General features: G+C 70.2%; 54 protein-coding genes and 1 tRNA gene (1 of these 55 cut by a window edge). 34 read left to right on the top strand and 21 right to left on the bottom strand.

Going from position 1 to position 55,694, the window contains the following annotated elements; all coding sequences use genetic code 11:
• The 3 genes from ACFQV6_RS22610 to ACFQV6_RS22600 all read right to left on the bottom strand — a co-directional run.
• On the bottom strand, positions 1 to 1,936 hold the 5' portion of the coding sequence (locus tag ACFQV6_RS22610; protein WP_378029531.1) for a galactose oxidase-like domain-containing protein. 14 nt of this gene lie to the left of the window's left edge; only the first 1,936 of its 1,950 coding nucleotides appear in the window; it begins with the start codon at positions 1,934 to 1,936; the stop codon falls past the left edge of the window.
• Positions 1,933 to 3,651 carry a glycosyltransferase family 2 protein gene (locus tag ACFQV6_RS22605; RefSeq protein WP_378029530.1) on the bottom strand — a complete coding sequence of 573 codons (1,719 nt, stop codon included), beginning with the start codon at positions 3,649 to 3,651 and terminating at the stop codon, positions 1,933 to 1,935. The genes ACFQV6_RS22610 and ACFQV6_RS22605 overlap by 4 nt, the downstream gene beginning before the upstream one ends.
• Before the next feature lie 109 nt (positions 3,652 to 3,760).
• Positions 3,761 to 5,545: a hydrogenase maturation protein gene (locus tag ACFQV6_RS22600; RefSeq protein WP_378029529.1), complete on the bottom strand. Its 1,785-nt coding sequence runs from the start codon at positions 5,543 to 5,545 to the stop codon at positions 3,761 to 3,763.
• Between the two features lie 192 nt (positions 5,546 to 5,737).
• Between ACFQV6_RS22600 and mfd the strand changes: the two genes are divergently transcribed.
• The 4 genes from mfd to ACFQV6_RS22580 all read left to right on the top strand — a co-directional run bounded on the left by mfd (position 5,738) and on the right by ACFQV6_RS22580 (position 12,848).
• Positions 5,738 to 9,346 (top strand): transcription-repair coupling factor, encoded by a 3,609-nt coding sequence (mfd, locus tag ACFQV6_RS22595; protein ID WP_378029528.1) that lies wholly within the window; start codon positions 5,738 to 5,740, stop codon positions 9,344 to 9,346.
• Between the two features lie 100 nt (positions 9,347 to 9,446).
• Positions 9,447 to 10,265, top strand: coding sequence for a hypothetical protein (locus ACFQV6_RS22590; RefSeq protein WP_378029527.1), 819 nt, complete (start codon positions 9,447 to 9,449; stop codon positions 10,263 to 10,265).
• Positions 10,262 to 11,221 (top strand): nucleoside triphosphate pyrophosphohydrolase, encoded by a 960-nt coding sequence (locus tag ACFQV6_RS22585; RefSeq protein WP_378029526.1) that lies wholly within the window; start codon positions 10,262 to 10,264, stop codon positions 11,219 to 11,221. The genes ACFQV6_RS22590 and ACFQV6_RS22585 overlap by 4 nt, the downstream gene beginning before the upstream one ends.
• A 10-nt stretch (positions 11,222 to 11,231) precedes the next feature.
• On the top strand, positions 11,232 to 12,848 hold the full coding sequence (locus ACFQV6_RS22580; protein WP_378029525.1) for a DUF885 domain-containing protein: 1,617 nt from the start codon (positions 11,232 to 11,234) through the stop codon (positions 12,846 to 12,848).
• A 272-nt stretch (positions 12,849 to 13,120) separates the two neighbouring features.
• Here the strand turns inward: ACFQV6_RS22580 and ACFQV6_RS22575 are convergent, their stop codons facing one another.
• Positions 13,121 to 13,768: a hypothetical protein gene (locus tag ACFQV6_RS22575; RefSeq protein ID WP_378029524.1), complete on the bottom strand. Its 648-nt coding sequence runs from the start codon at positions 13,766 to 13,768 to the stop codon at positions 13,121 to 13,123.
• Between the two features lie 377 nt (positions 13,769 to 14,145).
• Between ACFQV6_RS22575 and eno the strand changes: the two genes are divergently transcribed.
• The 18 genes from eno to ACFQV6_RS22485 all read left to right on the top strand — a co-directional run bounded on the left by eno (position 14,146) and on the right by ACFQV6_RS22485 (position 28,523).
• The gene (eno, locus tag ACFQV6_RS22570; RefSeq protein ID WP_378029523.1) at positions 14,146 to 15,429 is read left to right on the top strand and encodes a phosphopyruvate hydratase; all 1,284 of its coding nucleotides are present in this window, start codon (positions 14,146 to 14,148) and stop codon (positions 15,427 to 15,429) included.
• A gap of 169 nt (positions 15,430 to 15,598) precedes the next feature.
• Positions 15,599 to 16,186 (top strand): septum formation initiator family protein, encoded by a 588-nt coding sequence (locus ACFQV6_RS22565; protein ID WP_378029522.1) that lies wholly within the window; start codon positions 15,599 to 15,601, stop codon positions 16,184 to 16,186.
• Entirely contained in the window at positions 16,186 to 16,704 is a 519-nt protein-coding gene (locus tag ACFQV6_RS22560; RefSeq protein ID WP_378029521.1) for a DUF501 domain-containing protein, read from the top strand. Before ACFQV6_RS22565 ends, ACFQV6_RS22560 begins: the two co-directional genes overlap by 1 nt.
• Positions 16,691 to 17,182: an amino-acid N-acetyltransferase gene (locus tag ACFQV6_RS22555; RefSeq protein WP_378029520.1), complete on the top strand. Its 492-nt coding sequence runs from the start codon at positions 16,691 to 16,693 to the stop codon at positions 17,180 to 17,182. Before ACFQV6_RS22560 ends, ACFQV6_RS22555 begins: the two co-directional genes overlap by 14 nt.
• The gene (locus tag ACFQV6_RS22550; protein WP_378029519.1) at positions 17,179 to 18,084 is read left to right on the top strand and encodes an exopolyphosphatase; all 906 of its coding nucleotides are present in this window, start codon (positions 17,179 to 17,181) and stop codon (positions 18,082 to 18,084) included. The genes ACFQV6_RS22555 and ACFQV6_RS22550 overlap by 4 nt, the downstream gene beginning before the upstream one ends.
• A gap of 87 nt (positions 18,085 to 18,171) precedes the next feature.
• Positions 18,172 to 18,501: a PadR family transcriptional regulator gene (locus ACFQV6_RS22545; protein ID WP_378029518.1), complete on the top strand. Its 330-nt coding sequence runs from the start codon at positions 18,172 to 18,174 to the stop codon at positions 18,499 to 18,501.
• A complete protein-coding gene (locus ACFQV6_RS22540) occupies positions 18,498 to 19,484 on the top strand; it encodes a DUF1700 domain-containing protein (protein WP_378029517.1) in 987 nt (328 codons plus the stop codon). The genes ACFQV6_RS22545 and ACFQV6_RS22540 overlap by 4 nt, the downstream gene beginning before the upstream one ends.
• A gap of 99 nt (positions 19,485 to 19,583) precedes the next feature.
• Entirely contained in the window at positions 19,584 to 20,360 is a 777-nt protein-coding gene (locus tag ACFQV6_RS22535; protein ID WP_378029516.1) for a hypothetical protein, read from the top strand.
• Between the two features lie 102 nt (positions 20,361 to 20,462).
• Entirely contained in the window at positions 20,463 to 21,215 is a 753-nt protein-coding gene (locus ACFQV6_RS22530; protein WP_378029515.1) for a uracil-DNA glycosylase, read from the top strand.
• A gap of 43 nt (positions 21,216 to 21,258) precedes the next feature.
• A complete protein-coding gene (locus tag ACFQV6_RS22525) occupies positions 21,259 to 21,969 on the top strand; it encodes a DUF4129 domain-containing protein (protein WP_378029514.1) in 711 nt (236 codons plus the stop codon).
• Entirely contained in the window at positions 21,966 to 22,544 is a 579-nt protein-coding gene (locus ACFQV6_RS22520) for a hypothetical protein (RefSeq protein WP_378029513.1), read from the top strand. Before ACFQV6_RS22525 ends, ACFQV6_RS22520 begins: the two co-directional genes overlap by 4 nt.
• A 7-nt stretch (positions 22,545 to 22,551) precedes the next feature.
• Positions 22,552 to 23,547 carry an AAA family ATPase gene (locus ACFQV6_RS22515; protein WP_378029512.1) on the top strand — a complete coding sequence of 332 codons (996 nt, stop codon included), beginning with the start codon at positions 22,552 to 22,554 and terminating at the stop codon, positions 23,545 to 23,547.
• Entirely contained in the window at positions 23,540 to 24,874 is a 1,335-nt protein-coding gene (locus ACFQV6_RS22510; protein WP_378029511.1) for a DUF58 domain-containing protein, read from the top strand. The genes ACFQV6_RS22515 and ACFQV6_RS22510 overlap by 8 nt, the downstream gene beginning before the upstream one ends.
• Position 24,875: 1 nt before the next feature.
• Positions 24,876 to 25,439 carry a hypothetical protein gene (locus ACFQV6_RS22505; protein WP_378029510.1) on the top strand — a complete coding sequence of 188 codons (564 nt, stop codon included), beginning with the start codon at positions 24,876 to 24,878 and terminating at the stop codon, positions 25,437 to 25,439.
• 98 nt (positions 25,440 to 25,537) lie between these two features.
• Entirely contained in the window at positions 25,538 to 26,893 is a 1,356-nt protein-coding gene (locus ACFQV6_RS22500) for an NAD(P)/FAD-dependent oxidoreductase (protein WP_378029509.1), read from the top strand.
• Positions 26,894 to 26,952: 59 nt separating this feature from the next.
• Positions 26,953 to 27,035: transfer RNA gene (locus ACFQV6_RS22495), tRNA-Leu, on the top strand.
• Between the two features lie 184 nt (positions 27,036 to 27,219).
• Positions 27,220 to 28,047, top strand: a complete 828-nt coding sequence (locus tag ACFQV6_RS22490; RefSeq protein ID WP_378029508.1) for a Bax inhibitor-1/YccA family protein — start codon at positions 27,220 to 27,222, stop codon at positions 28,045 to 28,047.
• A 167-nt stretch (positions 28,048 to 28,214) separates the two neighbouring features.
• The gene (locus ACFQV6_RS22485) at positions 28,215 to 28,523 is read left to right on the top strand and encodes a hypothetical protein (RefSeq protein WP_378029507.1); all 309 of its coding nucleotides are present in this window, start codon (positions 28,215 to 28,217) and stop codon (positions 28,521 to 28,523) included.
• Between the two features lie 20 nt (positions 28,524 to 28,543).
• Here the strand turns inward: ACFQV6_RS22485 and ACFQV6_RS22480 are convergent, their stop codons facing one another.
• Positions 28,544 to 28,999, bottom strand: coding sequence for a GNAT family N-acetyltransferase (locus ACFQV6_RS22480; RefSeq protein WP_378029506.1), 456 nt, complete (start codon positions 28,997 to 28,999; stop codon positions 28,544 to 28,546).
• Between the two features lie 46 nt (positions 29,000 to 29,045).
• Here ACFQV6_RS22480 and ACFQV6_RS22475 point away from each other — a divergent pair, with 46 nt between their 5' ends.
• Both ACFQV6_RS22475 and ACFQV6_RS22470 read left to right on the top strand, forming a co-directional pair.
• Positions 29,046 to 29,366, top strand: a complete 321-nt coding sequence (locus tag ACFQV6_RS22475; protein ID WP_378029505.1) for a PadR family transcriptional regulator — start codon at positions 29,046 to 29,048, stop codon at positions 29,364 to 29,366.
• Positions 29,363 to 30,370, top strand: a complete 1,008-nt coding sequence (locus ACFQV6_RS22470) for a hypothetical protein (protein ID WP_378029504.1) — start codon at positions 29,363 to 29,365, stop codon at positions 30,368 to 30,370. The genes ACFQV6_RS22475 and ACFQV6_RS22470 overlap by 4 nt, the downstream gene beginning before the upstream one ends.
• Positions 30,371 to 30,449: 79 nt before the next feature.
• On the opposite strand, the gene ACFQV6_RS22465 is transcribed toward ACFQV6_RS22470, so the two are convergent.
• From ACFQV6_RS22465 to ACFQV6_RS22450, 4 genes are all read right to left on the bottom strand, one after another.
• On the bottom strand, positions 30,450 to 31,739 hold the full coding sequence (locus ACFQV6_RS22465; protein WP_378029503.1) for an Ig-like domain-containing protein: 1,290 nt from the start codon (positions 31,737 to 31,739) through the stop codon (positions 30,450 to 30,452).
• 301 nt (positions 31,740 to 32,040) lie between these two features.
• On the bottom strand, positions 32,041 to 33,282 hold the full coding sequence (locus ACFQV6_RS22460; protein ID WP_378029502.1) for an acetyl-CoA C-acetyltransferase: 1,242 nt from the start codon (positions 33,280 to 33,282) through the stop codon (positions 32,041 to 32,043).
• Positions 33,283 to 33,375: 93 nt separating this feature from the next.
• The gene (locus tag ACFQV6_RS22455; RefSeq protein WP_378029501.1) at positions 33,376 to 34,164 is read right to left on the bottom strand and encodes an SGNH/GDSL hydrolase family protein; all 789 of its coding nucleotides are present in this window, start codon (positions 34,162 to 34,164) and stop codon (positions 33,376 to 33,378) included.
• A gap of 17 nt (positions 34,165 to 34,181) precedes the next feature.
• The gene (locus ACFQV6_RS22450) at positions 34,182 to 35,282 is read right to left on the bottom strand and encodes an SGNH/GDSL hydrolase family protein (protein WP_378029542.1); all 1,101 of its coding nucleotides are present in this window, start codon (positions 35,280 to 35,282) and stop codon (positions 34,182 to 34,184) included.
• A 162-nt stretch (positions 35,283 to 35,444) separates the two neighbouring features.
• Here ACFQV6_RS22450 and ACFQV6_RS22445 point away from each other — a divergent pair, with 162 nt between their 5' ends.
• Together ACFQV6_RS22445 and ACFQV6_RS22440 are read left to right on the top strand one after the other, a co-directional pair.
• Positions 35,445 to 35,789 (top strand): YkvA family protein, encoded by a 345-nt coding sequence (locus ACFQV6_RS22445; protein ID WP_378029500.1) that lies wholly within the window; start codon positions 35,445 to 35,447, stop codon positions 35,787 to 35,789.
• 3 nt (positions 35,790 to 35,792) lie between these two features.
• Complete coding sequence (locus tag ACFQV6_RS22440; protein ID WP_378029499.1) at positions 35,793 to 37,151, top strand: cystathionine beta-synthase; 1,359 nt, start codon at positions 35,793 to 35,795, stop codon at positions 37,149 to 37,151.
• A gap of 87 nt (positions 37,152 to 37,238) precedes the next feature.
• Here ACFQV6_RS22440 and ACFQV6_RS22435 read toward each other — a convergent pair whose 3' ends face one another.
• The gene (locus ACFQV6_RS22435; RefSeq protein ID WP_378029498.1) at positions 37,239 to 38,168 is read right to left on the bottom strand and encodes a S1C family serine protease; all 930 of its coding nucleotides are present in this window, start codon (positions 38,166 to 38,168) and stop codon (positions 37,239 to 37,241) included.
• A gap of 179 nt (positions 38,169 to 38,347) precedes the next feature.
• Here ACFQV6_RS22435 and ACFQV6_RS22430 point away from each other — a divergent pair, with 179 nt between their 5' ends.
• Complete coding sequence (locus ACFQV6_RS22430) at positions 38,348 to 38,677, top strand: hypothetical protein (protein WP_378029497.1); 330 nt, start codon at positions 38,348 to 38,350, stop codon at positions 38,675 to 38,677.
• A gap of 351 nt (positions 38,678 to 39,028) precedes the next feature.
• Here ACFQV6_RS22430 and ACFQV6_RS22425 read toward each other — a convergent pair whose 3' ends face one another.
• From ACFQV6_RS22425 to ACFQV6_RS22410, 4 genes are all read right to left on the bottom strand, one after another.
• A complete protein-coding gene (locus ACFQV6_RS22425) occupies positions 39,029 to 39,535 on the bottom strand; it encodes a GNAT family N-acetyltransferase (RefSeq protein WP_378029496.1) in 507 nt (168 codons plus the stop codon).
• Positions 39,536 to 39,573: 38 nt separating this feature from the next.
• The gene (locus tag ACFQV6_RS22420) at positions 39,574 to 40,476 is read right to left on the bottom strand and encodes a ribonuclease Z (RefSeq protein ID WP_378029495.1); all 903 of its coding nucleotides are present in this window, start codon (positions 40,474 to 40,476) and stop codon (positions 39,574 to 39,576) included.
• Between the two features lie 287 nt (positions 40,477 to 40,763).
• On the bottom strand, positions 40,764 to 41,717 hold the full coding sequence (ppk2, locus tag ACFQV6_RS22415; RefSeq protein ID WP_378029494.1) for a polyphosphate kinase 2: 954 nt from the start codon (positions 41,715 to 41,717) through the stop codon (positions 40,764 to 40,766).
• Positions 41,714 to 43,141 carry a CHAD domain-containing protein gene (locus ACFQV6_RS22410; RefSeq protein WP_378029493.1) on the bottom strand — a complete coding sequence of 476 codons (1,428 nt, stop codon included), beginning with the start codon at positions 43,139 to 43,141 and terminating at the stop codon, positions 41,714 to 41,716. The genes ppk2 and ACFQV6_RS22410 overlap by 4 nt, the downstream gene beginning before the upstream one ends.
• 107 nt (positions 43,142 to 43,248) lie before the next feature.
• On the opposite strand from ACFQV6_RS22410, the gene ACFQV6_RS22405 reads away from it, so the two are divergent.
• The gene (locus ACFQV6_RS22405; RefSeq protein WP_378029492.1) at positions 43,249 to 43,416 is read left to right on the top strand and encodes a hypothetical protein; all 168 of its coding nucleotides are present in this window, start codon (positions 43,249 to 43,251) and stop codon (positions 43,414 to 43,416) included.
• A gap of 73 nt (positions 43,417 to 43,489) precedes the next feature.
• Here ACFQV6_RS22405 and ACFQV6_RS22400 read toward each other — a convergent pair whose 3' ends face one another.
• The 4 genes from ACFQV6_RS22400 to mca form a co-directional block, all read right to left on the bottom strand.
• A complete protein-coding gene (locus tag ACFQV6_RS22400; RefSeq protein ID WP_378029491.1) occupies positions 43,490 to 43,816 on the bottom strand; it encodes a hypothetical protein in 327 nt (108 codons plus the stop codon).
• A 629-nt stretch (positions 43,817 to 44,445) separates the two neighbouring features.
• Positions 44,446 to 46,935 (bottom strand): putative bifunctional diguanylate cyclase/phosphodiesterase, encoded by a 2,490-nt coding sequence (locus ACFQV6_RS22395; protein ID WP_378029490.1) that lies wholly within the window; start codon positions 46,933 to 46,935, stop codon positions 44,446 to 44,448.
• 235 nt (positions 46,936 to 47,170) lie between these two features.
• A complete protein-coding gene (locus ACFQV6_RS22390; RefSeq protein WP_378029541.1) occupies positions 47,171 to 47,461 on the bottom strand; it encodes a hypothetical protein in 291 nt (96 codons plus the stop codon).
• Between the two features lie 108 nt (positions 47,462 to 47,569).
• Positions 47,570 to 48,451, bottom strand: a complete 882-nt coding sequence (gene mca, locus ACFQV6_RS22385) for a mycothiol conjugate amidase Mca (protein WP_378029489.1) — start codon at positions 48,449 to 48,451, stop codon at positions 47,570 to 47,572.
• Positions 48,452 to 48,561: 110 nt separating this feature from the next.
• On the opposite strand from mca, the gene ACFQV6_RS22380 reads away from it, so the two are divergent.
• The gene (locus ACFQV6_RS22380) at positions 48,562 to 48,981 is read left to right on the top strand and encodes a DUF4307 domain-containing protein (protein ID WP_378029488.1); all 420 of its coding nucleotides are present in this window, start codon (positions 48,562 to 48,564) and stop codon (positions 48,979 to 48,981) included.
• Between the two features lie 177 nt (positions 48,982 to 49,158).
• Positions 49,159 to 49,653 carry a transcription elongation factor GreA gene (gene greA / locus ACFQV6_RS22375; RefSeq protein ID WP_378029487.1) on the top strand — a complete coding sequence of 165 codons (495 nt, stop codon included), beginning with the start codon at positions 49,159 to 49,161 and terminating at the stop codon, positions 49,651 to 49,653.
• A gap of 113 nt (positions 49,654 to 49,766) precedes the next feature.
• Here greA and ilvA read toward each other — a convergent pair whose 3' ends face one another.
• The 3 genes from ilvA to ACFQV6_RS22360 all read right to left on the bottom strand — a co-directional run bounded on the left by ilvA (position 49,767) and on the right by ACFQV6_RS22360 (position 53,647).
• Complete coding sequence (gene ilvA, locus ACFQV6_RS22370; RefSeq protein WP_378029486.1) at positions 49,767 to 51,011, bottom strand: threonine ammonia-lyase; 1,245 nt, start codon at positions 51,009 to 51,011, stop codon at positions 49,767 to 49,769.
• A gap of 47 nt (positions 51,012 to 51,058) precedes the next feature.
• Positions 51,059 to 52,417, bottom strand: a complete 1,359-nt coding sequence (locus tag ACFQV6_RS22365) for an amidase (RefSeq protein WP_378029540.1) — start codon at positions 52,415 to 52,417, stop codon at positions 51,059 to 51,061.
• A 78-nt stretch (positions 52,418 to 52,495) separates the two neighbouring features.
• Positions 52,496 to 53,647: a cystathionine gamma-synthase gene (locus ACFQV6_RS22360; RefSeq protein ID WP_378029485.1), complete on the bottom strand. Its 1,152-nt coding sequence runs from the start codon at positions 53,645 to 53,647 to the stop codon at positions 52,496 to 52,498.
• 24 nt (positions 53,648 to 53,671) lie between these two features.
• Here ACFQV6_RS22360 and ACFQV6_RS22355 point away from each other — a divergent pair, with 24 nt between their 5' ends.
• The 4 genes from ACFQV6_RS22355 (at position 53,672) to ACFQV6_RS22340 (ending at position 55,429) form a co-directional block, all read left to right on the top strand.
• Positions 53,672 to 54,118, top strand: coding sequence for an HIT family protein (locus ACFQV6_RS22355; protein WP_378029484.1), 447 nt, complete (start codon positions 53,672 to 53,674; stop codon positions 54,116 to 54,118).
• A 2-nt stretch (positions 54,119 to 54,120) separates the two neighbouring features.
• Positions 54,121 to 54,780, top strand: a complete 660-nt coding sequence (msrA, locus tag ACFQV6_RS22350) for a peptide-methionine (S)-S-oxide reductase MsrA (protein WP_378029483.1) — start codon at positions 54,121 to 54,123, stop codon at positions 54,778 to 54,780.
• Positions 54,781 to 54,852: 72 nt separating this feature from the next.
• Entirely contained in the window at positions 54,853 to 55,176 is a 324-nt protein-coding gene (locus tag ACFQV6_RS22345) for a hypothetical protein (RefSeq protein WP_378029482.1), read from the top strand.
• 10 nt (positions 55,177 to 55,186) lie between these two features.
• Positions 55,187 to 55,429, top strand: a complete 243-nt coding sequence (locus tag ACFQV6_RS22340; RefSeq protein WP_378029481.1) for a hypothetical protein — start codon at positions 55,187 to 55,189, stop codon at positions 55,427 to 55,429.
• Positions 55,430 to 55,694: the final 265 nt, after the last annotated feature.

The following is a 55,694-nucleotide window of genomic DNA, read 5'->3' as shown; positions in this document are numbered from 1 at the left end:
CCCAGCGCGCGGTCGACGGCACACCACGGTTGTCGATCAGGAACAGCATGTACCAGCCGGACGGCACCAGGCCGGCCCGCTTCGGCACGGTGACCTCCACGCCGCCGGCGCCGGCCGTCAGGTCCAGGGCGACCGAGCGCTGGTCGGTGTCGGTGACGTGGGTGACCGAACTGGGCCGGATCAGCCGTGCCGAGGTGATCCGGGCGGCGTCCGGGGTGCTGTAGCGCGCCTTCGCGCCGCGGCTGATCTCGGCGGGCCCACCGGCGACGACCGGCCGCGTTCCCTGGAACAGGTACGGCGGGCTGAACACCTCGATCCGCTGCTCGAACGTGCCGGCGTTCTTGCCCGTCGCGTCGTAGAGCGGGTCGCCGCCCAGCGTGATCACCCGGCCGTCGGGCAGCAGGATCGCCTCGGAGTGATAGTTGCGGCCGACTGTCGACTCGGCGGCGGTGGCGAAGGCGTTCTCGGCCGGCCGGTAGATCTGCGAGTTGAACAGGTCGCTGCGCGGCTTGCCCCGATAGGGGCCGCCCCGGTATCCGGACGAGCCGCCGGTGGTGAACACCGTGTCGTCGGGCAGCAGGACCGTGGAGAGGTAGCGGGCCGGCCGGGGCAGATCGGGTCCGGGCCGGTACCGCGCCTTCTTCTCGTCGAGGTCGATGATGTCGGTCCGTGCCGTGGAGACCGGCGACTCACCGATCTCGCCGCCGCCGAGGATCATCACCTTCTGGTCCTGTGCCGGCGCCAGCAGCACCGACGAGCTGGTCTCGGTCATCCGCGGGTCGCGCAGGCCGGGAACGGTGCGGAACCTGTTGCGGGTGACGTCCCAGACGCCCGGGGTGCGTCCCTCGGTGTCGGAGCCGTAACCGGCGTTCGAGCCGGAGTAGAAGACCTGCCCGTCGGCCATCATGTGCAGGCTGGGATAGGTGGGGAAGTACCGCTTGAGCTCGGGTGCGCTCACCCAGCGGCGCTTGTCCGGCTGGTACCGCTCGTTGCGGCCGGGCAGGATCCGGCCGAACTGGTCAAGACCGGAGACGGCGAGGACCTCGCCGTTGGTCAGGCCGATCAGGGTGGGATACCAGCGGTGGTCGCGCAGGTTTCCGGTACGCACATAGCGTTCCGCCACCGGATCGAACTCGTACGACGTCCGGTCGCCCCCGTACTCCTGCTTCTCCCGCGTGATCTTGTCGGCGACCCCGTAGAGGTTGCGGGCGTCGTACCCGGTCAGACCGTCGATCGTGTACTGGGCGGGCTCGCGCACGACGGAGCCGTCGCCCTTCTGCTCGGCGTCCACCCAGATCTCGGCCTCGCCGGCGTGCACCATCGTGTGCGCGCCGTGTGTCATCTTCCGCGCCGCCGGGACGGTCACCTTCGTCCTGGTCAGGTAGGCCCGCCCGGTCGGCGAGAGCAGCCGGGTCCCCTTATCGAAGACCTTCGGCCCGTGGTCCGGCGACTCGTTCTTGATCTTCATGACGCCGGCCGCGTGCTCCACCTCCGCCTCGAGCACCTCGTACGACTTGGTGCCACCGGCGACCAGCAGGTTCCCGTTCGGCAGGAAGGTGTGCCCGGCGCAGAACACGTCGGTCGGCGTCTCGACGTCGGTGAACTTCTCGGTGCGCGGGTCGTAGAGGACCGTACGGAAGGACTTCTCCTCGAAGGCGTCCCGGTTGTTGCCGCTGCCCGCGATGATCAGCACCTTCCCGGTGTGAAGCAGGGCGGCGTGGATCGCGTTGACCCGGAAGTCGCGGGGCACCGGCAGGCGAGCCCAGTGGCCGTACCTCTTCTTGTAGGTCTCGCGGTTGATCTTGTAGGTGTGCAGTGCCTCGGCGGCGACCGCGACCATCGGGCGGTTGGCGACCGCCACTCCGGCGAGCACCACCAGCGTGGCCAGACCGCTCACCAGACGGCGAGCGAGGGTGGGACGCGAGCGGGGCTTCATACGGGCGACTCCTTCGTGGTGGATGACTTGCGGCGCGCCAGCCAGAGGGCCGGCGGGGTGAGGCAGATGACGAGGTTGAGGGCGGGCCAGGCGTACATGGCCGGGTCGACGTGGCCGAAGAACGGCGCGACGGCGAGCATCGCGGCGTAGAGGGCGGCCCAGCGCAGACCCGGTGCGAAGGTGGCGAGCCGGTCCGGGCTGGCCGTGTCGCCCTTCGGGGTCACGACGAAGCCGGAGCGGCGGCGGAACACCGCGGCCAGGAACGACGACACGTAGACCGGAGTGCACAGAGTGGACGCCAGCATCCCGGCCAGGCCGGACGAACCGGATCCCTCGTGCGGGCTGACGTTGTGGTGCCGGTTGAACAGGTAGAGCCCGATCTGGAAGAGCGCGGCGTCCACATAGAGCATCAGCCACACCTGCTCCGGCACCTGGACGCCCTTCGCGCCGAGCAGCAGGAAGCCCGCCGCGTTCGCCGCGCCGAGCAGCCAGGCGGCAGCGGTCAGCGGGTAGTACGACATCAGCAGCGAGTAGTGCAGCGCCCGGCCCGGGCCCAGCCGCCAGGACAGCCCGGCGAAGCGGCGGACCACCACCTCGTCGGTGCCCCGGGACCAGCGGTCCTGCTGGGTGAAGTAGTCGGTCCAGGTGGACGGTCCCTCGCCGACGGCCAGGACGTCAGGGGTGTAGACCGAGCGCCAGCGGTTGCCGGTGTCCGGATTCCGTCCGGCGTGCAGCTTCAGGCTCGTCGCCATGTCCTCGGTGATCGAGTCCTGGAGCCCGCCGGCGGCCTTGAGCGCGGCGATGCGTACCGCGTTGTTGGTGCCGACGAGCATCGCGATCCCGCGCCGGTTGCCGGCCCGCTGCAACAGCGAGTGGAACAGGTACTGCTGCGACTCGGCCCAGCGGGTGACCAGGTTGTCGTAGTTGCCGTAGATCTGCGGGCCGACCACGAACGCCACGTCCGGGTCGCGGAAGTAGCCGAGCAGCCGCTCGCAGAAGTTCGGCGCCGGCACGTGGTCCGGGTCGACCGAGACGAAGATGTCGTAGTCGTCGCCGTGCGCGTCGAGCCACGAGTTGTAGTTGCCGTGCTTGGTCTTCGCCTTGAACGTCCCGGTGCGCGTGTTGTACTCGTCGCGCCCGCGCCGGCTGAAGTGCCGTACGCCCAGCCGCTTGCACATCAGCTTGACCACCGGGTCGTCGCCCTCGTCCAGCAGCCAGACGTCGTACCGACCGGCGCAGCGGATCTCACGGGCGGCCCGCAGCGTCTTCTCCACCATCGCGATCGGCTCCTTGCCGGGCACGATCGTGGTGAGGAACGCGACGCGCGTGCCGGTGTCCGGCACGACCGGCACCGGGTCCCGTGCCCATAGCGTGGCCAGGCACAGGGTCACGACGTTGACCAGCCGGAACAGCTCGATCGTCGCGGTCGCGCCGATCATGAAGATGGTGGCCAGATAGAGCATCGTGTGCAGCCGCTGATCGGGCAGCTCGATCGAGGTGACCAGCCAGCCGAAGAACGTGCTCTCGAAGGCGAACGCGAAGAGCGTGATCAGCACCGTCCGAATCGGACGTCGGCGGGCCAGCGGGCGCATCCGCACCCGGTACGGCGTACCGTCCGCGGGCGGCTGCTCGGCCGGTCCGGCCAGCACGCTGTACGCGCTGTACTCGAACTTCATCGGCATCAGCAGCGTGCTGCCGAGCTGATCGCTCGGCATCGGCGCCCGTCCGGTGGGTGGTCGCTGAGCCGGTACGGAACGGTCTTGGGCGGAATTCCGGGCAGGGGGAGTCGCCCCGGAGTCCGGGGTGTGCAGGACGCTCATGTGGTCAGGCCGACACCGGAACGGCCGGGCGGATCGTCGGGCGCCGTTCGGCACCCGGTCCCGCGTTGGTGTGCCGGGGCCGCGCGGCCGCCGCCGGACCCGCGTTCGGGGTGAACATCAGCTGCCGCGGGGTGCCCTGCGGACGGATCTTGCGGACGAACCCGCGGCGGGCGGCGGCGAAACCGGAACGATCGGTGTAGATGTCCCGGCTCATCTCGGCGAGCTCGCGTGTCTCGTACACCTCCAGCGGGATCCGTTCGGCCGCGAGACGCCTCGCCTTGGCCGCGCGTCGCTTGCGCGCGGTGCGCACGTCACTGTGGTGGTCGGCGAGACCAACAAGCCATTGGGCGTACGCCTCCGGGTGTCTCGGACCGACCTCGTCCACCAGGCCGAGCCGGGCCGCCTGGCTCGCGCTCACCGGCAGCTTGTCGTCGATCAGCCGTTGCGCGAGGTCCGCGCCCACCCGCCGGGGCAGCGTGAAGGTGTGCAGCTCGGAGCCGAAGAGACCCATGTCGTAGTACGGGTTGAGCACGATCCCGTCCCGGGCGGCGACGATGTCCGCGCCCAGCCCGAGCATCACGCCACCGGCTCCGGCGCTGCCCGCGTAGGCGGCGACCACCAGCTGCCGGGTGCAGGTGACGATCTCCCGGCAGACCTCGTTGATGGCCCGGATGCCGGCCCAGGCCGCACCGGACGGATCGGTCGCCGCCTCGATCGTGTTGAGGTGGATGCCGTTGCTGAACGCCTCGGTGCCGCCCCGCAGCACCAGCACCCGGGTGTCCTGGGCGACGGCGTGCCGCAGCCCGGCGAGCAGCCGGCGCGAGTGTCCGGGCGCCATCGCGCCGTTGTAGAAGTCGAAGTGCAGCCAGCCCACCGCTCCGGCGCGCCGATAGCGGACCTGCCGGTACGCGGTCGCGGTCTCCGGGTCGCCCTCCGGCCCGGCCGGCGAGTCCGGCAGGCCACGCAGCCGCGAGCCGAGCACGGTCGTGGCGGGCAGCTTGATCCCGTCCTCGGTGTCCGGGCGCAGATGCCCGATCCAGAGGCTGCCGTCACCGGTCGCGACCAGCACCGCACCCTGGCGGCGGCTCAGGATGGTGCCGGGGCGGCCACCGCGGGCCAGGCCGGGGTGTGCGTCGTAGGCGTACGCCGCAAGCCCGCCCACCTCGGTGAGCACGCCGGGCGACCCGTCCGCGGCGCGGATCCTGCGCAGGATGGTCTCGGCCGGTTCGGCCCAGTCGAAGGCGCGGTCGGCCTGCCGCATCAGCGGCCGGGGCCGCGCGCCGGGCGCAATGGTCGGCGTGTTCGCCACCGGAACTCCCGCGAACGCCGGGTCCTCGGCCTTCGCGACCACCTCGAAGACGCACTCCAGGGCCGCGTCCGAGACCGGGCCGGTGTAGAGCGCCGACTTGCGGGGCGGTGTGGCGGGCATCGGGAACGTCCGGCTCGCCCAGATCGGCCCGGCGTCCAGCTCCTCGACGGCCTGGAGAGCGGTGACACCCCAGTTCGGTACGCCGTCGCTGATCGCCCAGTCGAGAGAGGACGGACCGCGGTCACCGACCGGGCCCGGGTGAATGATGATCGTGCGCCAGCGCTGCCAGACCTGGGCCGGGACACGGTCCTTCAGAAAGGGGCAGATGATCAGATCGGGCGCGGCCGCGTGCACCCCGTCGACGATCTCCCGCCCGTTCGTCGCCAGCAGTACTCCGACCTCGTGCCCGGCCTCGCGCAAGGCGCACCACACGCGCTGGCTCAGACCGTTGAACGCCGTGACGAGCAGCAGGATCCGCACGTGTTGCCTCCCCGGATGACGTGCTCATACCGAACCGGCATGCTTCAGGACTGCTCAGCTGCCATGTCGGACATGCTGTGCGATAAGGCGCGGGCTGCGGGAACTGTCGGCGTGTCGGACTAAGCTGTTCGTTGCACCCCCGTCCTTGTGGCGACCGGGGTCGTTCGTCGTGCCCTCAGGGGGTCTCTCGTCATGCAACTCTCCGGTCTGATCCCGGCCGCCCTGCGCGATCGTGGTCTCGCGCGTGCCCGCGACCTGGCCCGCAAGGGCTTCGTCGACTCGGACTCGCTCGACCTGACCGCTCCGGCCTCGCTGCGGCCCTTCGTGGTGGCGACCGTGGCCGGCTCCGGCGAGGCCGGCGGTGCCCAGCGCCCGGTGCTGGCCGTCACCGCGACCTCGCGGGAGGCCGACGACCTGGCCGACGCGCTCGGCTGCCTGGTCGAGCCGGGCCGGGTCGCCGTCTACCCGTCGTGGGAGACGCTGCCGCACGAGCGGCTCTCCCCCCGCTCGGACACGGTCGGCCGCCGCCTCGCCGTGCTGCGCCGCCTCGCCCACCCCGGTGAGCAGCCGTTGCAGGTCGTTGTCGCGCCGGTCCGGTCACTGCTCCAGCCGCAGCTCAGGGGCCTCGGTGACCTCGAGCCGGTGGAGCTGGTCGCCGGTCGCGAGGCGGAGCTGGAAGACGTCGCCCGGCGGCTCTCCGACATGGCCTACGCGCGGGTCGACCTGGTCACCAAGCGTGGCGAGTTCGCTGTCCGCGGCGGCATCCTCGACGTCTTCCCGCCCACCGACGAGCACCCGTCCCGGGTCGAGTTCTGGGGCGACGAGGTGGAGGAGATCCGCACCTTCTCCGTCGCCGACCAGCGCACCATCGACAAGGTCGAGCGGCTCTGGGCGCCGCCCTGCCGCGAGCTGCTGCTGACCCCGTCGGTCCGGGCCAAGGCCGCCGCGCTGGCCGCGCAGCACCCCGAGCTGGCCGAGATCCTGGACAAGCTGGCCGAGGGCATCCCGGTCGAGGGCATGGAGTCGCTGGCACCCGCTCTGCTGGACGGAACCGACAGCATGGAGCTGCTGATCGACTGCATGCCGGCGGGCACCCACGTGCTGCTCTGTGACCCGGAGCGGATCCGGACAAGGGCACACGACCTCACCCGTACCTCGGACGAGTTTCTCGAAGCGTCCTGGGCCGCGGCCGCCGTCGGAGGCCAGGCACCGATCGACGTCGGCGCCGTCGCTTTCAAGAGCCTTGCAGATGTACGGGCACACGCCGCCGTCCTCAACCAGCCGTGGTGGACCCTCTCGCCGTTCGGCCTGGCCACCGCCGAGTCACCGGAAGCCCTCCCGTGGGAGGACCCGTCGCCCGTCGAGGTCTCACCCGACGCCGGCGACGCGATCGCGCTGGCCGCACAGCCGGTCCCGCTCTACCACGGCGACACCGCGCGGCTCGCCGCCGACCTGTCCGGCTGGGCCTCGGCCGGCTGGGCGATCGCGCTGGTCTTCGAGGGCAAGGGCACCGCACAGCGGGCCACCGAGCTGCTGCGTGACGCCGGCGTGGGTGTGACGCCCGTCGACTCGATCGAGAAGCCGATCCAGGACAACCAGATCCTGATCACCTGCGGCGGGCTCAACCACGGGTTCGTCGACGAGGCGTCCCGGCTCGCGGTGATCACCGGCAACGACATCTCCGGCGGCCGTGGCGCGTCCACCAAGGACATGCGCAAGATGCCGGCCCGGCGGCGCAACACCATCGACCCGCTGGAGCTCAAGACCGGCGACTTCGTGGTGCACGAGCAGCACGGCATCGGCCGCTACGTCGAGCTCGTCCAGCGCACGGTCAACGGCGCCGACCGCGAATACCTGGTGATCGAATACGCGGCGTCCAAGCGCGGCCAGCCCGGCGACCGGCTCTACGTGCCCACCGACCAGCTCGACCAGCTCTCCCGCTACGTCGGCGGCGAGTCGCCCAGCCTGCACAAGATGGGCGGCGCCGACTGGCAGAAGAGCAAGGCCCGGGCGCGCAAAGCGGTCAAGGAGATCGCCGCCCAGCTCATCCAGCTCTACGCGGCACGCCAGGCCTCACAGGGTTACGCCTTCGGCCCGGACACCCCGTGGCAGCGTGAGCTGGAGGACGCGTTCCCCTACACCGAGACGCCCGACCAGATGGCCGCGATCATCGACGTCAAGCAGGACATGGAACTGGCTGTCCCGATGGACAGGCTGATCTGCGGCGACGTCGGTTACGGCAAGACCGAGATCGCGGTCCGGGCCGCGTTCAAGGCCGTGCAGGACGGCAAGCAGGTGGCGGTGCTGGTGCCCACCACCCTGCTGGCGCAGCAGCACTTCAACACGTTCACCGAGCGGATGAGCCAGTTCCCGGTGGAGATCAAGCAGCTGTCCCGGTTCCAGACGCCGAAGGAGGCCGCGCTCGCCCTGGAGCAGGCCGCCGCCGGCACCGTGGACATCCTTATCGGCACGCACCGGCTGATCGCCAAGTCGACCAAGTTCAAGAACCTCGGCCTGATCATCGTGGACGAGGAGCAGCGCTTCGGCGTCGAGCACAAGGAGCAGCTCAAGGCGCTGCGGGCCTCTGTCGACGTGCTGACCATGTCGGCCACGCCGATCCCGCGGACCCTGGAGATGGCGATCACCGGCATCCGGGAGATGTCGACGATCGCCACACCGCCCGAGGAACGGCACCCGGTGCTCACCTACGTCGGGGCGTATGACGAGAAGCAGGTCGCCGCGGCGATCCACCGCGAGCTGCTCCGCGACGGCCAGGTCTTCTACCTGCACAACCGGGTCGAGTCGATCGACCGGGCGGCCCGCAAGCTGCGCGAGCTCGTCCCCGAGGCACGGGTCGCGGTGGCGCACGGCCAGATGAGCGAGGAACAGCTCGAGAAGGTGATGGTCGGCTTCTGGGAGAAGGAGTTCGACGTCCTGGTCTGCACCACGATCGTCGAATCGGGCATCGACATCCCGAACGCCAACACGCTGATCCTGGAACGCGCCGACCTGCTCGGCCTGGCCCAGCTGCACCAGATCCGCGGCCGGGTCGGCCGCGGCCGGGAGCGGGCGTACGCGTACTTCCTCTACCCGCGGGACAAGCCGCTCACCGAGCACGCGCACGAGCGGCTCGCCACCATCGCCCAGCACACCGAACTCGGCGCCGGCATGTATGTGGCGATGAAGGACCTGGAGATCCGCGGCGCCGGCAACCTGCTCGGCGGTGAGCAGTCCGGCCACATCGAGGGCGTCGGTTTCGACCTGTACGTGCGGATGGTCGGCGAGGCCGTACAGGCTTTCAAGGGCGAACGCCCCGAGGAGGAGCCCGAGGTCAAGATCGACCTGCCGATCGACGCGCACCTTCCCACGGAATACATCGCCGTCGAACGCCTCCGCCTGGAGATGTACCGCAAACTCGCCGAGGCCCGCAGCGACACCCGCCTCGAAGAGGTCATCGCCGAGATGACCGACCGCTACGGCGAACCGCCCGCCCCGGTCGTCAACCTCATCGCCGTCGCCCGGTTCCGCCAGCTGGCCCGCGCGTACGGCCTGACCGACGTGTCCATGCAGGGCAAGCACATCCGCTTCTCCCCGCTGCCGCTGCCCGACTCCAAGCAGATGCGGCTGAAGCGCTACCACCCCGACTCCGTCTACAAGACCGCTAACGATCAGGTGAGCGTCCCGCGCCCCAGCACCAGGCGGGTGGGTGGCGAGCCGTTGCGCGATCAGGCGTTGCTGCAGTGGTGCGGCCAACTGCTCAAGGACGTCCTCGGCGAGGTGCCCGCCCCGGCCAAGGTTTGAGCCGGGGGCGGGGTCACTGGATCGGGGGATTTCGGCTGGTGCGGGTGGGCGTGGCGGGGGCGGGCGACGTAGGTCACATTGCGCGTGAGACAGTTTGACCATGTTGCGTGCTCGCCGACTCGCCTCCGCTGTTGTCGCCGCTTCTCTCGCCGTGGGCGGGCTTTCGGCCTGCCGCTCCGAGCCGAACGTCGCCGCGTACATCGGGGACGGTGGTCAGGTGTCGGAGCAGCGCGTCCAGGAGGTCTGGGACGAGGTGCGCGACGGCCTGACCGACTCCGCCGAGCAGGCGGCCGCCGCTGCCGAGGCCAAGCAGCGCGACGACGAGAAGAAGCGCCGGGACAGCGGACTGCCCGTGGAACCGGCGCCGACGATCACCGCGCCGCCGGTGCAGATGCCCGTCTCGCGTACCGATGTGGTCCGTGCCCTGGTCAGCCAGCGGCTCTACGCCGAGGTGGCGGAGCGGCACCAGGTGTCGCTGCCGGCCGGACTGGCGTACGACCAGGTCGCCGAGCAGATGAAGCTGCCCGCCGGCAGTGAGTTCGTCCGGCTGACCGCGCAGGTCGACGCCTACCGCGGTGCGCTGGAGCAGGCGATCAAGGTGCCCGCCGAGCCCGCCGAGCAGGACCTGCGCATGATCTACGACCGGCTCGCCGCCAACGGTGGCATCGAGCCGGGCCAGGACTTCGCCGCCTGGCAGGCCACCGTCAACCCGTCGAACAAGCAGGCCGTGGCGCTGGCCGGTGCCGTCCGCAGCGAGGTCGAGACGGTCGTGAAGGAGTGGAACGTGGTGGTCAACCCGCGGTACCACCCCTTCGAACTGAACCTGCTCAGCGCTTCGACGGCCAGCGGTGGCGCGATCCCGCTGCTGTCCGCCGAGGTCGGCGACGACGAGCGGGCCCCGGTGGTCGACGCCTCTTGAGCACCCGGATCGTCCTGCTCGTCACCTCGCCGCGACTGCCCGCCGGGCTGCTCACGGCGCAGGCCTGGGATGTCGTCCGGGCGTACCCCGTCTTCGCCGCCGCCGACAGCGAGCAGGCCGAGGCGCTGCGGGTGACAGGTGTGCCGGTCACCCTGCTCGACACCGACGCGCAAGGGTTCCTCGACGCCATCGCCGGACAGGCGGCCGCCGTCTGGCTGGCCGGACCGGGCGGTGACCAGGACTTCGCCCGGCAACTCGGCCTGCGGCTGGCCCGGGAGCCGGCACTGGCCGAACTGGAGCTGATGTACGGCTCGTGGGACCCGCCCGGCGCTCGGCTGCTCGACGCGGTCGCGGTGATGGACCGGCTGGCCTCGCCCGGCGGCGACCCGTGGAAACGGGAGCAGACACACCAGACGCTCGCGCCCTACCTGCTCGAGGAGAGCTACGAGGCGTACGACGCGATCGAGGCGGGTGACCTGGGCGCGCTGCGCGAGGAGCTCGGTGACGTACTGCTCCAGGTGGTGCTGCACGCCCGGCTCGCCGAGGATCAGCCCGACGGGCACGGCTGGAACATCGACGACGTGGCCGGTGGGCTCGTGGACAAGATGGTGCGGCGCAATCCGCACGTCTTCGCCGGCGAGCAGGTCGAGGGCATCGAGGAGATCACCGCCAACTGGGAGCGGATCAAGCGGGCGGAGAAGGAGCGGGACTCCGTACTGGACGGGGTGGCGCTCAGCCAGCCCGCGCTCGCCCTGGCGGCGAAGATCCTGCATCGGGTGGAGCGGAGCGCTTTGGGCGTACCCCTGCCTGTTGGTGAAGATCTTGGTTCTGCCCTGCTGACGGTGGTCGCCCAGGCCCGTGCCGCCGGCCTCGATCCCGAGGCTGAGCTGCGCCGGGCGGCACTCGCCTATGCCGACGCGGTGCGTGCGGCGGAAAATGTCGGTCCCTCCGAGTAGGTTTCTCGGCATGCCGGAGTTCGTGAAGCTCGCCGAGCGCATCGTCGACGCCCTGCTGGAAAGCAATCCCGCGACCGCGTCCTATGCGGGGGATCACCGCTTCGACAGCCGTCTGCCCGACCTCTCCGCGTCCGGTGCCACCACTCGGGCCGCCATGCTGCGTGACGCCGCCGACGTGCTCAGCGGTGTCGACGCCGACGGCCTGCCCGCCGAGGACCAGGTGGACCACGCCATCCTCTCGGCCCGGGTGGAGCAGGCGCTCTTCGAGCTGACCGAGGTCCGCGAGCACGAGTGGAACCCGTTGGAGCACAATCCGGGCCCGCTGCTGCACGGCCTGATGGCCCGCCCGTTCGCGCCGGTCGAGGAGCGCCTGGAAAGCCTGGCCGGCCGTCTCGCCGCCATCCCCGACGCGCTCGCCACCGCCCGTGCCGTGCTGAACGACGTGCCCCGCATCCACGCCGAGACCGCCGCCGGCCAGTTCAACGGCACGGCCGCGCTGATCCGCGACGAGGTGCCCGCCCTGCTCGCACAGGCCCCCGGGATGTCCGGTGTGGTCGAGCCGGCGTCGGCCGCCGCGCTGGCCGCGCTCGGCGAGTTCGACGGCTGGCTGCGCGGGCTGCTCGACAGCGTCGAGCCCGGCCGCGACCCCCGGCTGGGCCGCCGCCTCTGGGAGGCGCGGCTCTGGCACACCCTCGACACCGAGCTCTCCGCCGCCGAGGTGCTCTCCCGGGCCCGGAAAAACGTGGACCGGGTCAGCGAGGAGCTGCGGGCGGCTTCGGCCGAGCTGGTCGGCGGGCCGGCCACCGACGAATCGGTGCGGCGTGCGCTCGCCACCATCGCCGAGCAGCACCCGGACAACAACTCCATCCTCGGCCTCGCCAAGGTCACGATGGACGAGGCGACCGAGTTCGTCCGCCGGCACGACATCGTGTCGCTGGTGGACGACCCGTGCGTCATCGAGGAGATGCCGGAGTTCGCCCGGGGCGTCGCCGTGGCCTACTGCGACCCGCCCGGCCCTCTGGAGACGGCTGACGTGCCGACCTTCTACTGCATCGCCCCGGCCCCGGCGGACTGGCCCGCGGAGCGCATCGCCAGCTTCTACCGCGAGTACAACAACGAGATGCTGCGCAACCTGACCGTCCACGAGGCGATGCCCGGCCACTTCCTGCAGATCGCCCACTCCCGCCGCTTCCGCGCCGCCACCCGCGTCCGCTCGCTCGGCCTGTCCGGGCCGTTCGTCGAGGGCTGGGCGGTCTACGCCGAGGAGCTGATGACCGGCCTCGGCTTCGGCGGCGTCCCGGTCAAGTTGCAGCAGCTCAAGATGCAGCTGCGGATGAGCCTGAACGCCATCATCGACCAGCTCACCCACTGCGAGGACCTGCCCGAGTCCGAGGCGATGGCCCTGATGACCGGCCGCGGCTTCCAGGAGGAGGGCGAGGCGGCCGGCAAGTGGCGGCGGGCTCTGCTGACTTCCACCCAGCTCTCCACCTACTTCGTCGGCTACACGGAGATGGCAGCGATCGCGGCGGCCCGCCCCTTCGGCGCCACCCCGAGAGCCTGGCACGACGCGATGCTGGCACACGGGTCGCCGCCGCCTCGCCACCTGCGCACTTTGCTCGGCGTCTGACCCGCGCGGGCGCCCGGTCCGTGCGGGGTCCGGCTTGCGCGGGGGCGCTGGCTCGTGCGGCGGCCCGGCACGTGCGGCGGCGGCTCAGCCCGCGGCGCCCGGCTCCCGTGCGGCGGCGCCCGGCTCTGTGCCGGCGGCGTCTGGCTGTGCGGCGTTCAGCCCGTGTGGCGGGGCATCTGTGACTTTTGATGCGGTTTGGGGCGTTCGGCTTCGCCTGTTCGGTTTGTGAGGCGGTGTTGTTCCGGGGGAGGGTGCGTCCATCCGGTGGGATTTCAGACGGCGTAGAAGGCGGCGGCTGCTGCGGCGGCGTCGCGGGCGCGGGCTACCTGCTGGCGTAGCACGTACCGTCTGATGATTTTCGCCTGGCGTTCGTCCTGTTCGAAGATGGCGACCATCTCGACCGAGAGCGGTCCGCGGAACGGCACCTGCTGGCGGATGGCGCTGACCCGCATCGCGGTGGCGGGGAACTCGACGACCTCGGAGCCGAGTTGGACCCGCAGGCGCATCTCCTGGCCGGGGCGCAGGTCGACGTCGGTGAAATGGGCGCGGACCGAGCCCTCGCTGATGTCGTGGACCCGGCCGATCGACTCGCGTTTGCCGGGGCGTACGAGGAGGACGTCTTCGCCGCCGCCGCCTCGTACGTAGTTGCGGCGCTGCTCGATGACCGGCTCGTCGCAGAGCCGGAACTCGACCCGGTTCTCGCTGGCGGAGGTCACCGTGGCTTTGACCGCGTACCGGCCACGGGGTGCGGCCGGCCAGCGGAAGGTCACCGTGGAGCCGATCGGCGGTACGTCGTCCAGGGCGAGGGACAGTGTCACGACAGCGTCGGTGACCCGGACCACCCGGACGTCGGCGAACCGCTTGTCCTCGGTGTCCATCTCGACGTGCATGCCGTCGGCGGGAAACAGGCTACTGGTCATAGTGCCCACAGCTTCGGCAGGCGCGGCGAGGGTTTGAGGGATACCGGCGCAGGAGTTCACCGGCCGGAACGGAAGCCGCGGGAAGGAAGACGCGGGAAGGAAGCCGGGAGCAAGGGCGGGGCGGTGGGAGCAAGGGCGGGGCCGTGGGACGGACGCCGGGAGCAAGGGCGGGGCCGTGGGACGGACGCCGGGAACAAGGGCGGGCGCCGCGGGGAGGAAGCGGGAGCAGGGCGGAGAGGGGAACGGAAGGGCGGCAGGAGTTCACCGGCCCCGCGAACGTGTGAATGCCGGACTCGATACGCTCAGGGTCGTGGTCGGCCCGCAGGGTCGCGGACCGGAACTGAATTCGTCCCAACTGTTAGGGAGCGACACGACTAATGGCCACCATTGAAGCTATCGTCGCCCGCGAGATCCTCGATTCCCGGGGCAACCCCACCGTCGAGGTCGAGGTCGGCCTGGACGACGGCACGGTCGGCCGCGCCGCAGTGCCCTCCGGAGCGTCCACGGGTGCTTTCGAGGCGCTGGAGCTCCGCGACGGTGACAAGGGCCGCTACCTCGGCAAGGGTGTCGAGAAGGCGGTCGCCAACATCGAGGACAAGATCGCCGACGAGCTGATCGGTTACGAGGCGAGCGAGCAGCGCCTCATCGACCAGAAGATGCTCGACCTGGACGGCACCGACACCAAGTCGGAGCTGGGCGCCAACGCGATCCTGGGCGTCTCGCTCGCCGTCGCCAAGGCCGCCGCGCTCTCCGCCGAGCTGCCGCTGTTCCGCTACGTCGGTGGCCCGAACGCCGCTGTCCTGCCGGTCCCGATGATGAACATCGTCAACGGTGGCGCCCACGCCGACTCCAACGTCGACGTGCAGGAATTCATGATCGCCCCGATCGGCGCTCCGACCTTCCGTGAGGCGCTGCGCACCGGCGCGGAGGTCTACCACGCGCTGAAGTCGGTGCTGAAGAAGAAGGGCCTCTCCACCGGCCTGGGCGACGAGGGCGGCTTCGCGCCGAACCTGCCGGCCAACGCCGCCGCGCTCGACCTGATCGCCGAGGCCGTGCAGGCCGCCGGCTTCAGCCTGGGCAGCGACATCGTCCTGGCCATGGACGTCGCCGCGACCGAGTTCTACAAGGACGGGGCGTACCTGTTCGAGGGCGCGCCGAAGTCGACCGACGAGATGATCGCCTACTACGCGAAGCTCGCCGCCGACTACCCGATCGTCTCCATCGAGGACCCGCTGGCCGAGGACGACTGGGCCGGCTGGAGCGCGATGACCGCGCAGCTCGGCGACAAGATCCAGATCGTCGGCGACGACCTGTTCGTCACGAACCCGCAGCGCATCGCCCGCGGCATCGCCGAGAGCGCCGGCAACGCGGTCCTGGTGAAGGTGAACCAGATCGGTTCGCTGACCGAGACCCTGGACGCCGTGGACCTGGCCCACCGTGCCGGCTTCAAGACCATGATGTCGCACCGGTCCGGCGAGACCGAGGACGTCACCATCGCCGACCTCGCGGTGGCGGTCGGCTCCGGCCAGATCAAGACCGGTGCACCGGCCCGTTCGGACCGCGTCGCCAAGTACAACCAGCTCCTCCGCATCGAGGAGCAGCTGGAGACCGCCGCCCGGTACGCCGGTGCGGGCGCGTTCCCGCGTTACCGCGTCAGCTGACACCTCAGCGACAGATCATGAAGTTGTGATTCCCGTCCCGGGCGACATAGGTTTCCCGGGCGGGAGCCACGACACGTGACGGCGAGCGGGTCGCGCACGTGACGGCGAGCGAGCCAGGGCACGGAGCGGCGAGCGAGCCATGCACGTGACGGCGAGCGGGAGGGCAGAGATGACGCAACGCCGCATGCCGAGCGGGCAGGGTCCGGCCCGCCGTCAGACCGCCGCCGGGAGCAAGAGCACACCCGCCACCACGCGGAGCCGCGAGCGCAGCAGGGACACCCGGAATCGGAACACAGGTCCGGTCCGCGTGCCGTCGTCACGTCGTACCCCTGCCTCTGCCGGCGGCGCAGCCGCGAAGCGCACGGAGGCACCTCGCCAGCGCGCCCTGACCGGCCGCGCCACCATCCTGATCGCGGTGTTCGTCGCCCTGGCCCTGGCATACACCTACCCCCTGCGGGTGTATCTGGAGCAGGAGACGCAGATCGCCGAGATGGAGCGGGCCAAGGCCGCGAAGCGGGCGGACATCGACGCCACGGCCAAGGACCTGGAGAAATGGAAGGACCCGGAGTATCTCCGGATCCAGGCGCGCGACACGTACTTCTACGTCCGTCCCGGAGAGACCCCCGTGGTGGTCTATTACGATGACGACGGTGCCGCTAGCGACGCCGCGAAGAATGCGCCGGCGGCCGCCCCGGACCGTTGGTACGACACGCTGTGGAGCAGCGTCCAAGCCGCGAATGCGGAGCCCGCCAACTGATGGCTGAAGCAGCAAACCCTGGCCCTTCCCCGGCCGATCTCGACGTCGTCGCGGCCCAGCTGGGCCGCCGCCCGCGCGGCACCCGTGCGATCGCGCACCGATGCCCGTGCGGCAACCCGGATGTGGTGGAGACGTCGCCGCGCCTGGACGACGGGACGCCGTTCCCCACGCTCTTCTACCTGACCTGCCCGCGCGCCACCGCGGCGTGCAGCCGGCTGGAGTCCGCCGGCGTGATGCGGGACATGCAGGAGCGGCTCAGTACCGATCCGGTGCTGGCGAAACGATATGCCGAGGCGCATCAGGACTATCTGGACCGGCGTACGGCCATCGAGGACGTTCCGGAGATCGCGAACGTCTCGGCGGGTGGCATGCCCGACCGCGTGAAGTGCCTGCACGTCCACCTCGGGCACGCGCTCGCCGCCGGCCCGGGTGTGAACCCGTTCGGCGACGAGGTGCGGGACGCGATCGGACCCTACTGGGCCGGCGGATCATGCGTGCACGGCGATGCTGATTCGTAGAGCGCGTACCGGGGACGTCAAGGCGATCCGTGCGCTGGTCGACGCGTACACCACCGACCGCCGGCTGCTCAGCAAGGCCACCGTCACCCTGTACGAGGCCGTTCAGGAGTTCTGGGTCGCCGACGACGGCGAGAAGGTGGTCGGCTGCGGTGCCCTGCACGTGATGTGGGAGGACCTCGCCGAGATCCGTACGGTCGCCGTCGACCCGAGCCGCCGCGGTGAGAAAATCGGCCACGGCATCGTCGCCGCCCTTCTCGAACAGGCCCGTGAGCTGGGTGTGAACCGGGTCTTCTGCCTCACCTTCGAGACCCGGTTCTTCGGTTCGTTCGGGTTCGCCGAGATCGACGGGGCGCCGGTGCCGCACTCGGTCTACGAGCAGCTGCTGCGCTCGTACGACGAGGGTGTCGCCGAGTTCCTCGACCTGGAACGGGTCAAGCCGAACACCCTGGGGAACACGAGAATGCTGCTGAAGCTATGAGGGTGGCCGCGATCGACTGCGGCACGAACGCGATCCGCCTGCTGATCGCCGACGTGACCGGGGACGAGCTGACCGATGTTGCCCGCCGGATGGAGATCGTGCGGCTGGGGGAGGGGGTCGACCGTACCGGCCTGCTCGCTCCGGCCGCGATCGAGCGCACCCGCCAGGCGCTGCTCGGCTATGCCGCCGAGATCGCCGAGCTGGGCGTCAGCCGGGTGCGGATGTGTGCGACTTCGGCCAGCCGGGACGCCTCCAACGCACAGGATTTCCGCGACATGGTGCGCGGTGTGCTGGGCGTCGATCCTGAGGTGATCACCGGCGAGGAGGAGGCCCAGCTCTCCTTCCTCGGCGCGGTGCAGGGTCTGGACGCCGACGGGCCCTACCTCGTCTACGACCTGGGCGGTGGCTCGACCGAGTTCGTCACCGGCACCGCGACCGTCGAACGCGCGATCTCGATGGACATCGGCTGTGTCCGGATGACCGAGCGCCACCTGCACAGTGATCCACCGACATGGGCCGAGATCGCCGCGGCCCGGGCGGACATCACGGCGGCGGTGGACACCGCGCTGGCGGCCGTTTCCGGACATTCAGCCAAGACGCTTGTCGGTCTGGCGGGCACGGTCACGACCGTTGCCGCTCTGGCTCACGACCTTGAGGTGTACGACTCACAGCGTATTCACCACAGCCGGGTCGAGTCAGCCGACGTTTCCCGGCTCGCCCAGGAGCTTCTGAAGATGACCGTTGCTGATCGGCGCGCCCTGCCGGTGATGCATCCCGGTCGCGCTGACGTGATCGGTGCCGGTGCCCTGATCATGCAGATCATCCAGGAGCGCTCCGGCCACGCCTTCGTGATCGCCTCCGAGCACGACATCCTCGACGGTATCGCCTTCGGCCTCGCCTGATCCCATCCGCGCTGAGCGGCCCTCCCGCGCTGAGCGGTGCTACCGCGCTGTTGACGGTACTTCGTATTGCACAGTAGTGTGCGTCGCGTGGATCCGACACAGCTACTGAAGGGCGTGCTCGATCTGGCAGTGCTCGCTGTGCTGCGCGAAGAGGACGGCTACGGCTACGACATCCTGCGCCGGTTACGTTCCGCCGGCCTCGAGGACGTCGGCGACGCCTCCGTCTACGGCACGCTGCGCCGCCTGTTCACCAGCGGCCTCCTGAACAGCTACGTGGTGCCCAGCGACGAGGGGCCACACCGTAAGTACTACGCCCTCAACGAGGCCGGCCGCGCCGAATTGCAGCGCTCCGGCAAGATCTGGCAGGGCTTCGCATCGATCATGAATGATCTGCTTCGCGAGCGGGGGAAGGCGTGAACCGGACGGCACAGGACGAGATCTCCGACTACGTCGAGGAGGTGCGTCAGGCGCTCGCCGGCCTGCCGCCGGCCACCCGCGAGGAGTTGCTCGAGGACCTGCCCGAACATCTGGCCGAGGTGCTGGCCGAGGGCGGCGGCACGCTGGCTGACCGACTTGGAACACCGCAGGCCTACGCCGCCGAACTGCTCGCGACCGCCGGGATCACCGGCTCCGTGCCGCGGCCGGCGGCGGCACGGGTGCGTTTCGCCGGGCTGCGAGCGCGCTACGCCAGGCTGCGGGGGCGCTTCGGCGAGGTGATGCGGCAGGCCGACGATCGGGTCGGGCCACTTCTTGGGTACGGGAAAGCCTCCGACTTCCTCGTTCTGCTCCGCCCAGCCTGGTGGGTGCTCCGGGGATATCTGGCCGCGATGGCCTTCGCCTACTTCTTCGGTGACCGCAGCGGCCCGCTCGGGCTACTGCCTCGCCTGGCCGACAACGAGCTCGTCGCGCTGCTGGTGCTTGCCTCGTTCGTGGTCGGCTCGATCTGGCTGGGCAGCCGCGGTCCGCTCACCCGGCGGGTGCACCGCCGCGTGCTCGGTGCGGTCTCCGCGTTCCTGGTGGTCTTCGCTGTCGTCGGGTTCTCCGAGATGGACGGCGGCAGCCGCGACTCCGGCTACATGGACGCCAACTACGTGAGCGAGTTCGATCACGTCGAGGACATCTTCGTCTACGACGAGCAGGGCCGCCTCGTGCGGGGCGCGCAGCTCTACGACCAGAACGGCCAGTCGATCGAGCTCGGCAACTCCTACTGCACCGACGACCTGACCGGGGACTGGACGGAGAGCAAGCAGCGCGGTTACCCGCGCTGCCCCGACGACGCCCCGTTCGTGGTGCCGGCTCCCGACGGATCCGCGAGCCTGGTTCCGTCGCCGTCACTTTCAGCCAGTTCCCAGGTGAGTCCGGCCACAAGTCCCTCAACCACGTCGTCCAGCGGTAAATAAAGCCTGGTTATGGGGTCGCGCGGGAGCGATGGCGGTCGCTACGCTCCCGTGCTGGCGGTCGGCTCACGGCTGCAACCCTTCGATATCTGAGGAAACCCCATGACTGACCCGGTTGTGCCCGGCCAGCCCGGCGGCGCATACCCGCCGAACACCGGTGCGCAGGCCTACCCGCCGCCGCACGGCGGCGCGCCCGGTTACCCGCAGCAGGGCTACCCCCAGGGCCAGCCCCAGCAGGGTTACCCGCAGCAGGGCCAGCCCCAGCAGGGGTATCCCCAGGGCCAGCCCCAGCAGGGCCAGCCGCAGGGCTACCCGCAGCAGGGGCAGCAGCAGGGTTACCCGCAGCCGGGTTATCCGCAGCAGGGCGACGCTCAGCAGGGCTACCAGCAGGCCGGTGGCTTCCCGCCGCCCAACGCAGGCGGACCCGGCTTCCCGCCGCCCAATGCCGGTGCACCCGGTTTCCCGCCGCCGAACACGGGCGGCGACTTCCAGGCTCCGGTGCAGCCCGAAGCGCCGAAGAAGAAGTCGTGGGTCAAGAAGGCCCTCAGCATCGTGATCACGATCGTCGTCGTGGTGCTGGTCAAGACCTTCCTGGGCAGCCTGCTCTCCAGCGACCCCACCAAGGACGCCAAGGCCGGCGACTGCATCGCGGTCAAGTCCGAGATGAAGGACACCGCCAGCGAGGTCGACGCCGAGGTCACCGAGTGCTCCTCGGCCGACGCGAAGTACACGGTGCTCGGCCGGGTCGACGGCGAGAAGAACGTCAACAGCACCGCCTGTGACGCGGTCTTCAACGCCAAGCTCAAGGAGGGCGAGGAGGGCTTCGTCATCGCCAGCGTCGACGGCAAGGGCTACCTGCTCTGCCTGAAGGCCGTCTGACGAGACCGGAACTGATCGCGGGGCGCCCGGGTGGGCGCCCCGCGTCGTCTCCAAGGCTGACCCGGGTGCGCCGTGGACGCGGCGGGATGTTGTGCTGTTCGGGTGCTTCCGTCCGACGCGTCCGCCCGTACCCCCGACGGGGTTGCCGCACAGGCGGCCGACGCCGCCTCACTCAGCGTGCTCGACGCCAGGATCGCTGACTGTTTCGCCTGCCCTCGCCTGGTCACATGGCGTACTGACATTGCCGTCACGCGCCGTGCGGCCTTCCGGGATCAGGAGTACTGGGGCCGCCCGCTGCCCGGCATCGGCGTCGCGGACGCCGCGATCGCCATCCTCGGCCTCGCGCCGGCCGCGCACGGTGGCAACCGCACCGGGCGCCTTTTCACCGGTGACCGCTCCGGCGACGTGCTGATCGCCGCGCTGCATCGTGCCGGGCTGGCCAACCAGCCGACGAGCGTGGCCGCCGACGACGGGCTGGAGCTGCGGCACACCCGGATCTTCGCGGCGGTGCGCTGTGCCCCTCCGGACAACAAGCCCCTGCCCTCCGAGCGTGACACCTGCGCACCCTGGATGCGGCGCGAGCTCGAACTGATCAAACCCAGTCTGCGCGTGGTGGTCGCTCTCGGTGGGTTCGCCTGGCAGGCGTGGTGGCCGGCGATGATCTCGGCGTACGGCGTGCGCCCACCCGTGCCCCGCCCGAAATTCGGGCACGGCGCCCTGGTCAGCGTCCCCGGCGCACCGGATCTGCTGGGATGTTTCCACGTCAGCCAGCAGAACACGTTCACCGGCAGGCTCACCCCGGCGATGCTGGACGGGGTGTTCGCCCGTGCGAAGGCTCTGGCGGGCCTGGCATGATGCGAGCGCCGACAATCCTCGAGTCACGGATCTGAGCCCCCGCATGGACCTCGCCGCACTGCGCCGATGGTGGCCACTGGCCGCCGTCGTCGGGCTGCTCTTCGTGCTCTCGCTGGCCGCCACCCGGTCGTCGCCCCAGCTGGACAACATCACCCCGCAGGCGACCGCGACCACCACCGCGCCGCCCCTGCTGCCGCCCCGCACCAGGGAACCCACCCTGGCACCCACCGAGGAGCCGGTGCCGGAGGCGGCCCGCAGCCTGCCCAGCTGGATGGGCAACGCGGCGCTCGGTGTGCTCGGCGTCACCGGCGTCGCGATGGTGGTGGGCCTGTCGTGGGCGCTGATCCGCGATCACCTGCGCCGGCGTGGCCGGCGCAGCGGGCGGCGCGACCAGCGCCGGCCGCCACGGACCGCCGAGGACCTGGTGGCCGCCCTCGACGCCGGCCTGGAGGAGCTCTCGGACACCGACCGCGACCCGCGCCGTGCCGTGATCGCCTGCTGGGTGCGCCTGGAGGACGCGGCCGCCGCTGCCGGTACCCCGCGTAGCCCGGGGGACAGCCCCACCGACCTGGTCGGACGGTTGCTCGCCGAGCAGCAGGTGGACGCGGGAGTGCTCGCGGCGCTGCTGGAGGTCTATCGCGAGGCGCGGTATGCGACGCACACCGTGGATGACCAGATGCGCACCCAGGCACGGCTGGCCCTGCAACGGCTCCGCACCGACCTCGGCACCGACCGCAGTGGAGTGCCGGCATGAGCGACGCGGGACTGGATGATCTTTTCGGGGCGGCGGCACCGCAGGCGCCGGTCGAAGAGGTCGTCGTCGTGGAGAAGCGCCGCTCGCGGGTTCCCCGGCTGCTGGGTGAGGCGCTGCTGATCGGCGTGACGACAGTGGTGATCGTGGCCGGCCTCAGATCCGCCTCGGTCAGCATCCCGCTGGTGCTGATCATCGCCGCCCTGATCGGCCTCCGCGTGATCATGTATGCCGCCTCGCAGGTCGCGCCGCCGCCCGTGCCGCGCCTGCGCTCCCAGACCAAGTCACCGGAAACACGTGCCGTCGACGCCCTTCGCTCCGCCGTCCGCCGCTGGGAGCGGAACCTGGACCAGGCACATTCGGACCCTGATCTTTATGCGCGTAACGTTCTGCCGGTGCTCGCCGAGCTGACCGACGAACGGCTGCGGTTGCGGCACGGCGTCACCCGGGCCAGTGACCCCCGCCGCGCCCGGGAGTTGCTCGGGGAGGAACTCTGGTCGGCGCTGTCCGACCCGGGTCGGCGTGGCCTCCGGTCGCGCGACATCGAGGCCCTTGTGAACGCACTGGAAAGACTGTGAGAGAGGCGTGCCGGTGACCCAGGCTCTTCCCCCGTACGAGGTCGGGCGGCTGGCCGGATCGATTCTCGACTCCGTCGGCACCGTGGTGGTCGGCAAGCGGGAGTCGCTGGAGCTGGTGCTGGCCGGCATCCTGGCCGGCGGTCACGTGCTGCTGGAGGACCTGCCCGGTCTCGGCAAGACGCTCACCGCCCGCTGCTTCGCGCAGGCACTCGGACTCGACTTCCGCCGGCTGCAGTTCACCCCCGACCTGCTGCCCGCCGACGTCACCGGCTCCTTCCTCTACGACCAGCGCAAGGGCGACTTCTCGTTCCGGGCCGGGCCGATCTTCACCAACATGCTGCTGGCCGACGAGATCAACCGGACGCCGCCGAAGACCCAGGCCGCCCTGCTGGAGGCGATGCAGGAGAAGCAGGTCTCGGTCGAGGGTGTGACCTACCGGCTGGACCCGCCGTTCCACGTGGTGGCGACCGCCAACCCGATCGAGTACGAGGGCACGTACCCGCTGCCCGAAGCCCAGCTGGACCGCTTCATGCTGCGGGTGTCGTTCGGCTACCCGACTGCCGAGGAGGAGTGGGACGTCCTGCGCCGCCGGATGTCGCGGCGCCAGGAGGAGGCCCAGCTCGCCCCGGTGGTGAACGCGCAGACCCTCCAGCTGATGCAGGCCGCGCTGGAGTCGGTGGCGGTGGAGGACTCCATCGGCCGCTACATCGTCTCGCTGACCTCGGCCACCCGGGAGCACGGCGCGGTGCTGGTCGGCTCGTCACCCCGTGGCTCCCTCGCGTTGCTGCTGCTGGCCCGTGCCCGTGCCGCGATGGCCGGCCGGGACTACGTGGTGCCGGAGGACGTGAAGGACGTCGCCGTGCCGGCGCTGGCGCACCGCATAACGCTGCGGCCGGAGATGTGGCTGCGTCAGGTCAACCCGGCGTTCGTGGTGCAGGAGGTGCTCTCCGCGGTGCCCGCACCGGCCAGTGGTGCGCTTCCGACGTACGCGCGGCATGACTGATCCGTCGCCGCCCGCGGTTGTGGAGCCGGCCGACCGCCAGGCCTGGGTGCCCACCCGGGCGCTCGGCCGTACGGTCGTGCTCACCGGCGTGCTGCTGCTGCTCGGGGTGGCGCTGGGCCGGGTCGACCTGGTGCTGCTCGCCGCGCCGTTCGCGATCGGCGCCGCCCTCAACCTGCGCCGCACCCCACGCGCGGCTCCCGAGATCACCATCACCACCGGCGAGGACCACATCGTCGAGGGCGGCGAGGTCGAGGCCGGGCTGACCGTCGCGAACCCCGAGGCGGTCGGTTACGACCTGGTCGTCGTCCGTACGCGTACCTCGCCGTGGCTGCGGCTGGAGCAGGCCGACCGGCCGTTCGCGATCACCGTGCCGTCCGACGGCTGGGCCGCCATCGACCTGCCGGGCGAGGCGCTGCGCTGGGGCCGGCAGGACGTCGGACCGGCCGCCGCCCGTGCCGCGGCCTGCGGTGGCCTGCTCGCCTCCCGCCCGGTGGTCACCCCCGCGCGCGGCGTCCGCGTCTACCCGGTGACCGAGCCGTTCAACGCGACCGAGGCGATGCCCGCCGCGGCGGGTCTGGTCGGCGCGCACCGCTCCCGGCGGCCGGGCGAGGGCGGTGAGCTGGCCGGCGTCCGGCAGTTCGCACCCGGCGACCGGCTGCGCCGCATCGACTGGCGGGTCTCGCTGCGGACCCGGGACCTGCACGTGGCGTACACGCTGTCGGACCGGGACGCTGAGGTGCTGCTCCTGCTCGACGTGCTCGGCGACGTCGGCCTGCCCGGCGGTGTACGCGGCAAGTCCTCGGTCCTGGACACCACGGTCCGGGCCGCCGCCGCTGTCGCCGAGCACTACCTGCACCGTGGCGACCGGGTCTCCCTGCTCGAGTACGGCGCCGGTGCCCGCCGGCTGCGCGCCGCCTCCGGCCGCCGCCAGTATCTGACCGTCCTGGAGTGGCTGCTCGACGTCCGCGCCGACCCCGTGGAGTCCGAGCAGTACGAGCACGTCTACGGCCTGCACAACGTCTCGTCGTCAGCGCTCGTCGTCGTGCTCTCCCCGCTCGTCGACCCGCGCGCCGCCGACATGCTGGCCCAGCTCACCCAGTCCGGCCGCTACACCGTCGCCGTCGACACGCTGCCGCCCGACGCCGCCCCGCCGGTCCGTAACCAGTGGACGCCGATGGCCACCCGGCTGTGGCGGGTCGAACGGGAGAACGTGCTGGGCAGGCTGCGCGAGCATGGCGTACCGGTGGTGTCCTGGGCCGGTGCCGGCAGCCTGGACCTGGTGCTGCGGGACGTGGCCCGGATGGCCTCCGCACCGAGGGGGCGCTGACGTGCTGACCGCGATCGCCCGCCGGGTGGACCGGGTTCGCGTCGCTGCGGGGCGCGCGACTGCCGTACCCGTGCTGGTCCGCTTCGGAATTTTGCTCTGTGGGCTGCTCGCCATGGTCGTCGCCTGGCCGATCGAGCTGCTCTCCGGCCGCTATCTGATCGTGCTCGCCCTGGTCGCGCTCTGGCCCGCTGTGTCACCCCGGGGCCGCGGCGGTACGGCCTCCGCCCTCTTCGCCGTCGGCGGCTGGATCGTCGACACGGCCGGTTTCGACTCGCGGGTGGCGTTGTGGCGGGTCCTCGTCCTCGCCGCGCTGCTCTACCTGGCGCACACCCTGACCGCGCTCGCCGCCCTCCTGCCGTACGACGCGATGGTCAACCTCGACGTGCCGGGGCTCTGGCTGGGCCGCGCGGGAGTGGTGATCCTGATCTCCGCGGTGCTGATCGTGCTCGCTCTGGGGCTCACCGCCGATCTGGGTGGCGACGCGTTCCAACTGGCGACCCTGGTGGGCCTGGCAGCAGCTGTGGGCGTGACGCTCGTGCTGGCACACGCCGTCAGAAGGCGCTGAAAGTCCCGCTCAAACTGTGCCCTAAGGCACTTGACTTTCAAGGTTGCGATGGTCACAGAACGACGCATGGAGCGGCCCGCGCGCGCGACAATGGTGGCGTGAATCCGCCGCGCATCGTTGTCGTAGGAGCAGGTCACGTCGGGCTTTACACCGCCCTCCGCCTGTCCAAGAAGCTCAACCGGAACCGGGCCGAGGTTGTAGTCATCGACCCCGTTCCGCACATGACTTACCAGCCGTTCCTGCCTGAGGCAGCGGCCGGGAGCATTTCGCCGCGACACGCTGTGGTGCCGCTGCGCCAGGAGCTGAAGAAGTGCCGGATCGTCTCCGGTGAGGTGACCCGCGTCGAGCACGCCCGCAAGACGCTCGAGGTTCAGCCGATCGACGGCCCGGCCTACGAGATGGAGTACGACCACATCATCGTGGCGCCCGGCTCGGTCTCGCGCACCCTGCCGATCCCCGGCCTGAGCGACATGGGCATCGGGCTCAAGACCATCGGCGAGGCCATCTACCTGCGTAACCACATCCTCGACCGGCTGGACGTCGCCGCTGTGACGCCCGACGAGGAGGTCCGCAAGGCGTCGCTCAACTTCGTCTTCGTCGGCGGTGGCTTCGCCGGCATCGAGGCGCTCGCCGAGATGCAGGACGTCGTCTCCGACGCGCTGAAGTACTACCCGGAGCTGGACCCCACGGAGGTCCACTTCATCCTGGTCGAGGCGACCAACCGGATCCTGCCCGAGGTCGGGCCCGACATGGGCGCGTACGCCGCCCGGCAGCTCGCCGCCCGCGGTGTCGACCTGCGCCTGGAGACCCGCCTGGACTCCTGCGTCGACGGCCGGATCGAGCTCTCCGACGGGGACAAGTTCCGCGCCGAGACGCTCGTCTGGACTGCCGGTGTCAAGCCGTCGCCGATGCTGAAGCGCACCGACCTGCCGCTCGGCCCGCGCGGGCACGTCAACTGCCTGCCCACCCTCCAGGTCGCCACGCTCGACGGCGAGCCGCTGGACGGCGCCTGGGCCGCGGGCGACTGCGCCCAGGTTCCGGACCTGACCAACCCGGGCGCCTGGTGCTCACCGAGCGCCCAGCACGCGGTGCGGCAGGCCACGGTGCTCGCCGACAACATCCGCCAGGTGGTCCTGGGCGGTGCTCCCAAGGAGTACCGGCACAAGTACGCGGGCAGTGTCGCCGGCCTCGGCATCAACAAGGGCGTCGCGCACGTCTACGGCATCAAGCTCAAGGGCTACCCGGCGTGGCTGATGCACCGCCTCTACCACGTGAGCCGGATCCCCTCGACGAACCGCAAGGTCCGCGTGCTGGCCGACTGGTTCCTGGCGTTCCTGTTCAAGCGGGAGACCGTGGCACTGGGCCAGCTGCACCACCCGCGTGAGGAGTTCACCGAGGTCACGCCGCCGGTGACCAGGCCGTCGGCGAAGAAGGTCGGCGCCGGCTCGCGCTGACGGCGAGCCATGGCCGATTCCGCCGCCCGGGCGGCACCAGCTACGGTGTTCGCAGGCCCGCCCGGGTGGTGGAATGGCAGACACGGCCGCCTTAAAAGCGGCTGCCTCACAAGGCGTGCGGGTTCGAGACCCGCCCCGGGCACCGGTCTCGCGGCCGCGGCGTGCAGCCGCGGCCGCGATTTTGTTCACAACCCGCGCTGACCTGCGATGACAGACGGCATTTTCAGCCTGCTCACAGCTTCGGGGTACGGCGCGATGTGGATATAGCGCTTACTCTTGAGCGACAGGTAGGCACAGCGCCGCATCCTCAAGGGAGGCTGGAAACAGTGAAGACATCGAACCCGGTGCTCTCGCGCCTCGGCCAGGCGGCCGAGCGGGAGCGAGCGGCCGGATACGGGCCGGCCGGCCAGCCGGGTTACGGTCAGCCGGGCTACGGCGAACCTTACCCGACGGCTTCGGGCTATCCCGCTTCTCCGCCGGCCGTCCGGCCGATGACCATCGACGACGTCGTGGTCAAGACGGTGACCCTGCTGGGCATCACCGGCATCTCCGCGATCGCCGCGTGGAACCTCATCCCGGACTCGCTCACCGGCGCGGCCTGGATGGGTGCCGCGCTGACCGGCCTCGTGCTCGGTCTTGTCATCTCGTTCATGCGGATGGCCAACCCGGTGCTCGTCGTGGCGTATGCGGTGATCGAGGGCGTCTTCGTCGGCATGGTGAGTAAGTACTTCACCAACATCCTCGGCTTCGAGGGCATCGTGCTACAGGCGGTGGTCGCCACCTTCGGCGTCTTCTTCTTGATGGCAATGCTCTACAAGGCCAGGGTCATCAGGGCCACGCCGAAATTCACCAAGGCGCTCATCGCGATCATGGGTGGCCTCTTCGCGGTCATGCTGATCAACTTCGTGCTGGCGATCTTCGGGGTCAACACCGGCCTGCGCGACGCCGGCCCCATCGGCTACATCTTCAGCCTCGTCTGCATCGTGGTGGCCTCGCTGAGCTTCATCCTGAACTTCAACGAGATCGAGGAGGGCGTGCGGATGGGTCTTCCGCAGCGCTACTCCTGGACCGCGGCCTTCGGCATCCTCGTCGGCCTCATCTGGCTCTACCTGGAGATCCTCCGCCTCCTGGCGTACCTCCAGGGCGACGACTGACACCGGCACACCTCCAGAACGGCGACTGACGTCAGTCACGTCGTCACCACGCAACGCTCGGTCCGTCTCCCCGCGGACCGGGCGTTGTCCCGTTCCTGAGCCCCTGCAACGCCCGCTCCGCCCGCCGCGGACGGGGGCGTTGCCCCCTCCCCGGGTACCTTTACGCCGTGTCCGACTTCGCGACCTCGATCGACCGCCTGCTCACCCTGGTCCACCACTGGGCGGAGACCCGATGGTCGGCCCCCTCCGGCACCGGCACCCGGGCCGAGATGGTCCACACGCTGGTCCAGCAGCTGGCCGACCTGGGCGCCGAGGCCGAGCACCGCCCGTCCCGCCCGGTTCCGCGGATGCACCACCTGGTACTGCCCGACCAGCTCCGCGTCCTCGCCGACGACCTCCTGGCCGCCGACCCCTCCGACGACGTCCTGACCAGGGCAACCGCTGAGGTCGACCGGGTGCGCGCAGCCCTGAGCTGAACATCGGCCGTCAGCCGCCCTCAGCGCTTGCCGAGGGTCAGGCTCAGGTGCGCCAGGCCTTCCACCGGGCGGAAGCCCGCCGCGCGATAGAGGCCCAGCGCCGGGCCGTTCTCCGGCTCCGTCACCAGCGACACACGAAGTGCGCCCGCGGCGCGAGCCTCAGCTACGACATGATCCAGCAGCGTGCGAGCGATTCCGGCACGGCGATGGTCAGGAGCAACAAACAGATCGCGTACGGACCACGCAGCACCCAGCCGCAGTGACGCCGGCAGCACAGCACTGGTGATCAGCCCGCCGAGCCGAGCCCCATCCGCGGCGACGGCCATCCGTAGCCGGCCCACCGTCAGCTGCTCCGCCAGCCACTCCCGGGTGCGCAGCGGGTCGGAAACCTCCCCGTAGTGCACGCGGTACTCGTCGAACAACGTTGCCGCCTGCTCGAACGCCTCGTCCCCGGGTGTCATCGCACGGATCTTCATGCGACTACCCTATGCAGAACTAAGGATAGCGGTCTAGGGTCGCGTCATGAGTCCGCTGCGCATGACGACCCCGCGCCTGCTGGCGCTGCGGGCGTTCCTCGACGATCCCGCCCAGGAGCGGTACGGACTCGACCTCGCTCAGCAGGCCGGCCTCGAACCCGGCACCGTCTACCCGATCCTCGTCGCCTTCGAGGCCGCCGGCTGGCTCTCCAGCCGTGCGGAAGAGGTGAACGTGTACGTCGAGGGACGCCCGCGCCGTCGCTACTACCGGCTCACCGCGGCCGGCGTGACCGCTGGCCAGGAGGCCGTCGCGGCCGCCGAGAAGCGCCGCAGCGCCCGCACCGGCTCGCGGCGGCTGGCGTGGTGACCGCTGACGGGGCCGTCGTGGCGCTGCTGGCGAGGCTGCTACCCGCCGCATTCCGGGAGCGGCAGCGGGCCGAGTGGGCCGCGGACCTGTCCGACCTGGCGGCCCACGGCCCGGCGGTGCGCCTGCGCTATCTGCTGGCGGCCGCCTGGACCCTGCCGGAGTTGCGCTCCGCCGTGCGTGCGGACCGCGCGAAACGGCTGTCGTGGCGCGGCCTGCGGGCGGGTCTGGGCCGCCCCGGCAACCCGGGGATCGTCGTGCTCGCGGTGCTGGTGTCGGTGCTGGCCGGCCTCTTCGGCGCGGCCGGCGCCACCCGGATCGGCTGGGAGTTCGCCGCGCCGCTGCCGGCCGGTGAGCAGGCCGACGCGATCAAGCGGACGGTTTTTCCGGGGGTCACGGTCATCGAGGCGCCCCTGGAGGGGCCGGAGGGTGAGCGGGTCGAGTTCGGCGGGACCGGCTACGCGGTTGATCCCGCCGGCCCGGGCGACATCGGTGCGCTGGTGCCGGGTTTGGCCGACCGGCTGGTGGCCGCGGGTTGGCGGATCGTCGAGCACCCGGACGCCTCGGCGCCCGGCTTCGCGCTCTACCCGGCCGCGGCCGAGGTGCGTGCGGTCCGCGGCGGGCTGAAGCTCTACTACGACGGCGGCACCGCGTTCACCGTCGGCCGGGCGGTGCCGTCCTGGATGGTCTGGGTCGCCGTCGCTGGCGCCGTGTTCGGTGCCCTGGTCGGCTGGCTGGTCACCGGCTGGGCCGGGCGCCGTGCAGCGGAGGGGTCGGCCGCCGCCCAGCTGGCCGGCATGCTCACGTGGCCGACCGTGATCGTCATGCTGGTCCTGCTGCTCGGCCGGCTGCTGGGCCGTCCGGGCGGCCAGACCTGGCAGGACATGTTCTACGACCACCTGCTCTATATCGTCGGTGGCTCGCCGCGATGGGTGGGTGTGGTGGCCCTGGCAGCTATGGGTGTGATCGCCGCCCTGGGCCGCCGCCGCACCCCCGAGCCGACCTGAGCGCGCCGGTCTGAGCGCGACCGGCCCGGAGCCCGGAGCGGCCCGGCCCGGAGCGGCCCGGCCCGGCCCGGAGCGGGCTCTAGCGCCGATAGGTGCGCGTGGTCGTGTACTTGACGTTCCCGGCGCGGTCGTAGGCACGGAGGCGGACCGTGAACTTCTTGCCGTACTTCTTCGGGTTGAGGGTGAATTTGTAAGTGGACCTGGTGTCGGTCGCGACGGCCTTGCCGTTGACCAGCAGCTGCACCCTGGCGACGCCGAAGCGGTCGGCGGCCTTCGCGGTGACGGTGACACGCTTCGTCACCCGGGCCCTGTTCTTCGGTGCCTTTCCGAAGGACACGGTGGGCCTTCGGTTGTCGATCGTGATAGGGCGCCGGACGTCGGTGACGTTGCCGGCCCGGTCGGCGACCCACCACCGCAGCGTGTGCCGGCCGTCCGCCAGAAAACTGGTGTCGACCCGGCCTCGCCACGGCGCCTTGGTCACGGAGTCGACGTTGGTGCTGTCGACGAAGATGTCGAACAGGCCGATTCCCGAGGCGTCACGCACGCTGGTGACCGTTATCGGGACGATGCCCCGCAGATAGGCTCCGGCGGCCGGGGCGACAGTGACGACCGGGCGGGTGTTGTCCACCAGGATCGTCCGCCGGTACTCGGTCATGTTGCGGGCAGTGTCGAAGGCACGGACGGTGAGCGAGGCCGGTCCCTCGGCCGCCGCGGGGTCCCAGTGCAGGAAGGTCACCGAGGCGCCGGTGGACTCGATCACACGGTCGCCGGACAGCAGCTGCACCTGCCTGATGCGGAACTCGTCCGCGGCCTCCACGGCGATCTCACCGCCGGCCCTGATGAACCCGTTCTGGTAGACGCGCAACGTGGGCGCGGTGTGGTCGACCCAGCCGTCGATCACCTCGTCCCACGTTCGCCCCTGCTCGTCGTAGGACCGCGTGGTCAACCGCACCGTTCCCTCCGGGTGGGAACGGGTGTCCCACGTGGCTGTCCACGTGTCACCGGACGCGGTGCCGACCACCTCGCCGTCCGCAAGCAACTCGACCTTCGCCAGCCCGGCAGCGGCGGCTGTCTCCTGGTCCAGGAGGCCGCCACCCTGCGTCTCCTGGATGAGCCAGAAGCGCGTGGTGACCACGCCACCGTAGGGGCCGCCGGCGTCCATCTGCACCCGCAACAGCGCGCTTTCCGGCACCGCGGCGGCGTGTGCGGGGACCGCTCCACCCGCGAGCACCAGAGCCGTGGACGCCGCCACCAGAGCCGTGGACGCCGCCACCAGAGCCGTGGACGCCGCCACCAGAGCCGTGGACGCCGCCACCAGAGCGGTGGAGGCAGCTACCTGAAGCCGTCCGCAGGCTCCACGCCAGGTCATTCGCACTCCGCCGCCTCAAGAAGACGTTTGTCGATGTGGGGAGCAGTGTAGATCGAGCGCGACCACTTACGCAGGCCGCCCGGTGGGCCGAGCGGTCCGGACGCGCCAGCGGCCGGCTCGGGTCGCCGGGTCCTCGGCGGGAGCGGCGGTCCGCACCCACCACCCCGCTACGAGATCAAGCTCTTGATCTTGATCCCGTGGCGAGGCGAGCGGATCCCGTGGCGAGGCGAGCGGATCTCGTAGCGACGCGAGCGGATCTCGTGGCGAGGCGAGCGGATCTCGTGGCGGGCAAGCGGAAGGATCAGATGCGCTCCAGGACCATTGCCATGCCCTGGCCGCCGCCGACGCACATGGTTTCGAGGCCGATGGTCTTGTCGTGCCAGTCGAGGGAGTTGAGCAGGGTGCCGGTGATGCGCGCGCCGGTCATGCCGAAGGGGTGACCGATGGCGATCGCGCCGCCGTTGACGTTGAGCTTGTCCAGGGGGATGCCGAGGTCCTTGTAGGACGGGATGACCTGTGCGGCGAAGGCTTCGTTGATCTCGACGAGGTCGACGTCGCCGATGGTCAGGCCGGCGCGCTGGAGGGCCTGCTTGGAGGCCTCGACGGGGCCGTAACCCATGATCTCCGGCGAGAGGGCCGTGACGCCGGTGGAGAGGATGCGGGCGAGGGGCGTGATGCCGAGCTCGCGGGCCTTCGTGTCGCTCATGATGACGACCGCGGCGGCGCCGTCGTTGAGCGGGCAGCAGTTGCCGGCGGTGACCCGGCCGTCGGGGCGGAAGACCGGCTTGAGCTGCGAGACCGCCTCGAGGCTGACGCCGGGGCGGGGGCCGTCGTCCTTCGACACGACGGTGCCGTCGGGGAGGGTGACCGGGGTGATCTCGCGGTCCCAGAAGCCGTTCGCGATGGCCTTCTCGGCGAGGTTCTGGCTGCGGACGCCGAACTCGTCCATCTCCTCGCGGGAGACGTTCTTGAGCTGGGCGAGGTTTTCCGCGGTCTGGCCCATGGTGACGTAGATGTCGGGGACGGCGCCGTCCTCGCGCGGGTCGTGCCAGGTCTTGCCGCCCTGGGCGAACGACGCGGTACGGGCTTGGGCCTCGTCGAAGTACGGATTCTGCCAGCCGCCGCCGACCAGCTCCTGCGCTGCCGAGGGCAGGCCGTCGGAGCTGCCGCGGGCGAAGCGGGAGACGGTCTCGACCCCGGCGGAGACGAAGATGTCGCCCTCGCCGGCCTTGATCGCGTGGAACGCCATGCGGGTGGTCTGCAGCGAGGACGAGCAGTACCGGGTGATCGTGGCACCGGGCAGGCCGTCCAGGCCCAGCTTGGTGGCGATCACGCGGGCCTGGTTGAAGCCCTGCTCGCCGCCGGGCAGACCGCAGCCGAGGTAGAGATCCTCGATGAGGGTGCGGTCGAGCTGCGGCACCTTGTTCAGGGCGGCGTCGACGATCATGGTGGCGAGATCGTCGGGACGCAGATCCTTCAGCGATCCCTTGTGGGCGCGTCCGATGGGGGAGCGGGCAGTGGCGACGATGACAGCTTCCGGCATGGCCCCAGTTTACTTACCGGTAACATGGTCGGAAGTGCAGATTTGTCACACGCTTTTCGGTACGCCATGTCACTGGTGCTCCGGCGCCTCTACTCAGACGCCCTGCATCGCTGCCTTCGCGACCGCGGGGAACAGGGCGTGTGCCCACACCCGATAGCCGTCGGCGGAGGGGTGGAAACCGTCGTAGCAGAGCGTTCCGGCGTCGGCCCGGAACACGGCTCCGGTCTCCGCCGCCAGGTCCACGACCACACCGCCGGCCTCGGTGACCGCCTTGGCCTGGGCCTTCGCCATGCGGCGGCCGATCAGGCCGGCGATCTGCCGCAGCGGCGGCGCCAGCGACCGGGACGCCGCGAGGTCCGGGCAGGTACCGACGACGACCTGGACGCCCGCCGAGCGCAGCCGCCGCACGGCCTGTCCGAGATGGGCCGCCGAGTCTTCCGGACTGCGGCCGGACGCCGCGTCATACGACCCGATCAGCACCACCGCGACGTCGGGACTGTCGCCGAGCAGCGCCCGGGCCACCTGGGTGGCCAGGTCGCTGGAGCGGGAACCGGCCACGCCGACGCTGGAGAGCAGGACGTGCCGCTGGCCGGAGTCGGCGGAGCCGTCGGCGAGCAGGCGCGCCAGCTGGCCGCCCACGGTGTCGGAGAGCCACTCCACGCCGACGCCGACCGCGGCCGAGTCGCCGAGCAGCACCAGGCGCAGCGGCGGCGCGGACGCCGGGCCCATCGAGGTGCGCAGTGCCAGGCCCATGGTGGGCTTCGCGTAGCGGCGGGCCTTGGCGGCGAGCAGCTCGCCGGCGAGCAGGGCGGCACCGCCCACCGCACCGGCCAGCAGGCTCGTGGCCGCGGCCTTGCTCAGTCGTTCCGGCAGTCCGGCCATGATCCCGCCTCCCCGCATCAGCCGACTTGATGATCCTCTGGGGTATACCCTACGGCGCCGTCCGGCGGGAGACCGCCGGGAATTGTCGTGGCCGGCTTGGTGTGGAACCAGTGCCGGGGCTCGCCGAACCATGGATGCCGGCGCAGTTGAGCCCACCGCCCGGCCGGGCCGCGATCGCGACCGTCGACCCGGGTCGGGCTGACCTCGGTGCCCGGTGCTCGGACCGCCTCGTCGGCCGCCTCGGGCAGGGTACGGAGCCCCTCGGTGACCGGCGCCGCGGTCCGATCGTCCTCGCCGAGGGCGGCAAGCACGGTCGGCATCATCACGGCCGCAACCCGTGCGTACCCCTCCGCGGAGGGGTGGAAACGATCCGAGCTGAACATCCGCACCGGGTCCGCCTCGAACATCGGGCCGAGCAGGTTGCCGAGGGAGACGGTCCGCCCGCCGGCCTCGACCACGGCGACGGTCTGCGCGGCGGCGAGCTGCCGGCTCCACCGCCGGGCCAGCCAGCGCAGCGGCGGCTTGATCGGCTTGATCGCGCCGATGTCCGGGCAGGTGCCGACCACCACGCGGCAGCCGGCGGCACGCAACCTGCGCACGGTGTCCGCCAGGTGGCCGACGGCGGAGTTCCGCGCCGACGCGTGCGTGACGTCGTTGCCGCCGATCAGGATCACCGCGATGTCCGGTGAGTACTCCAGGGCGGCGTCCACCTGATAGGGCAGGCCGGCGGAGACGACCCCGACCACGGCCAGCCGGTGCAGGCGCACCGGGCGGCGCAGGCGGCGGGAGATGCCGGTGGCGAAGAGCGCCCCGGGTGTCTCGCGGGGGCGGTGCACGCCGTACCCGGCGGCCGACGAGTCGCCGAGGATCACCAGGGTGAGCGTCCTGCCGGCGAACTTGGCCCCGTAGAGCCCGTCACCGCGGGGCGGGGGTGCCTCGGCCATCGGGATGACCCGGCGCGCCTCGGCCGCCTGGCGCATCAGCAGACCGGCCGAGAGCGCGGCCAGCCCGGCGACCGTCCCGGTCACCTGCCCGGCGACCCGGCCGGCAGCCTTGATCCGGTGCCGGTCCTCGTCGGAGAGATCCCGGATCCGTGCCGTCGCGCTTGTCCAGTCGATGGTGCTCACAGTCTCCCTCGCTGTCTTCCTCGCCGTCACTCGAAGGGAACCATCCGGTGGGTATTCGAGGCTAACTCGCGTTGGCGAGGGGGTATCTCGCGTCGGCGAGAGGCAATTCTGGCGTACCCAAGTCATGCTGGAGTGGCGGAGAGGGGAACAAAGATGGCCAAGACGTTGAAACGTGCGGCGGCGTTCACAGCACTCAGCCGGGCATTGACGGCCGGCTCCAGGGGAGGACCGTCGCTCGGCAAGCGGCTGGCGGCGCTGCCCCGGATGATCGGCGCCACCACTCGCGGTGAGTATGACGGCGGGATGCGGCTGGCGCTGATGACGGCCGCGACCGTCTATGTGGTGTCACCGATCGACGCGGTTCCGGAGGCGCTCCTCTGGGTCGTCGGGCTGATCGACGATGCCGTCATGGTGACCTGGCTCGCCGGCGCGATGCTCGCCGAAACCGACCGGTTCCTGGAGTGGGAACGGACCAACGGCCACCTGGTCGTAAAGTAAAGCGTGCGCTATTACGACAATGTAGTCGAGATGATCGGCAACACCCCGCTGGTCCGGCTGAACAGTGTGACCGATGGCATCAGCGCGACCGTGCTGGCCAAGGTCGAGTACATGAACCCGGGTGGCTCGGTCAAGGACCGGATCGCGCTGCGGATGGTGGAGGACGCCGAGAAGGCGGGCCTGCTCAAGCCGGGCGGGACGATCGTTGAGCCGACCAGCGGCAACACCGGTGTCGGACTGGCCCTCGTGGCACAGCGGCGCGGATACAAATGCGTTTTCGTCTGCCCCGACAAGGTCAGCGAGGACAAGCAGAACGTCATGCGGGCGTACGGCGCGGAGGTGGTGGTCTGCCCGACCGCCGTCGCGCCGGAGGACCCGCGTTCCTACTACAACGTCTCGGCCCAGCTGACCCGGGACATCCCGGGCGCCTGGAAACCCGATCAGTACAGCAACCCGGCCAACCCGCGTTCCCACTACGAGCAGACCGGGCCCGAGCTCTGGGACCAGACCGGCGGGAAGATCACCCACTTCGTGGCGGGCGTCGGTACCGGCGGCACGATCAGCGGCGTCGGGCGGTACCTCAAGGAGCAGGGGCCGGTCCGGGTCATCGGAGCGGACCCGGAAGGCTCGGTGTACTCGGGCGGCACCGGCCGGCCGTACCTGGTGGAGGGTGTCGGCGAGGACTTCTGGCCGACCGCGTACGACCGTGACGTCACCGACGAGGTCATCGAGGTCAGCGACTCCGACTCGTTCGAGATGACCCGCCGGCTGGCCCGTGAGGAGGGCCTGCTCGTGGGCGGTTCCTGCGGGATGGCCGTGGTGGCGGCGCTCGAAGTGGCCCGTAAGGCCGGTCCGGACGACGTGATCGTGGTTCTTCTTCCGGACGGCGGGCGCGGTTACCTGTCGAAGATCTTCAACGACAAATGGATGGCACGGTACGGGTTCCTGCGTACCCAGGAGGGCACGCCGACGGTGGCGGACGCCCTGGCCCGCAAGGGTGCGGAGATTCCGCCCCTGATCCACGTCCACCCGACCGAGACGGTGCGTGACGCGATCGACTACATGCGGGAGTACGGGGTCAGTCAGCTCCCGGTCCTCAAGGCTGAGCCGCCCGTGGTGACCGGTGAGGTGGCGGGGTCGATCGCGGAGAAGGCGCTGCTGGATGCGCTGTTCACGGGGCAGGCCCATCTGCACGACACGATCGAGCGGCACATGAGCGAGCCGCTGCCGATGATCGGCGGGGGAGAGCCGGTGGCGGAGGCGGTCGTGCTGCTGGAGAAGTCGGATGCCGCGATGGTGCTGGTGGATGGGAAGCCCGCGGGGGTGCTCACCCGGCAGGACCTACTCAACCACCTGTCCTGAGGTACCCGCTCCACTGCTTCGCGATCTTGTGGGCTTCCGCTGCGCCGTTGGGGTGGATGCCCACAAGATCGCGCTGGGGCGTGGGCGTCAGTTGAGTTCGGCGGGTAGGGCTACCACGTCCACCAGGGCGTTGCGGCGGAGCAGGGTGACCGGCAGGTCGACACCGATCGCCGGACCCAGCATCAGCCGCTGCAGGGCCTGCACCGTCTGCACCGGCCCACCACCCGCGCTGACCAGGATGTCGCCGAGATAGATCCCGGCGAGACCAGCCGGGCTCCCCGGCACCACCTCCACCACCCGCAGACCCTGCTTCTGGCCGAGCCGGGCAGCGAGAACAGGCGGCAAGGGCACCGGTACGCCGGCGACTCCCAGCCAAGCCCGCCGCACCCGCCCACTGGCCACCAGCTCCCCGATGATCGAACGGGTAGTGGCGTTGACCGGCACCGCGAGTCCGAGCCCGTACCCCGCGACCGCCGTGTTGATCCCCACGACCGTGCCGGACGAGTCGGCGAGCGCCCCTCCGGAGTTACCCGGGTTGAGGGCGGCGTCGGTCTGGATGACGTTGTCGATGATGCGCAGCCGCCTGCCGTCCCGGGCGGGCAGTGACCGTCCCAGCCCTGACACGACTCCGGCGGTCACCGAACCGGCCAGGCCCATCGGGTTCCCGACAGCCACCACCAGCTGGCCGATCCGCAGCCCGTCGGCGTCACCGAGCGGCGCCGCCGGTGCGCCCGGTCGCTGTACCCGGACCACGGCGAGGTCGGAGAGCGCGTCCGCGCCCACCACCTCGAACGGTGTCTCGGTGCCGTCGGCGAAGGCCGCCGAGCCGTCGGTGGCCCCGGCGACCACATGTGCGTTGGTGAGCAGAAAACCGTCGTCGGTGAAGGTGACCGCCGAGCCGGCTCCACCCCGTGGCGACCGGACCGTGAGGGCGGCCACCGAGGGCAGCAGGCGAGCGGCGACGCCGGTGACCACCCTGCTGTAGGCGTCGAGCGCCTCGGATTCTTCGGTGTCCATGTGACAGTCAACCGCTTGCTGAGCGGCGTCGATGCCCGAACGGCGTCCGCCGACGGCGAACAGCGGCCGGTCACGGTCCGTCGCCGCAGTCGCACAGACAGTCCGACCGGCCGATGGTCCGCTGCTGTTGTATGTGTCGTGACGGAGCTATGAGCCACTCCAGGACGAAGGGGTAGGGGATGGTCGACGTCGATGAGGCGGCGCCCGCCGACATCGTGGACCGCCTGCTGTGGCGGGACGCGCAGCAGATGCTCAGCCGCCATACGGCGGCGAGCACGAGTGGCGACTGTGTCTGGTGTGGATGGCGCTGGCCCTGTTCGGCCCGCAGGCTGGCCGAACGTGCCGACGCGGTGGCACGGCGCCCGTGGCGTGAAGCCTGGACGCTGCGGCACGACGTGAACAGCATGCGGACCCTGCCCGGCCGTCAGTACGGCCTGGACACCTCGGCACCCGGATATCACGACGGGGCGCCCGGACATAACGACCCGCAGTGGAGGTACTTCGACTGACCTGACGACCATGACGTCGCCGAAAACAGCTTGACCGTCCCCCGGCAAGCAGCGGCTTCCCGGCCCGGCTGACGTCACCCGGCGGTGACGCCGGAGCGCCCCGCCAGCGCTTCGGCATCCCGCGCCCAGACCCGCCCTTGAACTGGTTATCCGGATCGGCACGCCTCCGCCGATCCGCGCCTCCGGCCAGGCGCACCGGTTCGGGCGGGGCGGTGGGCGGGAGTGCGTGACTACAGGTTCCCCCGCATTCACTCGGTTGCGTACTCCCGCCCAACCAGCAGCAACCCCCACCACGGAACGCCCGTCGCATCCCCCCGCGGCGGGCGTTCCGCGTGGTGCGCCCGCTTCTGATCAGAGCGGGTGGCAGTAACGCACCTGCGGGAGCGGCTGATCGTTGATCGGGGCCACCCGGGTAGCGCCGTCCGGGGTCCAGCCGCCGCGTTCGTAGAAGCGGCGCGCCACCTTGTTGCCCTCCAGCACCCACAGCACCGCGCGCCCGGCACCGCAATCGGCCAGCTCCTCCAGCGCGCGGATCATGAGCAGGCGCCCCACACCCGTACCGATCCGGTCCGGGTCCAGGTGAATGGCATAGAGCTCCGCGGCGCCGGCCGTCTCGCTCGGCCCGATGTAGCTGAAACCGATCAGCTCACCGGCGTCCTCGGCGACGATCATCCGGTGGGTCTCCTGCTCCCACTTCCACCGTTCCACCCACCACTCGACGAACATCTCCGGGCCGCGAGCGGCGAAGGATCCGGGGTCGTCGAGCTGGTCCGCATAGGCGGCGGCGCGTGAGCGGTGGTGCAGCGCACCCACCCCGGCCTGGTCGTCAGCTGTCGCCGGGCGAAGAGACACGGTCATGCTTCGACCGTAGCCCGTCGTGGCCCGTCCGCCTTCGATCAGGGAGCCGGCCTGCGAGCCGGCAGCGGCACGCGGAGGAGGTCCTCAGCGATCACAATCGGACCGTCGAACTCCTTGCGAGCCTCGTCGAGGAAGCGCTCAGCGTCCTGGTAACGCTGCGAGAAATGAGTCAGAACCAGCTTCCGTACGCCTGAAGCGCGCGCCACCGCCGCCGCCTGCCCGGCCGTCAGGTGACCCACCTGCTCGGCCATCGCGGCGTCCTCGGCCAGGAACGTGGACTCGATAACGAGCATGTCCACGCCTTCGGCCAGTGCGTACACGCTGTCACACAGGCCGGTGTCCATCACGAAGGCGAACCGCTGGCCGGTACGCACGGTACTGACCTGCTCCAGGGTGACGTCACCGAAACGGCCGGTGCGCTGCAACTCGCCGACAGCCGGCCCGCTGATGCCGTGCCGGGCCAGGAGCTCGGGCAGCATCCGCCTGGCGTCCGGTTCCACGAGCCGATACCCGTACGTCTCGATCGAATGCCGCAGTGGCAGCGCGGTGAGGCGCCCGGCGGAGGTCTCCACGGCGAAGCCCGCGCCGACCGGGCCGGGCACGATTTCGGCGTTGTCCCAATAGCTGGTGGCGTGGCGCAGGCGGTCGAAGAAGGCCTGGCCGCCGGCGGGGTAGTGGACCGTGACCGGGTGCGGAACGCGGTCCAGCGAGATCCGCTGGAGAATGCCGGGCAGGCCGAGGCTGTGGTCGCCGTGGAAGTGGGTGATGCAGATCCGCTTGAGCGGCGTGACCGGCAGGCCGGCCAGCAGCATCTGCCGCTGGGTGCCCTCGCCCGGGTCGAAAAGGATCACCTCGTCGTCCCAGCGCAGCAGGTAGCCGTTGTGGTTGCGGTGTCTGGTCGGCACCTGGCTCGCCGTGCCGAGGACGACCAACTCGCGCATGCTGACCCCCGGATATGAAGCGACCCCAGGGGACTTCCTCGCACGCTAGCGCGGGCGAGGTCCGGTCGGACTAGGCCGGATCCCCTGGGGTCGGGTGGCTGTCTGGTACTCGCCGGGCCGCTGCCACACGGTCTCGACGTCTTACTTCAATAACGAAGCTGTCAAGGACAGCGGCTAGCGGACAGCCACCTCACGAGTCCCGTTGCTATACAACTTCGGACCACCTCCCTTCACGTGTACGGCCACGTTAACCACTTCGGGAGGGCCGTGCCAACGAATTTAGATCACTACAGGCGAGGGAATACGCGGGGCGACATCTCGGTGCTTTCCACTACCAGCGAGGCGGGGCCGACGACCAGCGGATCCGGGGTGCCGACCAGCTGCGGGTCCTTGCCGTTGTAGTCGAAGCGGTGCAGCACGTGCCGCATCGCCTCGAGCCGGGCCCGCTTCTTGTCGTTGCTCTTCACCACGGTCCACGGCGCGTCGGCGGTGTCCGTGTAGAAGAACATCGCCTCCTTCGCCTCGGTGTAGTCGTCCCACTTGTCGAGGGACTCCAGGTCCATGGGGGAGAGCTTCCACTGGCGGACCGGGTCGACCTGGCGGATCGCGAACCGGGTGTGCTGCTCGCTCTGGGTCACCGAGAACCAGAATTTCACCAGATGGATGCCGGAGCGGACGAGCATCCGCTCCAGCTCCGGTGTCTGGCGCATGAACTCCAGGTACTCCGCGCGGCTGCAGAAGCCCATCACCCGCTCCACGCCGGCCCTGTTGTACCAGGAGCGGTCGAAGAGCACGATCTCACCGGCGGCGGGAAGGTGCTTGAGATAACGCTGGTAGTACCACTGCGTGCTTTCCTTCTCGTTCGGCTTCTCCAGGGCGACGACCCGGGCGCCACGCGGGTTCAGATGCTCCATGAACCGCTTGATCGTGCCGCCCTTGCCCGCCGCGTCCCGGCCCTCGAACAGGATCAGCAGCCGCTCCCCGGTCTCCTTGCACCAGTTCTGCAGCTTCAGCAGCTCGATCTGGAGCAGCCGTTTGTCATGGTCGTACCCGATGCGAGGGAGCCGTTCGTCGTACGGGTAGTCCTCGCGCCAGGTGTCGACCGGGCTGCCGTCAGCCTTCAACAGTTGCGGATCGTCGTCCTCGTCGTCCACCACTCGATAGCCGCTCAGCTCGGCGATCGGGCCCTCGTAGGGGAGCGTGGTCAAGTCGTCGCGTTCGAGGTCCATGTCGGTACTCATGTCTTCGCCAGCCACCGCCGTACCTTCTTGCGCCGGGAGGCCCGCACCATCGCGGGCACAGCTGCCAGCGTCTCTTTACCCACTTGTTCCTGCCTGCCATACAGCACGCCGAAATGAAAACTGTCGGAACCCAGTTCTCGCAGGATCTCGCGGGCGACGGTGGAGTCCTGGTGTGCGCCGAGGCCGTCCTGGAGGGCGGTGAGCGCCTTCACCAGCTCCTTGGCGGGCTTGCCGGCCTCCGGTGCGATCAGCTCGACGGCGTACCGCGCCTTCTTGAAGCCCTTGCGCGCCTCGTGGATCTCCTCGTCGACGCCGTGAGCCATCGCGACGTCCAGCTCGTCGTCGGCCTTCTGGAGAACCTTGCGGGCCCGCTTCACCGGGTCGCCGGCCTTCGGCGGCTCCGCGTCGACGAGCTCGTCGATGCGGTCCAGCAGATCCAGGTAGCGGTCGGAGTCGAGCGCCTCGGCAAGCTCGTCGCGCCCCTTCGCGATCCGATGGTCCAGGCTGTGCCTGATCCGCTGCGCGGCCGGCTCGAACTCGGGCCCGGACTGCTCCACCCCGGCCAGCAGTTTCTCCTCCAGCACCTGCGGATCGCGGACCGCACCCAGCATCCCGGCGAGCCAGCGCAGCTCGTCAGCGACCTGGTTCTCCGGGAACCACCGCCGGTAGGTCTTCAGCGTGCTGCGCAGGCGGCGGGTGCCGACACGCATCTTGTGCACGCCCTCCTCCTCGCCACGGCGGGCCGCGGGGTCGTAACCGAGGATGGCGTCGCGCTGCTCACGGGCGTACCGAAAGACGGGGTTGACCTTGCCGTTGACCTTTTTTGATCGGCTCGCGGCAAGTCGCCCGGCGAGCGCCCGCGCCACCTTGGAAGGCCCCGCCGCCGGACGCGCGCCCGCGGCGATCAACGCCTCCTCGACCGCGTCGAGCAGCACCGCGCTGCCGTCGACCAGCTCGACCTCGACCTCCTGCCAGGAGGTCACCTCGCCGTCCGACTCGGCCCGCACCTGATCCTGCGCGACCAGCGCAAGTGTGCGGCCCTTGGCGTCGCGCAGCGGCGTCTCCACCCGGTGCGTGCACAGCCGCGCGACCGGCTTGAGCGGCTCCCGCCGGACGATGATCCGGACGATGTTCGTCAGCTCGTCCGGCACCGTGTCGGCACCGCCCTGCACCCGATGTTCGGTACGCCCGTCACCGTCACCGGGCGTCTTCAGGTGCCAGCCTGCGTCGTTCCCACCGGTACGCCGCCGAAGCGTCCGGCGGTTTTTCATCAGCCGCAGGTCATCGGTGTCGAAATACGTTGCATCGAGATCATGTATCTCGGGTTCGTCGACGCTGGCGATGCCGGCCGCACCGACCAGGTCAGGAAGCTCGAAGGACTCGGGGACGTCGTATTTGCGCTCGGTCTCGGTGGCGATCTCCACGAAGTCAATGGTGCCCTCTTCCGGGGCTCTGACACAGGGGAGTCTCAGGTTCCGATGTCATCGTGGTGGCCGGTCGTTGTGATGTCGTGATGGTTGGGGAGTGCTGCATGGAGGAGAAGTCCGAACGTCGTCCCGTCTCGCTGGCCGGCCTGCGCCTCATCGGCGCGGGTGCTGTTTTGGGGCTGGCCCTCGCGGTGCCGGCGTCACCGGCGCAGGCCGAGACGCCCCGGCCGCCGGCTGCACCGGTTGCCGAGCACGACGCTCCGGAGGAGTAGGCCTCTGTTACGTGCGGTTGCGGCCTTTGTCAGGTGCGGCTGCGGCCTTTGTCAGGTGCGGCTGCGGCCTTTGTCAGGTGCGGCTGCGGTCACGGCCGCGTAGGTATTGCGCCCGGGCGTAGTTGGCGGTGGCGGCGCCGTAATACATCGTGGCGAGGCTGACGTGGAAGTTGTTGTTGGTGATCGCGTTCTTGGCAGTGTCCGACGCCGACCACCGAAGGTCGGCGTCCGTGGCACTGATCCCGCGGCGCGCACACCGCTGCCGGTTCATCTCCTTGCCGGTCCGCCAGGTCTCCATCGCAGTCTCGGCTTCGCGCATCATCGCGCGGCCCTGCTGTAAGAGGTATTCGGCCAGATCCCAGGAGGACAACTCGTCCTCGTTGTTGTGACGCAGTGACATGATCCACCTCCCACTGTGGGTCATGTCCGAGTGTCAGTGAGATGTACTGACATGTCGACTTTTTTCGATCGCGCGCGTGAATTCGTGCCCGCGCCCTTGCGGATTCCAGGCCTCTCGCTTTGCCGCTCCTTTCGCCTTGCTGCTGGTCTCGCCTGCTGCTCCTCCCGGCGTGTTGCGCGCGGGCCGGCGTCGAAACCGCCCCAGGCCGGCCTCGAACTCGGCTCCCAGCGCTGCCTCACGGTCGACGTTGACACAGCTCTGACGCCCAGCCGGTCAACCCAGCTGGCGCTCAGGGGTGCCTCGTGCCCGTTTCGTGACCGCTGAGTGCCAGCCGGTCGGCCCAGCTGGCGCTCAGGGGTGCCTCGTGCCCGATTTGTGACCGCTGAGTGCCAGCCGGTCGGCCCAGCTGGCGCTCAGGGGTGCCTCGTGCCCGTTTTGTGACCGCTGAGTGCCAGCCGGTCGACTCAGCTGGCGCTCAGGGGTGCCTCGTGCCCGATTTGTGACCGCTGGGCGCCAGCCGCAAAGCCTCAGCTGGCGTCCAGTGTTGTTTCACGGCAGTCGGAACAGCGCCTGGCCCGACCGAATCCGCTTCCGGCGGGGGAGCCGTCCGGGATCGAAGCGCCAACCGCTCAGGAAGCGCCGTCCGCCCGCAACTGCGTGACATTCGACGGAGCCGCCGCAGCCAGCTGCGACAACGCCTGCACGATCTTGTCGGCCGGCATCGGCTTGCAGAAGTGATACCCCTGCGCCGACGGGCAGCCGAGCGCGATCAAAGCGGCCCGCTGCTCCACCGTCTCGATGCCTTCGGCGACCACCCGGACGCCGAGCCGCGCCCCGAGCTCGACCGCACCGCGGACGACCGCCCCGGCCGCCGCCGAGTCGATCATCTCGTCCACGAACGACCGGTCGATCTTGATTTCGTCGACGGGCATGCGGGTGACCGAGGCGAGGGACGAGAACCCGGTGCCGAAGTCGTCGAGCGAGACCTGAACACCCGAGGACCGCAGGCGCGCCAGCACCTCGTCCACGATGTCCTGCTCGCTCACCGCCACCGACTCGGTGATCTCCAGGACCAGCCGGGAGGCCGGCGTACGGTGCCGGCGCAGCGCTTCCGTCACCTGTGCCGGGAAGGTCGGGTCGGTCAGGCTGCGTGCGGACACGTTCACAGACACCGGAACGTCGATGCCACTGGCGTTCCAGTTCGCCGCCGCGGCGAGCGCCAGGTCGAGCACCCGGCGGGTGAACGGGATGAGCAGCTCGCTGCGCTCGACCGCGGGCAGGAAGTCGCCCGGCGAGAGCTGGCCTCGCCGCGGGTGCCGCCAGCGGACCAGCGCCTCGACACCCGTCGGTGCCGCCGTCACCAGGTCGACGGCCGGTTGCAGGTGCAGCACGATCTGGTCGTCGGCGACGAAGGCGTCCTGCAGCTCGGCGAGAAGGGCGAGCTGATCGGTGCTGCTGGCGTCCTGGCCGCTGTCGTACGTGCCGACGGTGATGCCCAGCTCCTTGGCCCGCCCGACGGCCAGGGAGGCCCGGCGGAGCAGCTCGCTGACCTCGATCTGCCCGGCACCGGCGACCGCCACGCCGACGGTCACCTCGACCGCGAGGCGTACGCCGGCCACCTCCATCGGCAACCGCAGCGTCTCCACCAGCTCCCGGGCCCGGCGCAGGGTCGCCGGCAGCGGGCTCGACTCGCCGTGCGGCCAGCCCGCCGAGTCGGTCAGCGCCGCGATCTCCGGCACCAGCAGCGCGAATTCGTCGTCCCCGGTACGCGCGACAACCTCACCCGGCCGCGCCAGATCGGTGAGGCGCCCGGCGACCAGCCGCAGCACCTCGTCACCGCCGCGATGCCCGAGGGTGCTGTTGACCTGGCGGAAGTCGACCACGTCCAGCAGCAGGACGGCCACGTGCCGGCCCCTGTCGACGGCGCGCAGCACCGGGTCGCCGACCGGGCCGAACGACAGCCGGTTGATCAGACCGGTGAGTGGGTCGTGCACCCGGTCATGGGCGGCGCGAGCGTCCAGCTCGACGATCCGCTGGTGCGCCGCGACGTCGTGCAGTGCACCGGCGAGCGCCTCACCGTAGGCGGTGATCGCGGCGTCGTCCTGCGGCACCGGCAGGCTGGGTTCGCCGAGCCAGACCGTCAGCTCGCCGACCGGGCGGCCGGACACCGCCATGCTCCGGGTGACCGCCGGGCCGGACCGGGTGCCCGGCTCGTCCTGGTGACCGGGGCCGTCCTGCGCGTACCGCCGGTGGCCGTTGTCGGTGCGGACCTCCAGCTCGGCGCGCCGGGCACCGAACACGTCGAGGGCGCCGCGCAGCCCCGCGCGGGCCACGTCGGCCTCGCTGGTGCCGGGGAGCCGGGCGGTCGCCACGGCGAACGCCTCCCACATCCGGCGTTCCTCGGCGGCGCGCAGGTGGAACCGATAGGTGCGGTGCAGCAGCCAGAGTGCCGGGCCGAACGCCAGCAGCCAGAGCGGCTCCCGGGCCAGCGCGAACACGGCACAGAGGCCCACCAGCACGTTGCCGACAGACATCGGCAGTTTGGCGTAGAGCACCCGGGTGGCGATCTGCCCCGGCGCGACATCCCGGTGCAGCGCGAGGGTGAGCACCACCAGGCCGAACGTGATGAGCAGGTAGGTGACCGCTCCGGCGACCAGGGCGAGGTGCAGCCGGGCGCTGTTCACCGGCGCGTCGCCGGCGAGCAGGGAGGTGATGAGTGCGGCGCCGGCCACGCCCAGTGTCATCGAGGCGACCAGGTGGACGACCTCGGCCGTGTTGCGCAGCCCGGTGAGCCAGGCGAGCAGGAGCCAGGCGAGACCGGTGCCGGCCAGGGTGGCGGCGGGCAGCCAGCCGGCCGGTGCGACGACGAACCCGACAACGACGGCAGCCTCGGCCCAGCTCACCGACACCGCGTCCGGCCCGAGACGGAACCGGAGACCGGCGAGCTGTGCGATGGCCGCCAGCACGGCTGCCACGCACACCCCGTCGAGCGGGGAGAGCGGGCGGTCGACCGGGCGGTCCACCGGCTGCAGGGCGCCGAGCACGACGGCGGCGAGCGCGGCGACCACCACGACGATGGTGAGCACGCGGACCGGTTGGGTGCGTGTTGGGGAGGTCATGACGGCATCCACAGGACGTGCACAGGAAGATGCACGTGCAGATGCTCCGCGGAGACCCGGAGCCTGACTATGTGCATGTCAGCGCCCCCTTCCGCACAGGGTCCCGGGGCCGTGCGGCCCCCGGGCGGAAGGCTAAATCAATCCCGATGAACGCAACAGGGCTTGACGGACCCCAGACGGGATGCTGGGCACCTCGGGGAGGAAACCGCCCGGACGGCACCGAGCCTTCCGGGAGTCAATCCTTGGAGGTGCCGCCGCCCGCCGCGGAGCTGTCTTTCCCGTCCGTGACGGCACCATCCTGGGCATCCGCACCGCCCGCGGCCTGCACTGATCGATTCTTCTCGACGTCAGCAGACGCCGCCGCCCTGGATCGATCGGCATCGGTGTCCAGCCGGGCGATGTCTGCCACACCATCCCGCTGTTTGGCATCCGAGAAACTGTCGGGAAGCCGACGAATCCGCTTGTTCATGTTGCGAATCAGCAAGACAGTCGCTATGCACATGAGGACGATGAGGAACAACCCCATCGGACCGGCCAAGCCGCCCGATCGGGTGTCACCGAAGTTGTTGACCGCGAAGACGTCCACGCCCTCAGCCTACTGCTGAGCGAGCGTCAGCCCTCTTCCAGATCCCCCTCAGTGCGCGTCGACCTTCTCCCGGATCCCGGCGAACAGGTCCGACTCCGGAACCGGGCTGTCGACGAGCGACCGCGCCAGCTCGAAATCCTCCGTCGGCCACACCTTCTGCTGCAGCTCCAGCGGGATGTGGAACCAGAAACCGTCCGGGTCCACCTGGGTGGCGTGCGCCCGCAGCGCGTCGTCGCGGACGTGGAAATACTCGCCGCACTCGATGCGGGTGGTGATCTTGTCGCCGCGGTCAGCCCGGTCCGACGCCTTCTCCAGCCACTCCGCATAGGGCGACTCGAGGCCGGCGGCGAGCATCCCCTCGTGCAGCGCCAGCATCCGCGCCCGGGTCCAGCCGGAGTTGTAGTAGAGCTTCGACGGCTGCCACGGCTCGCCCAGCTCCGGATAGCGCTCCGGGTCGCCGGCCGCCTCGAACGCCGCCACCGAGACCTTGTGGCACATGATGTGGTCGGGGTGCGGGTAGCCGCCGTTCTCGTCATACGTCGTCATGACGTGCGGCCGGAACTCGCGGATGAGCTTGACCAGCGGTTTGGCCGCCTCCTCCGGGTCCTGCAGGCCGAAACAGCCCTCGGGCAGCGGCGGCAGCGGGTCGCCCTCGGGCAGGCCGGAGTCGACGAAACCCAGCCACGCCTGGTCGACGCCGAGGATCTCGCGGGCCCTCGCCATCTCGGCACGACGGATGTTCGTGATGTCGGCGAGCACCTCGGGCCGGTCCATCTTGGGGTTGAGGACACTGCCCCGCTCCCCGCCGGTACACGTGGCGACCAGCACCTGGACGCCCTCAGCAATATATTTCGCCATGGTGGCGGCACCCTTGCTCGACTCGTCGTCGGGGTGCGCGTGCACGGTCATCAGGCGCAACTGCTCAGCCACGAATTTCTCCCTCGACCCGGCCGGTGGTCGGCACGCCGGGTTCGGCTGCGAAGATGGACCCTGCCATTCTGGCCGATCCCACCGACAACAAACGCACGAGAGGTCGTCAGGTGAGCGAGACGCACGCCACAGCGCCGGTCTTCCCGCCCGGCCGGTACGGTCGCCGGCGCGACGGCCGGAACCGCCGCTGGGCGCCGATCCTCGCGGTGGCGGTCTTCGCGGTCGGCATTCTCGGACTCTCCGTGGCGTACTACGACAAGTTCGGTCAGACCGACTACACCGCCGACATCATCGGCTGGAGCGAGCCGTCGGACGCCGAGTTGGTGATCCAGTTCCGGGTCCGGGTCCCGGAGAACGCCACGGCCTCCTGCATGCTCCGGGCCCGCGACTACGACGGGTTCGAGGTCGGGCGCCGAGCCGTGCTGATCCCGGCTCCGGAGGGCGGCGGCTCGGTCGAGGTGAGCGAGTCGGTGGCGACGAAGGCCCGGGCGTCGGTGGGCGACGTGATGGGCTGCCGCGCGGCCGACTAGCTGATTCTGGACCTGTTCAAGATCCGGCGCCATCGACGAACGTGTCGGTGTGCATACCGCTGGTAAGCTTTGTGATTCGCTGCGTTCAACTAGTCGCGAATCCCCGCGTGTTTTGACTGGCTATTTTCCGCCCCGTTCCAGCAGAATTTCCGCCCCGTTCCAGCAAGGAGATCGACCGTGTCCAGTTCCGAGGCGCCCAAGACCTGGCTCTCCCAGGACGCTTACGACCGGCTACAGGCCGAACTCGACGAGATGATCGCGAACCGTCCGGCGGTCGCAGCGGAGATCAACGCTCGCCGCGAGGAGGGCGACCTCCGCGAGAATGGTGGCTACCACGCCGCCCGCGAGGAGCAGAGCCGCCAAGAGGGCCGGATCCTCTACTTGAAGGAGTTCCTGCGCAACTCGGAGGTCGGCGAGGTCCAGGTCGCCGACTCGGTCGGCCCCGGCTCGGTGGTCACCATCTACTTCGACGACGATCAGGCCGACACCGAGACGTTCCTCCTCGGCTCGCGGGAGATCTCCTCCACCACGACCCTGACCGTCTACAGCCCCGAATCGGCACTCGGCAAGGCGATCCTCGGCGCCCGGCCCGGCCAGACCGTGACCTACACGGCCCCGAGCGGCGCCGACATCAAGGTCACCGTCGTCGAGTTCGGCGCCTTCGAGGGCTGATCCTCCAGCCTTGGCTGATTCCCCGGCTTTCCGGAGAGCTCGCGGCCGTTGCCGCGAGCTCTCAGCCCATTCAAGACCATGCAGGGGTACGGGCTAAAGCACACCGCCGCACGTCACGGTGTCGCCTCGGCCAGCAGTGCCACCCGGTAGCCGGCATCGCGCAGTGCGCTGATCAGGGCCGACGAGTGCGCCGGTCCCCGGGTCTCCACCGACAGGGCCACCTCGACCTCGCCGAAGCTGAGCCGGGGGCTCTGCCGCGAGTGGTTCACGTCGACGACGTTGGCCCGCTGTTCGGCGATCTCGCGGAGCAGCCGGGCCAGCTGTCCCGGCCGGTCCGTGCAGCGCACCGCGAGGCGCAGGAACCGGCCGGCCGACGCCAGGCCGTGCTCGATGACCCGCAGCAGCAGCATCGGGTCGATGTTGCCGCCGGACAGGATCGCCACCACCGGGCCGCTCATCGGCGTGTATGCGCCGGTCAGCAGCGCCGCGACCCCGGCAGCGCCGGCTGGCTCGACCACCATCTTGTGCCGCTCCAGCAGCACCAGCAACGCCGCCGACAGGTCCTCGTCGGTGACCGTGACGATCTCGTCGACCAGCTTCGCCACGTGTGCGAACGTCAGGTCACCCGGCCGCATGACCGCGATACCGTCCGCGATCGTGGCGCAGCTGTCGAGCTTGCGGGGCCGTCCGGCGGCCAGCGAGGGCGGATAGGCGGCGGCACCGCTCGCCTGCACCCCGACGATCCGGATGTCCGGCCGGAGCGCCTTGGCCGCGACCGCTAGCCCGGAGATCAGCCCGCCACCGCCGACAGCCGTCACGATCGTCGTGGCTTCCGGGCACTGCTCCAGAATCTCCAGCGCGACGGTGCCCTGACCAGCGATGACGTCCGGGTGGTCGAATGGGTGGATCAGGATCGCCCCCGTGCTGCGGGCGAAGTCGTTCGCCGCCTCCAGCGCGTCGTCCACACTGGTTCCGGCGTATTCGACGGCCGCGCCGTACCCCTTGGTCGCCGAGACCTTCGGCAGCGGAGCACCCTCCGGCATGAAGACGGTGGCCCGCGTACCGAGCAGGCCCGCCGCGAGCGCCACACCCTGCGCGTGGTTTCCCGCGCTGGCGGCGACCACACCGCGGGCACGCTCGGCGTCCGAGAGACGCGAGATCCTGGTGTACGCGCCGCGCACCTTGTACGAACCGGCCCTCTGCTGGTTCTCACACTTGAGCCACACCGGCACCCCGGTGACCTCACTCAGCGGACGCGAGGTGATCAGCGGCGTCCTCATCGCCACCCCGGTCAGCAGATCACGGGCGGCCTCGACGTCGGCGAGGGTGAGCAGGTCCAGCGGTGTCGCGGCGGTCATGGACACCTATCGTGCCACCTGATCTTCACCGGACGGCACCCTCCGCCTCACACGAGGGCGTGCCGCTGCCAGGGGTTGAGGACCTCGAACTGGCCGGCGACCGCGAGCATCAGCAACTCCGAGTCGGGCGGGCCGACGAGCTGCACCGCCAGCGGCAGCCCGTCGGGCCGGAATCCGACCGGGATCACGATCGCGGGCAGGCCGGCGTAGTTCCAGGGCGCCGCGTAGGGCGCGTAGGCGGCGTTCACCAGCATGTTCTTGCGCCAGGGTGCTGACGAGTACTGGTCGGCGGGCGGGGGCGCGGTGGCCAGCGCCGGGGTGAGCAGCAGGTCGATGGAGCGGTCGGCGAAGAACTGGATCGACCGCTCGCGCCAGGTGTCACGCTGCTTCTGCCGGACCAGCCCGGCCCGCATCGCCGCCTTGCCGAGCCGGATGTGGTGTCGCGTACGCGCTTGCAGCTCCCGCACCGGCAGGCCTTCGGAGTTCACGTAGGCACCCGCGAACCAGGTGGCCAGCACGCCGAGGGCGACCCCGGTCGGGTAGCGCGGGTCGGCGGTGACCGTGTCGTGGCCGGCGTCGACGAGCAGTTTCGACGCGGTGCTGACCGCCGAGACGTTCGACTCGTCCGGCTTCACACCGGCCGCCGGAGATCGCAGCGAGACGCCGATGCGCAGTTTCGACGGCTCGACCAGTTTCGGCGGGGTCTGCCCGGCCAGCACCGAGAAGCCGAGTGCCGCGTCGGCCACCGTGGTGGTCAGGACGCCGTTCTCCACCAGGCCGAACCAGTCCTTGTCGCCGAAGTCGACGGGCACCACGCCCCGGCCCGGCTTCAGCCCGACCAGGCCGCAGCAGGCCGCCGGGATCCGGATCGAACCGAGCCCGTCGTTGCCCTGCGCGATTGGCACCAGCCCGGCCGCCACCGCTGCCGCCGAACCACCGGACGACCCGCCCGGGGTCCGGTCGAGGTCCCAGGGGTTGCGGGTCGTCCCGTCGGCGTCGTCGGTGAGCGCCCAGAGACCCATCTCCGGCATCTTGGTGACGCCGACGACCACCGCACCGGCACCCCGCAGCCGCCGGACCACCTCGTGATCGACCTCGGCCACCTCGGGCGTCCGCGCGGCGGCCGAACCGTGCCAGGTCGGCAGCCCGGCCACCGGAGTGTTCTCCTTGACCGCCACCGGCACGCCGGCCAGCGGCAGGTTGGCCAGGTCTTCCTGGTCGTCGACCTTCTCCGCCTCGGTGATCGCCTCGACGCCGCGAACCACCCGGAAGGCGCCGAGCGCCGGGTCGGAGATGCCGATCTGTTCCAGATGGTCCGCCACGACCTGGGTGGCGCTCGCATCGCCACGGCGCACTGCCCGGGCGATCTGCTTGGCGGTGGCTCCCACCCAGGTCGTCGCGTCCATGCCCTGATCTCCGGTGTCAGTCTTGTCCGAGCGACTGCTCGGCATCGGCCTTTTCCGAGCGAACGCTCGCGGTTTACCTCATCCGAGCGCCTGCTCGAGGTCGGTGAGCAGATCGTCAACGGTTTCGATGCCGACAGACAGTCGCACGAGATCGGCGGGAACTTCAAGCGCTGAGCCCGCAGCCGACAGATGTGTCATCTGTCCCGGGTGCTCGATGAGCGATTCGACTCCACCGAGCGACTCGGCGAGCACGAAGAGCTTCGTACTGTTGCAGATCGCGATCGCCGCCTCCGGCCCACCGGCCGCACGGAACGAGACCATCCCGCCGAACCGGCTCATCTGCTTGGCCGCCGTCTCGTGACCGGGGTGCGTCTCCAGACCCGGGTAGAGGACCTGGCCGACAGCCGGGTGCTCCCGCAGGTACCCGACGATCCGCTCGGCGTTGTCGCAGTGCCGGTCCATCCGTACACCCAAGGTCTTGATGCCACGAAGGGTGAGCCACGCGTCGAAGGGACCGTTCACGCCACCCATCGCGTTCTGGTGGAACGCCAGCTCCTCGCCGAGGTCCTCGCCCGCGGTGACCAGGCCGCCGCCCACCACATCAGAGTGTCCACCCAGATACTTCGTCGTGGAGTGGATCACCACGTCGGCGCCGAGCGCGATCGGCTGCTGCAGGTAGGGCGAGGCGAACGTGTTGTCCACGGCGAGCATCGCGTCGTACTCGTGGGCCAGCCCGGCCAGCGCGGCGATGTCCGCGATGTTGAGCAGCGGGTTGGTCGGGGTCTCCGCCCAGATCAGCCGGGTGTGCCCCGGGCGGAACGCGGCCCGCACCGAGTCCAGGTCGTCGAGCGGGGCGGCCGTCCAGTCCAGGCCCCACCGCTCGGCCACCTTGCTGAACAGGCGGAACGTGCCGCCGTACGCGTCGTTCGGGATGACGACGTGATCTCCCGGCCGGCACACCGTACGCAAAAGGGTGTCCTCGGCTGCCAGACCGCTCGCGAAAGCGAGCCCGCGACGCCCGCCCTCGATGGCCGCAAGGCACTCCTGCAACGCGTCGCGAGTCGGATTCTGCGACCGGCTGTACTCATAACCCAGGCGGGGAGCGCCGACGGCGTCCTGGGCGTAGGTGCTCGTCTGATAGATGGGTGGCACCACCGAGCCGGTCCGCGGGTCCGGCTCCTGGCCGGCATGGATGGCAAGGGTGTCGAACCCGTAGCTGTTAGCCGTCATGTTCCGCAAGGCTAGTCTCACCTGGTGGCCGACTGCGTGTTCTGTGGCATCGTGGCGGGGACCGTCGCGGCTTTCCCGGTGGCGTCCTCCCCGTCCGGAGTCGCCTTCCTCGATGTCCGCCCCGTCTTCAAGGGACACGTCCTTGTCGTCCCGCGCCCGCACATCGTCCAGCTGACCGATCTCCCCGTCGCCGATTTGCCGGGTTACTTTCGCTTTGTCCAGCTGCTCGCGGCCGCCGTGCCCGCCGCACTCGGCTCGCAGGGCACCTTCATCGCCCAGAACAACATCGTCTCCCAGTCGGTGCCGCACCTGCACACCCACGTCGTACCCCGCACCAAGGGCGACGGCCTGCGCGGCTTCTTCTGGCCCCGCCGGAAGTACGACAGCGACGACGAGGCGACCGGGATCGCCGACGCCATTGGTAAGGAATACCTGCGCCTCAGCGTTACGGATACCGGACGAAGGGAGTGACCGTGTTCCTGCGGCACAAGAAGCTGGATCTGCCCACCGCCGAGACCGCCCTGCCGGGCCGCGACACCGAGATCCGGGTCGCCGACACCCACACCGTTCTCGGCACCCCGCTGAAGGGACCTTGGCCTGCGGGCTATGAGCTGGCCGTCTTCGGAATGGGCTGTTTCTGGGGCGCCGAGCGCATCTTCTGGGAGCTGCCCGGCGTGCACTCGACATCCGTCGGCTACGCGGGAGGCTTCACCGCCAACCCGACGTACGAGGAGACCTGCTCCGGCACCACCGGCCACACCGAGGCGGTCCAGGTCGTCTACGACCCCAGCAAGATCAGCTACGAGGACCTGCTGAAGGCCTTCTGGGAGAACCACGACCCCACCCAGGGCATGCGCCAGGGCAATGACGTGGGCACGCAGTACCGGTCCGCGATCTACACGACTACGGCTGAGCAGGCGTCTGTCGCGCAGGCTTCGCGGGAGGCCTTCCAGCCGGTGGTGTCGAAGGCGGGCCACGGCGAGATCACTACCGAGATCAAGCCGCTGTCGAACTACTACTACGCCGAGGACTACCACCAGCAGTATCTGTCGGACGCCAAGAACCCGGGCGGCTACTGCAACCACGGCCCGAACGGCATGACCTGCCCGATCGGGGTGGCTCGCACCAGCTGATCCGGCAACACGGGACGGGCGCCCCTCCGGAGTCCGTCCCGTGTGACGATGGTGCCGAGGAGGTGGCGTGAGATGCGCCGGTACGCGAAGCCGATCGTCGTCGCGGACGATCTCAGCCTGCTGCGAGGACAGACGACGGGAGTCGTCACCCTGCCGCGTCACCTCGACTGGTCCGGTGCAGCCGACTACGACCTCGACAGCCCCGGCCGGATTGTCGATCTTTACCGCACAGTCCTGATCGAGGCCACCAAGCCGGACGACCTTCATGTCTTTCTTGATCAGGCAATGCTCACCAGGCTCTGGCCGTCGATCTGGCTGCCGCCGAACCTACGCCGAGCGTGGGAGGAACGCTTTTCCACGCTCAGGCGAGCCGCGTCGGAAGTTCCTGCCGCGTAAGGTCGCAGGCATGGATCCCCAGCACCGCGAGCTGGCCGAAATCGCCCTTCGCGCAGCCGGAGATGGTCATGGACTCGCGCTCGCCGGCGGCTATGCCGTTCGGGAGCACGGCATGGGCAACCGACCGAGCGGTGACGTCGATCTGTTCACCGATTGGCAGCGCTCTACGGCCGTGCACTCGCCCGGGACTTCCTCGACATCGATGCTGTCCTCGCGAGCGGCCGCTATACGAGAGATCAGCTTCTTCGACTGATCGAGACCGCTGATCCCGGTTTCGATCGCGCGACCTTCGCCGATGTGCTGGGAGCGGCAGACCAGATCAGTGATGCCGCATTCGCTCCCTACGGCATCGACTCGGAATCCATCCGAGGCCTACGCCAAAGATTCGCCGAGTGGCAAAAGACGCTACGGCAGGACTGATGCGTCGTCAGACCTTAACGGTTGCCACCAGCAGTACATTTCAAGTGACAAATACCCCAATGGGTAGTGCAACCACGGCCCGCACGGGATGACTTGCC

The sequence above is a fragment of the Actinoplanes sp. GCM10030250 genome (genome assembly GCF_042666575.1).
GTDB lineage: Bacteria > Actinomycetota > Actinomycetes > Mycobacteriales > Micromonosporaceae > Actinoplanes.
Note: the sequence above shows the minus strand (reverse complement) of the source record. Positions and strands in the feature narration are given on the sequence as shown.

Excerpts from the sequence above, each read along its gene's own strand:
- ACFQV6_RS22605 (WP_378029530.1), bottom strand. The coding sequence starts at position 3,651 with ATGCCGAGCGATCAGCTCGGCAGCACGCTGCTGATGCCGATGAAGTTC.
- mfd (WP_378029528.1), top strand. The coding sequence starts at position 5,738 with ATGCAACTCTCCGGTCTGATCCCGGCCGCCCTGCGCGATCGTGGTCTC.
- ACFQV6_RS22590 (WP_378029527.1), top strand. The coding sequence starts at position 9,447 with ATGTTGCGTGCTCGCCGACTCGCCTCCGCTGTTGTCGCCGCTTCTCTC.
- ACFQV6_RS22580 (WP_378029525.1), top strand. The coding sequence starts at position 11,232 with ATGCCGGAGTTCGTGAAGCTCGCCGAGCGCATCGTCGACGCCCTGCTG.
- ACFQV6_RS22575 (WP_378029524.1), bottom strand. The coding sequence starts at position 13,768 with ATGACCAGTAGCCTGTTTCCCGCCGACGGCATGCACGTCGAGATGGAC.
- eno (WP_378029523.1), top strand. The coding sequence starts at position 14,146 with ATGGCCACCATTGAAGCTATCGTCGCCCGCGAGATCCTCGATTCCCGG.
- ACFQV6_RS22565 (WP_378029522.1), top strand. The coding sequence starts at position 15,599 with ATGACGCAACGCCGCATGCCGAGCGGGCAGGGTCCGGCCCGCCGTCAG.
- ACFQV6_RS22560 (WP_378029521.1), top strand. The coding sequence starts at position 16,186 with ATGGCTGAAGCAGCAAACCCTGGCCCTTCCCCGGCCGATCTCGACGTC.
- ACFQV6_RS22555 (WP_378029520.1), top strand. The coding sequence starts at position 16,691 with ATGCTGATTCGTAGAGCGCGTACCGGGGACGTCAAGGCGATCCGTGCG.
- ACFQV6_RS22550 (WP_378029519.1), top strand. The coding sequence starts at position 17,179 with ATGAGGGTGGCCGCGATCGACTGCGGCACGAACGCGATCCGCCTGCTG.
- ACFQV6_RS22535 (WP_378029516.1), top strand. The coding sequence starts at position 19,584 with ATGACTGACCCGGTTGTGCCCGGCCAGCCCGGCGGCGCATACCCGCCG.
- ACFQV6_RS22525 (WP_378029514.1), top strand. The coding sequence starts at position 21,259 with ATGGACCTCGCCGCACTGCGCCGATGGTGGCCACTGGCCGCCGTCGTC.
- ACFQV6_RS22520 (WP_378029513.1), top strand. The coding sequence starts at position 21,966 with ATGAGCGACGCGGGACTGGATGATCTTTTCGGGGCGGCGGCACCGCAG.
- ACFQV6_RS22510 (WP_378029511.1), top strand. The coding sequence starts at position 23,540 with ATGACTGATCCGTCGCCGCCCGCGGTTGTGGAGCCGGCCGACCGCCAG.
- ACFQV6_RS22480 (WP_378029506.1), bottom strand. The coding sequence starts at position 28,999 with ATGAAGATCCGTGCGATGACACCCGGGGACGAGGCGTTCGAGCAGGCG.
- ACFQV6_RS22475 (WP_378029505.1), top strand. The coding sequence starts at position 29,046 with ATGAGTCCGCTGCGCATGACGACCCCGCGCCTGCTGGCGCTGCGGGCG.
- ACFQV6_RS22465 (WP_378029503.1), bottom strand. The coding sequence starts at position 31,739 with ATGACCTGGCGTGGAGCCTGCGGACGGCTTCAGGTAGCTGCCTCCACC.
- ACFQV6_RS22460 (WP_378029502.1), bottom strand. The coding sequence starts at position 33,282 with ATGCCGGAAGCTGTCATCGTCGCCACTGCCCGCTCCCCCATCGGACGC.
- ACFQV6_RS22455 (WP_378029501.1), bottom strand. The coding sequence starts at position 34,164 with ATGGCCGGACTGCCGGAACGACTGAGCAAGGCCGCGGCCACGAGCCTG.
- ACFQV6_RS22445 (WP_378029500.1), top strand. The coding sequence starts at position 35,445 with ATGGCCAAGACGTTGAAACGTGCGGCGGCGTTCACAGCACTCAGCCGG.
- ACFQV6_RS22435 (WP_378029498.1), bottom strand. The coding sequence starts at position 38,168 with ATGGACACCGAAGAATCCGAGGCGCTCGACGCCTACAGCAGGGTGGTC.
- ACFQV6_RS22430 (WP_378029497.1), top strand. The coding sequence starts at position 38,348 with ATGGTCGACGTCGATGAGGCGGCGCCCGCCGACATCGTGGACCGCCTG.
- ACFQV6_RS22425 (WP_378029496.1), bottom strand. The coding sequence starts at position 39,535 with ATGACCGTGTCTCTTCGCCCGGCGACAGCTGACGACCAGGCCGGGGTG.
- ACFQV6_RS22420 (WP_378029495.1), bottom strand. The coding sequence starts at position 40,476 with ATGCGCGAGTTGGTCGTCCTCGGCACGGCGAGCCAGGTGCCGACCAGA.
- ppk2 (WP_378029494.1), bottom strand. The coding sequence starts at position 41,717 with ATGAGTACCGACATGGACCTCGAACGCGACGACTTGACCACGCTCCCC.
- ACFQV6_RS22405 (WP_378029492.1), top strand. The coding sequence starts at position 43,249 with ATGGAGGAGAAGTCCGAACGTCGTCCCGTCTCGCTGGCCGGCCTGCGC.
- ACFQV6_RS22400 (WP_378029491.1), bottom strand. The coding sequence starts at position 43,816 with ATGTCACTGCGTCACAACAACGAGGACGAGTTGTCCTCCTGGGATCTG.
- ACFQV6_RS22395 (WP_378029490.1), bottom strand. The coding sequence starts at position 46,935 with ATGACCTCCCCAACACGCACCCAACCGGTCCGCGTGCTCACCATCGTC.
- ACFQV6_RS22390 (WP_378029541.1), bottom strand. The coding sequence starts at position 47,461 with ATGGGGTTGTTCCTCATCGTCCTCATGTGCATAGCGACTGTCTTGCTG.
- ilvA (WP_378029486.1), bottom strand. The coding sequence starts at position 51,011 with ATGACCGCCGCGACACCGCTGGACCTGCTCACCCTCGCCGACGTCGAG.
- ACFQV6_RS22365 (WP_378029540.1), bottom strand. The coding sequence starts at position 52,417 with ATGGACGCGACGACCTGGGTGGGAGCCACCGCCAAGCAGATCGCCCGG.
- ACFQV6_RS22360 (WP_378029485.1), bottom strand. The coding sequence starts at position 53,647 with ATGACGGCTAACAGCTACGGGTTCGACACCCTTGCCATCCATGCCGGC.
- ACFQV6_RS22345 (WP_378029482.1), top strand. The coding sequence starts at position 54,853 with ATGCGCCGGTACGCGAAGCCGATCGTCGTCGCGGACGATCTCAGCCTG.
- ACFQV6_RS22340 (WP_378029481.1), top strand. The coding sequence starts at position 55,187 with ATGGATCCCCAGCACCGCGAGCTGGCCGAAATCGCCCTTCGCGCAGCC.